Source organism: Streptomyces sp. NPDC034670 (genome assembly GCF_055574875.1).
The window spans coordinates 181,214-236,650 of sequence record NZ_JBVITR010000004.1 but is presented as its reverse complement, the minus strand read 5'-3'; the positions used below and the strand labels follow the sequence as shown (position 1 = coordinate 236,650).

54 protein-coding genes and 2 pseudogenes (1 of these 56 running past the window's edge) are annotated in these 55,437 nt (G+C 73.6%); 38 read left to right on the top strand and 18 right to left on the bottom strand.

All coding sequences use genetic code 11. The features are described 5' to 3' along the window. Together ACZ56B_RS04920 and ACZ56B_RS04915 are read left to right on the top strand one after the other, a co-directional pair. Positions 1–323, top strand: partial view of a thymidine kinase gene (locus tag ACZ56B_RS04920; RefSeq protein ID WP_468786316.1) — the 3' portion only. The gene continues 328 nt to the left of window position 1, outside the view; only the last 323 of its 651 coding nucleotides appear in the window; the start codon falls outside the window, past its left edge; its stop codon occupies positions 321–323. 369 nt (positions 324–692) lie between these two features. Next, a pseudogene (locus ACZ56B_RS04915) lies at positions 693–1,565 on the top strand (endonuclease/exonuclease/phosphatase family protein); the annotation flags it as partial. A gap of 115 nt (positions 1,566–1,680) precedes the next feature. Here ACZ56B_RS04915 and ACZ56B_RS04910 read toward each other — a convergent pair. From ACZ56B_RS04910 to ACZ56B_RS04895, 4 genes are all read right to left on the bottom strand, one after another. Then, positions 1,681–2,013, bottom strand: coding sequence for a putative quinol monooxygenase (locus ACZ56B_RS04910; protein WP_468786314.1), 333 nt, complete (start codon positions 2,011–2,013; stop codon positions 1,681–1,683). A gap of 91 nt (positions 2,014–2,104) precedes the next feature. After that, complete coding sequence (locus ACZ56B_RS04905; protein ID WP_468786312.1) at positions 2,105–3,013, bottom strand: hypothetical protein; 909 nt, start codon at positions 3,011–3,013, stop codon at positions 2,105–2,107. Between the two features lie 332 nt (positions 3,014–3,345). Continuing rightward, entirely contained in the window at positions 3,346–4,221 is an 876-nt protein-coding gene (locus ACZ56B_RS04900) for a PhzF family phenazine biosynthesis protein (protein ID WP_468786310.1), read from the bottom strand. Between the two features lie 206 nt (positions 4,222–4,427). After that, positions 4,428–5,225 (bottom strand): VOC family protein, encoded by a 798-nt coding sequence (locus tag ACZ56B_RS04895; RefSeq protein ID WP_468786308.1) that lies wholly within the window; start codon positions 5,223–5,225, stop codon positions 4,428–4,430. Between the two features lie 329 nt (positions 5,226–5,554). On the opposite strand from ACZ56B_RS04895, the gene ACZ56B_RS04890 reads away from it, so the two are divergent. Further along, positions 5,555–6,406: a sulfurtransferase gene (locus ACZ56B_RS04890; RefSeq protein ID WP_468786306.1), complete on the top strand. Its 852-nt coding sequence runs from the start codon at positions 5,555–5,557 to the stop codon at positions 6,404–6,406. A gap of 118 nt (positions 6,407–6,524) precedes the next feature. Here ACZ56B_RS04890 and sepH read toward each other — a convergent pair whose 3' ends face one another. Beyond that, on the bottom strand, positions 6,525–7,574 hold the full coding sequence (sepH, locus tag ACZ56B_RS04885; RefSeq protein ID WP_468786304.1) for a septation protein SepH: 1,050 nt from the start codon (positions 7,572–7,574) through the stop codon (positions 6,525–6,527). Positions 7,575–8,043: 469 nt separating this feature from the next. Here sepH and ACZ56B_RS04880 point away from each other — a divergent pair, with 469 nt between their 5' ends. After that, positions 8,044–8,850 carry a hypothetical protein gene (locus ACZ56B_RS04880; protein WP_468786302.1) on the top strand — a complete coding sequence of 269 codons (807 nt, stop codon included), beginning with the start codon at positions 8,044–8,046 and terminating at the stop codon, positions 8,848–8,850. On the opposite strand, the gene ACZ56B_RS04875 is transcribed toward ACZ56B_RS04880, so the two are convergent. Further along, positions 8,774–10,093 carry a D-arabinono-1,4-lactone oxidase gene (locus tag ACZ56B_RS04875; RefSeq protein WP_468786300.1) on the bottom strand — a complete coding sequence of 440 codons (1,320 nt, stop codon included), beginning with the start codon at positions 10,091–10,093 and terminating at the stop codon, positions 8,774–8,776. The two genes, ACZ56B_RS04880 and ACZ56B_RS04875, sit on opposite strands and share 77 nt — an antisense overlap. After that, positions 10,053–11,288 (bottom strand): MFS transporter, encoded by a 1,236-nt coding sequence (locus ACZ56B_RS04870; RefSeq protein ID WP_468786298.1) that lies wholly within the window; start codon positions 11,286–11,288, stop codon positions 10,053–10,055. The genes ACZ56B_RS04875 and ACZ56B_RS04870 overlap by 41 nt, the downstream gene beginning before the upstream one ends. Positions 11,289–11,435: 147 nt before the next feature. On the opposite strand from ACZ56B_RS04870, the gene ACZ56B_RS04865 reads away from it, so the two are divergent. Then, the gene (locus tag ACZ56B_RS04865; protein WP_468786296.1) at positions 11,436–12,563 is read left to right on the top strand and encodes a ferrochelatase; all 1,128 of its coding nucleotides are present in this window, start codon (positions 11,436–11,438) and stop codon (positions 12,561–12,563) included. Positions 12,564–12,571: 8 nt separating this feature from the next. Further along, positions 12,572–13,387 carry an inositol monophosphatase family protein gene (locus tag ACZ56B_RS04860; protein ID WP_468786294.1) on the top strand — a complete coding sequence of 272 codons (816 nt, stop codon included), beginning with the start codon at positions 12,572–12,574 and terminating at the stop codon, positions 13,385–13,387. Between the two features lie 91 nt (positions 13,388–13,478). Here ACZ56B_RS04860 and ACZ56B_RS04855 read toward each other — a convergent pair whose 3' ends face one another. After that, complete coding sequence (locus tag ACZ56B_RS04855; protein ID WP_468786292.1) at positions 13,479–13,652, bottom strand: hypothetical protein; 174 nt, start codon at positions 13,650–13,652, stop codon at positions 13,479–13,481. 448 nt (positions 13,653–14,100) lie between these two features. Here ACZ56B_RS04855 and ACZ56B_RS04850 point away from each other — a divergent pair, with 448 nt between their 5' ends. From ACZ56B_RS04850 to ACZ56B_RS04835, 4 genes are all read left to right on the top strand, one after another. Next, on the top strand, positions 14,101–14,754 hold the full coding sequence (locus ACZ56B_RS04850) for a response regulator transcription factor (RefSeq protein ID WP_010353034.1): 654 nt from the start codon (positions 14,101–14,103) through the stop codon (positions 14,752–14,754). A 6-nt stretch (positions 14,755–14,760) separates the two neighbouring features. After that, on the top strand, positions 14,761–16,008 hold the full coding sequence (locus ACZ56B_RS04845; RefSeq protein WP_468786290.1) for a sensor histidine kinase: 1,248 nt from the start codon (positions 14,761–14,763) through the stop codon (positions 16,006–16,008). A gap of 393 nt (positions 16,009–16,401) precedes the next feature. Then, positions 16,402–16,698, top strand: coding sequence for a DUF4193 domain-containing protein (locus tag ACZ56B_RS04840; RefSeq protein WP_003993510.1), 297 nt, complete (start codon positions 16,402–16,404; stop codon positions 16,696–16,698). A gap of 13 nt (positions 16,699–16,711) precedes the next feature. Then, positions 16,712–17,695, top strand: coding sequence for a hypothetical protein (locus ACZ56B_RS04835; protein ID WP_468786288.1), 984 nt, complete (start codon positions 16,712–16,714; stop codon positions 17,693–17,695). Between the two features lie 66 nt (positions 17,696–17,761). On the opposite strand, the gene ACZ56B_RS04830 is transcribed toward ACZ56B_RS04835, so the two are convergent. After that, positions 17,762–18,223: a DUF3093 domain-containing protein gene (locus ACZ56B_RS04830; RefSeq protein WP_468786286.1), complete on the bottom strand. Its 462-nt coding sequence runs from the start codon at positions 18,221–18,223 to the stop codon at positions 17,762–17,764. Between the two features lie 155 nt (positions 18,224–18,378). Here ACZ56B_RS04830 and ACZ56B_RS04825 point away from each other — a divergent pair, with 155 nt between their 5' ends. The 8 genes from ACZ56B_RS04825 to ACZ56B_RS04790 all read left to right on the top strand — a co-directional run bounded on the left by ACZ56B_RS04825 (position 18,379) and on the right by ACZ56B_RS04790 (position 25,903). Then, a complete protein-coding gene (locus ACZ56B_RS04825; RefSeq protein ID WP_468786284.1) occupies positions 18,379–18,963 on the top strand; it encodes a PaaI family thioesterase in 585 nt (194 codons plus the stop codon). After that, positions 18,960–19,520 (top strand): dUTP diphosphatase, encoded by a 561-nt coding sequence (gene dut, locus ACZ56B_RS04820; protein ID WP_468786282.1) that lies wholly within the window; start codon positions 18,960–18,962, stop codon positions 19,518–19,520. The genes ACZ56B_RS04825 and dut overlap by 4 nt, the downstream gene beginning before the upstream one ends. 1 nt (position 19,521) lies before the next feature. Beyond that, complete coding sequence (locus ACZ56B_RS04815; protein WP_468786280.1) at positions 19,522–20,274, top strand: DUF3710 domain-containing protein; 753 nt, start codon at positions 19,522–19,524, stop codon at positions 20,272–20,274. Between the two features lie 213 nt (positions 20,275–20,487). Further along, positions 20,488–21,192: an ABC transporter ATP-binding protein gene (locus tag ACZ56B_RS04810; protein ID WP_468786278.1), complete on the top strand. Its 705-nt coding sequence runs from the start codon at positions 20,488–20,490 to the stop codon at positions 21,190–21,192. Positions 21,193–21,382: 190 nt separating this feature from the next. After that, positions 21,383–23,926, top strand: coding sequence for a sensor histidine kinase (locus tag ACZ56B_RS04805; RefSeq protein ID WP_468786276.1), 2,544 nt, complete (start codon positions 21,383–21,385; stop codon positions 23,924–23,926). Then, positions 23,923–24,603, top strand: coding sequence for a response regulator (locus ACZ56B_RS04800; RefSeq protein ID WP_468786274.1), 681 nt, complete (start codon positions 23,923–23,925; stop codon positions 24,601–24,603). Before ACZ56B_RS04805 ends, ACZ56B_RS04800 begins: the two co-directional genes overlap by 4 nt. A gap of 127 nt (positions 24,604–24,730) precedes the next feature. After that, a complete protein-coding gene (locus tag ACZ56B_RS04795) occupies positions 24,731–25,129 on the top strand; it encodes an OB-fold nucleic acid binding domain-containing protein (RefSeq protein WP_468786272.1) in 399 nt (132 codons plus the stop codon). Positions 25,130–25,132: 3 nt separating this feature from the next. After that, on the top strand, positions 25,133–25,903 hold the full coding sequence (locus ACZ56B_RS04790; RefSeq protein ID WP_468786270.1) for a DUF3159 domain-containing protein: 771 nt from the start codon (positions 25,133–25,135) through the stop codon (positions 25,901–25,903). Positions 25,904–25,994: 91 nt separating this feature from the next. Here the strand turns inward: ACZ56B_RS04790 and ACZ56B_RS04785 are convergent, their stop codons facing one another. Further along, the gene (locus ACZ56B_RS04785) at positions 25,995–26,672 is read right to left on the bottom strand and encodes a potassium channel family protein (RefSeq protein WP_468786268.1); all 678 of its coding nucleotides are present in this window, start codon (positions 26,670–26,672) and stop codon (positions 25,995–25,997) included. Then, positions 26,672–27,343: a potassium channel family protein gene (locus tag ACZ56B_RS04780; protein ID WP_468786266.1), complete on the bottom strand. Its 672-nt coding sequence runs from the start codon at positions 27,341–27,343 to the stop codon at positions 26,672–26,674. Before ACZ56B_RS04780 ends, ACZ56B_RS04785 begins: the two co-directional genes overlap by 1 nt. 721 nt (positions 27,344–28,064) lie before the next feature. Here ACZ56B_RS04780 and ACZ56B_RS04775 point away from each other — a divergent pair. Both ACZ56B_RS04775 and ACZ56B_RS04770 read left to right on the top strand, forming a co-directional pair. After that, positions 28,065–30,110, top strand: coding sequence for an APC family permease (locus tag ACZ56B_RS04775; protein ID WP_468786264.1), 2,046 nt, complete (start codon positions 28,065–28,067; stop codon positions 30,108–30,110). A gap of 69 nt (positions 30,111–30,179) precedes the next feature. After that, positions 30,180–31,508 (top strand): class I SAM-dependent RNA methyltransferase, encoded by a 1,329-nt coding sequence (locus ACZ56B_RS04770; RefSeq protein WP_468786262.1) that lies wholly within the window; start codon positions 30,180–30,182, stop codon positions 31,506–31,508. Positions 31,509–32,042: 534 nt separating this feature from the next. Here ACZ56B_RS04770 and aztA read toward each other — a convergent pair. Next, the gene (aztA, locus tag ACZ56B_RS04765) at positions 32,043–32,786 is read right to left on the bottom strand and encodes a zinc ABC transporter ATP-binding protein AztA (RefSeq protein WP_468786260.1); all 744 of its coding nucleotides are present in this window, start codon (positions 32,784–32,786) and stop codon (positions 32,043–32,045) included. Positions 32,787–32,801: 15 nt separating this feature from the next. Here aztA and aztB point away from each other — a divergent pair, with 15 nt between their 5' ends. From aztB to aztD, 4 genes are all read left to right on the top strand, one after another. Further along, positions 32,802–33,662 (top strand): zinc ABC transporter permease AztB, encoded by an 861-nt coding sequence (gene aztB / locus ACZ56B_RS04760; RefSeq protein WP_468786258.1) that lies wholly within the window; start codon positions 32,802–32,804, stop codon positions 33,660–33,662. Between the two features lie 21 nt (positions 33,663–33,683). Next, positions 33,684–34,919: a PQQ-binding-like beta-propeller repeat protein gene (locus ACZ56B_RS04755; protein ID WP_468786256.1), complete on the top strand. Its 1,236-nt coding sequence runs from the start codon at positions 33,684–33,686 to the stop codon at positions 34,917–34,919. Further along, entirely contained in the window at positions 34,916–35,893 is a 978-nt protein-coding gene (gene aztC / locus ACZ56B_RS04750; protein WP_468786254.1) for a zinc ABC transporter substrate-binding protein AztC, read from the top strand. The genes ACZ56B_RS04755 and aztC overlap by 4 nt, the downstream gene beginning before the upstream one ends. A gap of 89 nt (positions 35,894–35,982) precedes the next feature. Further along, on the top strand, positions 35,983–37,185 hold the full coding sequence (gene aztD / locus ACZ56B_RS04745) for a zinc metallochaperone AztD (protein WP_468786252.1): 1,203 nt from the start codon (positions 35,983–35,985) through the stop codon (positions 37,183–37,185). A 199-nt stretch (positions 37,186–37,384) separates the two neighbouring features. On the opposite strand, the gene ACZ56B_RS04740 is transcribed toward aztD, so the two are convergent. Further along, positions 37,385–38,584: a YncE family protein gene (locus ACZ56B_RS04740; RefSeq protein ID WP_468786249.1), complete on the bottom strand. Its 1,200-nt coding sequence runs from the start codon at positions 38,582–38,584 to the stop codon at positions 37,385–37,387. A gap of 84 nt (positions 38,585–38,668) precedes the next feature. On the opposite strand from ACZ56B_RS04740, the gene ACZ56B_RS04735 reads away from it, so the two are divergent. The 12 genes from ACZ56B_RS04735 (at position 38,669) to ACZ56B_RS04680 (ending at position 51,962) form a co-directional block, all read left to right on the top strand. Then, positions 38,669–39,646: an ABC transporter substrate-binding protein gene (locus tag ACZ56B_RS04735; RefSeq protein WP_468786247.1), complete on the top strand. Its 978-nt coding sequence runs from the start codon at positions 38,669–38,671 to the stop codon at positions 39,644–39,646. A 92-nt stretch (positions 39,647–39,738) separates the two neighbouring features. Next, positions 39,739–40,884: a FecCD family ABC transporter permease gene (locus ACZ56B_RS04730; RefSeq protein WP_468786245.1), complete on the top strand. Its 1,146-nt coding sequence runs from the start codon at positions 39,739–39,741 to the stop codon at positions 40,882–40,884. After that, positions 40,881–41,888 carry a FecCD family ABC transporter permease gene (locus tag ACZ56B_RS04725; RefSeq protein WP_468786243.1) on the top strand — a complete coding sequence of 336 codons (1,008 nt, stop codon included), beginning with the start codon at positions 40,881–40,883 and terminating at the stop codon, positions 41,886–41,888. Before ACZ56B_RS04730 ends, ACZ56B_RS04725 begins: the two co-directional genes overlap by 4 nt. A 20-nt stretch (positions 41,889–41,908) precedes the next feature. Further along, positions 41,909–42,730 (top strand): ABC transporter ATP-binding protein, encoded by an 822-nt coding sequence (locus ACZ56B_RS04720; RefSeq protein WP_468786241.1) that lies wholly within the window; start codon positions 41,909–41,911, stop codon positions 42,728–42,730. A gap of 56 nt (positions 42,731–42,786) precedes the next feature. Then, positions 42,787–42,900 carry a streptamidine family RiPP gene (gene amiA, locus ACZ56B_RS04715; RefSeq protein ID WP_244209015.1) on the top strand — a complete coding sequence of 38 codons (114 nt, stop codon included), beginning with the start codon at positions 42,787–42,789 and terminating at the stop codon, positions 42,898–42,900. Between the two features lie 92 nt (positions 42,901–42,992). Further along, a complete protein-coding gene (locus tag ACZ56B_RS04710) occupies positions 42,993–43,847 on the top strand; it encodes a hypothetical protein (protein WP_468786238.1) in 855 nt (284 codons plus the stop codon). Next, positions 43,844–45,325 (top strand): CocE/NonD family hydrolase, encoded by a 1,482-nt coding sequence (locus tag ACZ56B_RS04705; protein ID WP_468786236.1) that lies wholly within the window; start codon positions 43,844–43,846, stop codon positions 45,323–45,325. The genes ACZ56B_RS04710 and ACZ56B_RS04705 overlap by 4 nt, the downstream gene beginning before the upstream one ends. After that, positions 45,322–46,701 (top strand): YcaO-like family protein, encoded by a 1,380-nt coding sequence (locus ACZ56B_RS04700; RefSeq protein ID WP_468786234.1) that lies wholly within the window; start codon positions 45,322–45,324, stop codon positions 46,699–46,701. Before ACZ56B_RS04705 ends, ACZ56B_RS04700 begins: the two co-directional genes overlap by 4 nt. A gap of 8 nt (positions 46,702–46,709) precedes the next feature. Next, a complete protein-coding gene (locus ACZ56B_RS04695) occupies positions 46,710–47,843 on the top strand; it encodes a nitroreductase family protein (RefSeq protein ID WP_468786232.1) in 1,134 nt (377 codons plus the stop codon). Then, positions 47,840–49,579, top strand: a complete 1,740-nt coding sequence (locus ACZ56B_RS04690; RefSeq protein ID WP_468786230.1) for an ABC transporter ATP-binding protein/permease — start codon at positions 47,840–47,842, stop codon at positions 49,577–49,579. Before ACZ56B_RS04695 ends, ACZ56B_RS04690 begins: the two co-directional genes overlap by 4 nt. Further along, positions 49,576–51,369: an ABC transporter ATP-binding protein gene (locus tag ACZ56B_RS04685; protein ID WP_468786228.1), complete on the top strand. Its 1,794-nt coding sequence runs from the start codon at positions 49,576–49,578 to the stop codon at positions 51,367–51,369. Before ACZ56B_RS04690 ends, ACZ56B_RS04685 begins: the two co-directional genes overlap by 4 nt. A 101-nt stretch (positions 51,370–51,470) precedes the next feature. Beyond that, the gene (locus ACZ56B_RS04680; protein WP_468786226.1) at positions 51,471–51,962 is read left to right on the top strand and encodes an NUDIX hydrolase; all 492 of its coding nucleotides are present in this window, start codon (positions 51,471–51,473) and stop codon (positions 51,960–51,962) included. A 42-nt stretch (positions 51,963–52,004) separates the two neighbouring features. Here the strand turns inward: ACZ56B_RS04680 and ACZ56B_RS04675 are convergent. The 5 genes and pseudogenes from ACZ56B_RS04675 to rpmG form a co-directional block, all read right to left on the bottom strand. Beyond that, a pseudogene (locus ACZ56B_RS04675) lies at positions 52,005–52,780 on the bottom strand (IS5 family transposase); the annotation flags it as partial. 54 nt (positions 52,781–52,834) lie between these two features. After that, positions 52,835–53,071 (bottom strand): 30S ribosomal protein S18, encoded by a 237-nt coding sequence (gene rpsR / locus ACZ56B_RS04670; protein WP_468786224.1) that lies wholly within the window; start codon positions 53,069–53,071, stop codon positions 52,835–52,837. 36 nt (positions 53,072–53,107) lie between these two features. Beyond that, a complete protein-coding gene (locus ACZ56B_RS04665; RefSeq protein WP_468786222.1) occupies positions 53,108–54,262 on the bottom strand; it encodes a CobW family GTP-binding protein in 1,155 nt (384 codons plus the stop codon). Next, positions 54,262–54,516: a type B 50S ribosomal protein L31 gene (locus ACZ56B_RS04660; RefSeq protein ID WP_106411211.1), complete on the bottom strand. Its 255-nt coding sequence runs from the start codon at positions 54,514–54,516 to the stop codon at positions 54,262–54,264. The genes ACZ56B_RS04665 and ACZ56B_RS04660 overlap by 1 nt, the downstream gene beginning before the upstream one ends. Positions 54,517–54,560: 44 nt before the next feature. Continuing rightward, entirely contained in the window at positions 54,561–54,725 is a 165-nt protein-coding gene (gene rpmG / locus ACZ56B_RS04655) for a 50S ribosomal protein L33 (protein WP_468786219.1), read from the bottom strand. A 70-nt stretch (positions 54,726–54,795) separates the two neighbouring features. On the opposite strand from rpmG, the gene rpmB reads away from it, so the two are divergent. Both rpmB and rpsN read left to right on the top strand, forming a co-directional pair. Next, a complete protein-coding gene (gene rpmB, locus ACZ56B_RS04650) occupies positions 54,796–55,032 on the top strand; it encodes a 50S ribosomal protein L28 (protein ID WP_468786217.1) in 237 nt (78 codons plus the stop codon). Then, positions 55,032–55,337 carry a 30S ribosomal protein S14 gene (rpsN, locus tag ACZ56B_RS04645; RefSeq protein ID WP_468786215.1) on the top strand — a complete coding sequence of 102 codons (306 nt, stop codon included), beginning with the start codon at positions 55,032–55,034 and terminating at the stop codon, positions 55,335–55,337. Before rpmB ends, rpsN begins: the two co-directional genes overlap by 1 nt. Positions 55,338–55,437 lie beyond the last annotated feature (100 nt).

The following is a 55,437-nucleotide window of genomic DNA, read 5'->3' as shown; positions in this document are numbered from 1 at the left end:
TCTTCGCCTTCGGCATCACCACCGACTTCCGCACCAGGCTCTTCCCCGGCTCGCAGCGGCTGATCGAGCTGGCCGACCGGATCGAGACCCTCCAGGTGGAGGCCCTGTGCTGGTGCGGCGCCCGGGCGACGCACAACGCCCGCACGGTGGGCGGGGAGATGGTGGTCGAGGGCGCCCAGGTGGTCGTGGGCGACGTCGACCGCCCGGCGGGGGAGGTCGGTTACGAGGTCCTGTGCCGCCGCCACCACCTCCGCCGGATGACCAGGGCCTCGGCCCGTGCGGGCGCGCTGTCCCCCGACGTCCTTCCGGTGACGTCGGTCTGACGCGCCGATGCGCCGACGCGTCGACGTATCGACGTAACGACGGCACCGAGGCGCGGAACGCCCCCCGCCGCGCGGAACACCTCCGCGGAAGGCCCCGCACGGCACCCCCGCGCGGGTGTCCCGCGGCCTCCCCGTCCGCGGGACCACGCGCGTGCGCGCCGCCCGCCACCGCGGCCGACCCGCGCGGAACACGAATGAACGGGCCGTCACCCGAGCAGAATGCAGGGGCGCGCCGGTGCCGGGGCGGCGGCGGGCCGGCTCCGGTCCGTGACGTTTCCGTGGAAAAGGGACATTGACACATGTCCTGACGATGTGTCAGGTCCTCCGCGCCGCTGTCGCCGTCTCGTTTCCACCCGACCCGGAGAAGGCATGAGACCCGGTTCCCGACGTCCCGCCCGAGGCCGCCGCGCCGCCGCCCCGCTCGTCGCCGCCGTGCTCGCCACGGCGGCACCGGCGGCGGCCGCGGAGGGAGGCTCACCCGGGGAACGGACCCCGGCGGTGCCGCTGCGGGTGGCGACCTACAACATCCACGCCGGGGCCGGCGCGGACCAGGTCTTCGACCTCGACCGCACCGCGGAGGCCGTGCGCGCCCTGCGGGCCGACGTGATCGGCCTCCAGGAGGTCGACGTGCACTGGGGCGCCCGCAGCGACTTCGTCGACGAGGCCCGCGCCCTCGCCGCGGAGCTCGGCATGCGCGTGTTCTTCGCACCGATCTACGATCTGGACCCGGTCGCCCCGGGCGGGGAACGCCGCCGGTTCGGCGTCGCCGTGCTGAGCCGCCACCCGGTGCTCGAGGCGGAGAACCACGAGATCACCCGGCTCTCCACCCAGACCCCCGATCCGGTGCCGGCCCCGGCGCCCGGCTTCGCCGAGGTGACGGTCGAGGTGAAGGGCGTGCGCGTGCACGTCTACTCCACGCACCTGGACCACCGGGCCGACCCGTCCGTCCGCGCGGCCCAGGTGGCGGACATGCTCGCCGTGCTGGCCGCCGACCGCGGGCCGAAGGTCCTGGTCGGCGACTTCAACGCCGAGCCCGCGGCCCCGGAGCTGGCGCCGCTGTGGCGGCGTCTGCGGGACGCCGCCCCCGGTGGCGGGGGGACGTACCCGGCGGCCGACCCGGTCAAGCGCATCGACCTGGTCACCGTCTCGCCCGGCATCACCGTGGTCGGCGCCGGGGCGGTGGCGACGCGGGCGTCGGACCACCGCCCCGTGGTCGCGGACCTGAGAGTGCGCCGGGGGGGGGGGGGGGGGGGGGGGGGGGGGGGCGGTGGGGGGGGGGGGGGCACCCCGCCCCCAAAACACCCCCCCCCCCCCCCCCCCCCCCCCCCCCCCCCCGCGCCCTTTCGCGGAGGGCGTGTCACTCCTGCCCGGAGACGCTCATCTCGCCCAGCAGCGACCAGTCGTCCTGCGGGACCGTCGCGTTCACGATCCGGGGCGTCTCGGCCAGGTGGGGCGGCAGGGTCCGCTGCGCGGTCCTGAAGTGCTCGGACTGCACGTGGGCCGCCCCCGCCTCGTCGTCCCGGAAGGCCTCGACCAGGACGTACTCCGTCGGGTCGTCGACACTGCGCGACCAGTCGAACCACAGGCACCCCGGCTCCTCGCGGGTGGCCGCGGTGAAGTCGGCGGCGATCTCCGGCCACCGGTCGGCGTACTCGGGGCGGATGCGGAACTTGGCGGTGATGAAGATCATCGGTCTCCTCGGTCGGTCCTTCGTGTGCCGTCGCAGGCCGCCGCGGTCCTCGGCCGGCCGACGACGGAACGTCCAGGATTTCACGGCGTCATCACTCGACGCCGCTGGGCGTCGGCTGCGGCGTCCGGCCGGCCAGGACCTCCTCGAGCCGCTGGGTGCCCTGTTCCACGGCGGCCCGGGTGGTGTCGTGGTCGGCGCCGTCGAGCCCGCCGTTGGTGACCGTGATCGCGTCCGTGCCGATCCGGACCGCGGCGACGTCCAGGGTGAGCGTCACGGGGTCGCCGCCACTGGTGCCCTCCACCGTCACGGTCAGTCCCTGCCGGTCGTCGCCCTCCTCGGGCAGCGACGCCTCGATGACCTGGACGGTGCGCTCGCCGCCGTCGCCGCCGGTGAGGGTGAACTGGTCGCAGGTGTCGGGCAGCGACTTCAGCCACGTCATCGAGTCGTCGAGGTCGCTCTCCTGATAGGCGGCGACCTGGTAGAGCAGCCGGGAGTCGTCCTGCTGGAAGCCGGTGAGCGCCGACGCCCCGGACGGGCGGCCCAGCAGCGTCTCGTCGTAGAGCGAGTCGGCGAGGCGCTGGCAGGCGTCGGCGTCGCTCCTGCCGTCGAGGAACTCCGCCACGTCCACCTGTCCGACGAGCAGGGAGTCCCGCCAGGACTGCGGGTCCTGCACCTGGGACCAGTCGTCCTCGATGTCCGCCTCGGTGATCAGCGCGTTCCGCGCGCCGTCCTCGGTGAGGTCGGAGGTGGGGGAGGACGTGGGAGAGGGGGACGGTGACTGCGTGGTCTGCGCGGCGAGGGGCCGCTCGGCGACGGTGGCGCCGGTGTCCGACCCGGCCGCCGAGCCGTCGTCCCCGCCGGAGCAGGCCGCCGTGAGGAGCAGCGTCCCGGTGGCCAGTGCGGCGGCCACCACACGGGCCGGCCGGGCGGCCGGGCGCGGCGCGCGCGCACGGGCCGTGGTCGCGCGGGACGGGCGGGCGTTCGGGCGAGAGGTGGTCACGAGGGCCTCCTGAGAACGGGACGATCGCCCGGCGCCTGGTGTGCCCCGGGCGGCCCCCCTTGCCCCTCCACCGCACCACCGGCCCGCCCACGCGACCAGCACAGCGGGGTCATCCGGGTGAACGCCGGGCCGCCGCCCGGTGCCGCCGGCCCGGCCGCCCACGGCCTCGCGCGCCCGGCACCGGCGGGACCCGCCGGTGCCGGACCCGGTCGGTCGGCCCTTCGACGGCGCCGGCCAGGAGTCCGTGCCCGCCTGAGCCGCCGGGGACCGGCCGCCCTCCCGGCCGGTGATCACCGGCACTCCGAAACCGTCCGCGGCGCGCCGCCGGCGCTTCAGCCGATACGCGCTCCCGCGCCGCCGACCCGGACGCGCGGGTCGCCCGCGCGCAGCGTCACCGTGAGCTCGCCGGGGCGGCCCAGGTCCTCGCCCTGGTACAGGGTGAGGACGGCCTCCTCGGGGACCAGGCCGAGCGCACGGGCGTACGCGCCGAACGCGGCGGCCGCGGCACCGGTCGCCGGGTCCTCGACCACGCCGCCGACGGGGAACGGGTCGCGGACGTGGAAGACGGTGGCCGATTCCCGCCACACCAACTGGACCGTGGTCAGGTCCAGGCGGTGCATCAGGGCCTCGAGGCGCGGGAAGTCGTACGCGAGGTCCGCGAGGCGGGCGCGCGTCGCCGCCGCGAGGACGAGGTGGCGGGCGCCGGCGAACGCGATGCGGGGCGAGAAGGCCGGATCGAGGTCGGCGGCCGGCCAGCCGAGCGCGGCGAGCGCCTCCGCGAGGTCGGCGTCGGCGATGCCCTCGACGTACGGCTCGACGCTGGTGAGCGTGGCCCTGAACGTCCCGCCCTCCTCGGTCACTTCCACCGGCACGGTGCCGGCCCGCGTCGCGAACACCAGCTCCCCGGGGCCGATCCGCTCGGCGAGCGCGACGGCGGTCGCGACGGTGGCGTGCCCGCAGAACGGCACCTCGGCCCTGGGGCTGAAGTAACGGATGCCGTACGCCCGCCCCTCCGGGCCGCCGAGGCCCTCCGGGGGCGCGGTCAGGAACGCGGACTCCGAGTACCCGAGCCCGGCGGCGACGGCCAGCATGCCGCCCTCGTCCAGGCCGGCGGCGTCCAGGACGACACCGGCGGGGTTCCCGCCGTCGGGGGTGCTGGAGAAGGCGGTGTAGCGCAGCACCTCGGGCCGCGGCGCGTTCGTCGTCATGCCCGCGGCAACACCGGGCGGCCCCACCGCTATTCCGCTCCCGCACCGCCGTCGCCACGCTCCCGGGGACCGCCCCGGCCCCGCCGCGCCCGTGCGCTCCGCCGTGCCCGCCACCGCCTCCGCCGTGCGCCCGCGAGGGTGGCCGGCGGTGTGGACGGAGGAACTCCCGGCCGGGAGGCCCGCGCCCCATCGTCTGCGCGAGGGCGTCACCGCGGGCGCTGGATCAGCGCGAACCGCGCCCCCTGCGGGTCCGCCACCGCGGCGGTGCGGCCGCGGCCGGAGTCGCGGGCCGGTGCGAGGACCTGGCCGCCCAGGTGCAGGACGTGGTCCACCGCGTCGTCGGCGTCGGCCACGGTGAAGTACGTCGTCCAGTGCGGTCCCCGGTCCCGCAGCACGGCGCCGCCCACCCCGCGGACGCCGGCCACGGGGCGGCCGTCCAGGTGCAGGGTGACGTAGTCGAGGTCCGCGGAGACCACCGGCTCCTCGTCGTAGCCGAACACCGCCTCGTAGAACTTGGCGACGGTCGCCGACTCGAAGGTCGTCAGCTCGTTCCAGGCGGGGGCGCCGGGGACGTCGGCGGCCGGGGTGCCGAGGTGCCCGGCGGCCTGCCAGATGCCGAAGACGGCGCCGCAGGGGTCGGAGCAGATCGCCAGCCGTCCGGCGTCGGAGACGTCCAGCGGACCCACCCCGACCGTGCCGCCGCGGGACCGCACCGCCTCGGCCGTCGCGTCCGCGTCGGCCGAGGCGAAGTAGGGCGTCCACGCGACCGGCAGCAGGCGGTCCGGTGGCAGCAGGCCGATGCCGGCCACCTCGCGCCCGTCGAGCACGGCGCGCACGGAGGGGCCGGGTTGCCGGGGGCCGGGCCGGAACTCCCAGCCGAACAGGGCTCCGTAGAACTCCTCGGTCGCGTCCAGCGAGCGCGTCATCAGGCTCACCCGGCAGGGTGTGCCGGGCGCGTGCGGCGTTCCGCCGTTCGGGCGGGCGGCCCCCCGTGGGTCGGTCATCGTCACTCTCTCCCCGGCCGCCCTCGCGGTGGCCGTGCTCTTCTCGCCCCCGGCGGGGGCCGTGCCGCGTCCGCTCCGCGGACCGCTCCCGCGCCGTTTCGGGCACCGGCCGCGGTCCGTGCTCCCGCCGCACGCGCCCGTGTGGCGGTGCCCGTTCCCGGAGGATGCCTGACGCGCGGTGCTTCGTCCTCCTCGGCACGCTGGCCGACGGGGGTCGATCGGTTGTACAGCGCGTGCCCGATCCCGTACGCCTCGTGATCGGAGCTGCTCGGCCGAGCAGAGTAGCCGCACCCGGGCGACTCGGCCACCCCGTGCGCGAGGATGGGACCATGAACGCCACCATCTCCGCGTCCGAACTCGCGCGGGAACTGACGACCGGAAACCCTCCCGTCCTGCTCGACGTCCGCTGGCAGCTCGGCACGGCCGGGGTGGCCGGCGGGCCGCCGTTCGACGGACGGGCCGCGTACCGGGCGGGACATCTTCCCGGTGCCGTCTTCGTGGACCTGGACAGGGAGTTGGCGTCCGCGCCGGGCGCGCGGGGCCGCCATCCGCTGCCCGACCTCGCGGAGTTCGGCGCCGCGATGCGACGGGCGGGCGTGTCGTCGGGCACCCCGGTGGTCGTGTACGACGGGGGCCCGGGCTGGGGAGCCGCCCGCGCGTGGTGGCTGCTGCGGTGGACGGGTCACCCGGACGTGCGGGTCCTCGACGGCGGATTGCCGTCCTGGCAGGGCCCGCTGGAGACGACGGAACCGGCGCCGGCCGAGGGCGACTTCACCCCCGTGCCGTCGGCGGCCGGGCTGCTCGACGCCGACGGCGCGGCGGCGCTGGCGCGCTCCGGGGTGCTGCTGGACGCCCGGGCGGGGGAGCGGTACCGCGGCGAGGTGGAGCCGATCGACCGGGTCGGCGGGCACATCCCCGGCGCGGTCTCGGCGCCCACCACGGAGAACACCGGCCCGGACGGCCGCTTCCTGCCCGCCGCGGAACTGCGCGCGCGCTTCGAGGGGTTGGGCGTGTCCGAAGGCGTGCCGGTCGGTGTCTACTGCGGCTCCGGGGTCTCCGCGGCCCACGAGGTGCTGGCGCTGGCGATCGCGGGCGTTCCGGCGGCGCTGTACGTCGGTTCCTGGTCGGAGTGGTCCTCGGACCCGGAGCGGCCGGTCGCGGTGGGGCCGGACCCGCAGTAGCCGGCCGGGGCGGCACCCCGCGGACGACGGGAACACCGGGGGCGCTCGGTGCGCGGTGAGCGCCCCGGAGTCCGCCGTCGGCGCCCGCCGCCCGGGCGGCGGCAGCGCGCGGACCGGGCTACTCCTGTTTCTTGCGCCGCGTCCCGAACACGATCTCGTCCCAGCTCGGCACCGCCGCCCGGCGGCCCGGCCGGACGCCGTCCGCCTCGGCCTGGCGGTCGGTGGCGCCGATGAGGCGGTCCCGGTGGCTGCCGACCGAACGGGGCATGAGCACGTCCGCGTAGGCCGAGCCGGCCGAGGCCGCGGGAGCCGGCGGCTCCTCCGCCTCGGGCTCGGAGCCCGGCTCCTCGGAGTCGGGCTCCGGAACCCGCTCGGGGACGACCAGGTCGCCCCGGAAGCTGGGCACCGCCTCCAGCAGGCTGGTCAGCGAGTCCCGTTCCCCCGAGGCCGCGACCGCGGTGGACTCCTCGGCGGGCTCGGACGCCTGCGCGGGCAGGCCGGGCCGCTCGCGGTCGCCGGAACGGTCCAGCGGGCGGTCGCGGGGCAGCCGGGCGATGCGCGGGACGAACGGGAAGCTGGGCTCGGGCGCGGCGAGGTCGTCGGACTCGCCGATCAGCGAGCGCGCCTCGTCGTCGACGGCCTGGACGAGCCGCCGGGGCGGGTCGTACGTCCAGCTCGCCGAGTGCGGTTCACCCGCCACCCGGTAGACGAGCAGTACTTCCCAGGTGCCGTCGTCGCGGCGCCAGGAGTCCCACTGGACGGTGTCCTTCTCCGCGCCGCGCAGCAGCAGCCGCTCCTGGACGGCTTCGCCGAGCGGGGGGCCGGAGTTCTCACCGGGGCGGCGGACCGGGGTCTTGCGGGCGCGTTCGGCCATGAAGGCGCGCTCGGCGAGGACGGGGCCCTCGAAGCGGCGCACGCGGTCCACGGGGATGCCGGCCATCTGCGCGACCTCCTCCGCGGTCGCGCCGGCTCTTATGCGCGCTTGGATGTCGCGGGGGCGGAGGTGGCTCTCCACCTCGATCTCGATCTGGCCGAGGCGGGGACGGTCGCCGCGTACGGCGGCGCGGAGCCGTTCGTCGATCGGAAGCGTGTACTCCGTGCTGTCCGCAGCCTTCAGCACCAGCCGTGTGCCGTCATTCGAGACGGCCACGACACGCAGTTCGGGCATGGGGACCTCCCGGGTGGTGCCTGCCGACGTCACGTGCGTCGCTGCTTCCGCTAGTCGAGTGTGGCCTGCCCGGGTGCAGCCTGCCACAACCTTGCCGAGTTGCCCGGCGTGTCGGGCGCGGGCCCTGGATCGCCGTTATGGCACGGTTACCTGTTCGCAACGCTGAGTGACCAATCGCATCACCCTGTGCAACTCGCCCCCTCCCGGCGGTCCTCGGGGACCCGGGCACCCTGACGGGAGACCGGACCCAGGGCTCGTCACAGTACTCCATTCGGACCACGTGCGTGGATGGGCGCGCCGACCGACTTCTGGCAAGGGGTCGGACTTGGCCGTCGTTGCCCAACTGTCCGGATCCCGAACGTGGGAAATTTCACGCAACCGCCAGAAACGGAACTTACGATTTCGTTCGTGCGTCCCTTTCTCGTACGGTTGATCGCTCACGTCCGGGAAAGGTGAACAAGGTCCAGGAATGCGCGGAAGGTCGGAAGTCTCGGGGGAGCCGAGCGCCCCGGAGGAGGGGAAACGGCGGCGGATCGAGCTGAGCGTGCCGCAGGTCGCGGGCAGTGCCGCGGCCACGGTGCTGGGCGCCCAACTCGCCTCGTCCTTCGGCGTCTACGGGACGATCCTGGGCGCCGGCGTCGTCAGTGTCGTCGCCACCTGCGGCGGAACGCTCTTCCAGCACTTCTTCACCCGCACCGGTGAACAGGTGCGGGGAGCCACCGCGAGGACCGGTGCGAGGACCGGGCGGTCCGCCGGGCGGACGCCCCCCGCGCCCGGGGAGTTCGGCGAGGGCACGGTGTACCGGGCGAAGCGCCGGGCGGGGGCCGGGCGCTGGAAACGGCCGGTGGCCGCGGCGTTCCTCGTCTTCGCGGTCGCGATGGCCGGGATCACCGCCTTCGAGCTCGCCTCCGGGCGCAGCCTCAGCGGTGAGCGGGGCACCACGGTCGGCGACGCGTTCACCGGGTCCTCCGGTTCCACCGGGCAGGACTCCGGCCCCTCCGACGGGGAGTCCGGGACGCCCGGCCCCGCCGAGGATCCCGGCCCGGGCGAACCGGTGCCCGTCCCGACCGGCACCCCCGGCGTCCCCGGTGGGGGCGGCCCCACCGACGGCGCCTCCCCCGGGGAGACGCCCGGCCCGGCGCCGGAGGCCACCGGAACCGGGGCCCCCGGCGTCACGAGCCCGGACCCCGGCACGTCCGCTACGCCCCCAGCACCCTCCGCAGATGGTCGTTCCGAAACCGGCGTTCCGGGTCAAGACGGTCCCGCAGTGCCGTGAACTCGGCGAAGCGCGGATACACCCGGGAGAGGTACCCGGCGTCCCGCGTGTGGATCTTCCCCCAATGGGGGCGTCCCTCGTGCGCGGTGAAGATGCGTTCGGCCGCGGTGAAGTACCCCCGGTAGGGGGCGCCCCGGAACACGTGGACGGCGATGTACGCGCTGTCGCGCCCGGAGGCCGTGGACAGGGGGATGTCGTCGGCCGGGGCGGTGCGCACCTCGACGGGGAAGCTGACCCGCAGGGGAGAGCGGTCGACCATCGCCTTCAGCTCGCGCAGCGTCTCCACCAGGGCCTCGCGCGGGACGGCGTACTCCATCTCCACGAAGCGCACCCGGCGCGGGGACGTGAACACCTTGTAGGGGATGTCGGTGTAGGTCCGCGCGGACAGCGCCCGGCTGGAGACCCGCGCGAGGGCCGGAACGGCCGCGGGCACGGCGCGGCCGGCCCAGTTGACCACCTGGAAGACGCCGTTGGAGAGGAACTCGTCCTCGAACCATCCCCTGAGCCGCGGCACCGGGCGTTCGGGTCCCGCGCTGCGGTTGTTGCGCTTGGTGTTGGTGTTGCCGGTGTGGGGGAACCAGTAGAACTCGAAGTGTTCGTTCTCGGCGTGCAGTTGGTCGAACTCGGCGCAGACCCGGTCGAAGGGCATCGGCTCCTCACGGGCGTGGAGCAGGAAGACCGGCTCCACCGCGAAGGTGACCGCGGTGACGACGCCGAGGGCGCCGAGGCCGATGCGGGCGGCGGCGAAGACCTCCGGGTTCTCCTCCGCGGAGCAGGTGAGCACCGAACCGTCGGCGGTGACCAGCTCCAGGCCCCGGATCTGGGCGGCGAGGGAGGCGGAGTCGCGGCCGGTGCCGTGGGTGCCGGTGCTGGTGGCCCCGGAGACCGTCTGCTCCATGATGTCGCCCATGTTGGTCAGCGACAGGCCCTCGCGCGCGAGGGCCACGTTGAGCCTCCTGAGCGGAGTGCCGGCCTCCACCGTGACGGTGCCGGCCGCGCGGTCGATGTCGCGTATGCCGGTCAGCAGGTCGGGGCGGATCAGCACGCCGTCGGTGGCGGCTATGGAGGTGAAGGAGTGCCCGGTGCCCACCGGCTTCACCGGCAGGCCGTCCTCGGCGGCCCGGCGCACGGCGGCGGCCAGTTCGTCGGCCGAGGCGGGCGTGACCTCCCGCACGGGACGGACGCGGACATTGCCTCCCCAGTTACGCCACGTGCCGTTCCTCGCGCTCGCTGTGCTGCCCAACGGAGCCTCCCCGACCCGGCGCCGGCCGCTCGAGCCGGCGGTACCCGAGGAAACCGACCGCGACCGCGACGGCCCCGGACACCGCCGGGACCCCGTACCCCGCCCGCGCCCCGGCCGCGTCGATCACCCAGCCGGCCACGGAGGAACCGAGCGCGACACCGACGGCGAGCCCGGTGCTCACCCAGGTCATGCCCTCGGTGAGCTGTGCGCGTGGTACGTGCTCTTCGATGAGGGACATCGTCGTGATCATCGTGGGAGCGATGGACAGACCCGCAACGAACAGCGCCACGGCCAGAAACGGCAGGTTCCCGACCAGTAGGAGGGGGATCATACTCACGGCCATCGCGCACACGCCCAGCAACCACCGGCGCTCCGCCGCCCCCGTGAAGCGCAGCAGCCCGAACACGGCGCCCGCCGTGCAGGAGCCCAGCGCGTACACGGAGAGCACCACACTGGCCGCGGCCTTGTGCCCCTGCTCCTCCGCGAAGGCCACGGTGACCACGTCGACGGCCCCGAAGATCGCCCCCGTCGCCGCGAACGTCACGACCAGGACCCGCAGGCCGGCGGAGCGCAGCGCGGTGCCGCCGCCGCGCTCGCGCGGATGGGGCTCGGGCTCGGTGGCGCGCTGCGCGGTCAGCCAGAAGACGCCGACCGCGAGGAAGCACGCCGCGAGCAGCGGACCGGCCTGGGGGAACCAGGCCGTGGACAGCCCGATGGAGATGATCGGCCCGAAGATGAAGCAGATCTCGTCCACCACGGACTCGAAGGAGTACGCGGTGTGCAGGCGCGGGGTGCCCCGGTACAGGGCAGCCCAACGGGCCCGGACCATCGCGCCGACGCTCGGTGTGCAGCCGACGCCGGCGCAGCAGGCGAACAGGATCCAGTCCGGCCCGTCGTAGTGCGCGGCCAGCAGCAGTCCCGCCGCGGCGGTGAGCGAGATCAGCGTCGCCGGGCGCAGCACCCGCCGCTGCCCGTACCGGTCCACCAGGCGGGAGACCTGCGGGCCGGCCACGGCGGCGGCCAGCGCGATGGTGGCCGCCAGGGCGCCGGCCAGGCCGTAGCGCCCCGTGAGCTGGGAGATCATGGTCACCACGCCGATGCCCATCATGGACAGCGGCATCCGGCCGAGGAACCCCGCGGCGGAGAAGGCCTTGCTCCCGGGAGCGGCGAACAGGGCGCGGTAAGGGGTGGGCACGGGGTCTCCGGAGGTTCAGTAAGGCGTGACCACAGCCGGTACAGCTTACTGGTGAGGTCACCCTAACGCACCCGGAAAAACCGCGTCACAGCCGGGTGGCACCCCCGCCGTGCCCCGGTCGTCGGCGCCGGGTGGCAGGATCGAGGCATGTCTGACCTGCTCGATGCCACCCCCTATGACGCCCTGCTCCTGCTCTCCTTCGGCGGCCCGGAGGGCCCGGACGACGTGGTCCCGTTCCTGGAGAACGTCACGCGCGGACGCGGCATCCCCAAGGAACGCCTGAAGGAAGTCGGGCAGCACTACTTCATGTTCGGCGGGGTCAGCCCCATCAACGACCAGAACCGCGCCCTGCTGGACGCGCTGCGCAAGGACTTCGCCGACCACGGCCTGGACCTGCCGGTCTACTGGGGCAACCGCAACTGGGCCCCCTACCTCACCGACACCCTGCGCGAGATGGTGCGGGACGGCCGCCGCCGCGTCCTCGTCCTGGCCACCAGCGCCTACGCCTCGTACTCCGGCTGCCGCCAGTACCGCGAGAACCTCGCCGACGCGCTTGCGACCCTGGAGGCGGAGGGCCTGGAGCTGCCGAAGGTCGACAAGCTCCGGCACTACTTCAACCACCCCGGTTTCCTGGAGCCCATGATCGACGGGGTGATCCGGTCGCTCGACGACCTCCCCGAGGACGTCCGGGACGGGGCGCACATCGCCTTCTGCACCCACTCGATCCCCACCGCCGACGCCGACACCTCCGGTCCGGTCGAGGGGCACGGCGACGGCGGCGCGTACGTCCGGCAGCACCTGGACGCGGCCCGGCTGATCGCCGACGCCGTCCGGGAGCGCACCGGTGTGGACCGCCCCTGGCAGCTCGTCTACCAGTCCCGCTCCGGCGCCCCGCACATCCCCTGGCTGGAGCCCGACATCTGCGACCACCTCGAGGAGCGGCACGCGGCCGGGGTCCCGGCCGTGGTGATGGCCCCCATCGGCTTCGTCTCCGACCACATGGAGGTCATCTACGACCTCGACACCGAGGCCAGGGCCAAGGCGGAGGAACTGGGCCTGCCGGTGCGCCGCTCGGCGACCGTCGGCGACGACCCGCGGTTCGCCGCCGCGATCCGCGACCTGGTCCTGGAGCGCGCCGCCACCGAGCGGGGGCAGGACGTCACGCCGTGCGCCCTGGGCGCCCTCGGCGCGAGCCACGACCTCTGCCCGGTCGGCTGCTGCCCGGCCCGCACCCCGCGCCCCGCCGCCGCGGGCGCCGACAGCCCCTACGCGTGAGGAGTCCCGTGACCGACCCCCTGCACGCGGAACTGCTCCGGCTCGCCCGTGAGGCGGCCCGGCGCGCGGGCGAGCTGCTGCGGGACGGCCGGCCGGCCGACCTGGCGGTCGCCGCCACCAAGTCCAGCCCGATCGACGTGGTCACCGAGATGGACCTCGCGGCCGAGAAGCTGATCACCACGCTGATCGCCGAGCGCCGCCCGCAGGACGGCTTCCTCGGCGAGGAGGGAGCCGCCACCGAGGGCACCAGCGGCATCCGCTGGGTGATCGACCCGCTCGACGGCACGGTCAACTACCTGTACGGCCTGCCCACCTGGGCCGTCTCCATCGCCGCCGAGCAGGACGGCGAGACGGTGGTCGGGGCCGTCGCGGCCCCGATGCGGGGCGAGGCCTACCACGCGGTGCGCGGCGGCGGCGCCTGGGCCACGGGCGCCTGGGACGGCGAGCGCCGGCTCGCCTGCCGGCCCGCACCGCCCCTGGACCAGGCGCTGGTCTCGACCGGCTTCAACTACGTCACCGAGGTCCGCGCCCACCAGGCCGACGTCGCGCGGCGGTTGATCCCCCTGGTGAGGGACATCCGGCGCGGCGGCTCGGCCGCGGTGGACCTGTGCGACGTGGCCGCGGGCCGCCTCGACGGCTACTACGAGCGCGGACTGCACCCCTGGGACCTCGCCGCCGGCGACCTGATCGCCCGCGAGGCGGGCGCCCTGACCGGTGGACGCCCCTCGGAGCGCCCGTCACGGGAGCTCGCGGTCGCGGCCGCCCCGGGCGTCTTCGAGCCCCTCCAGCGGCTCCTGGAGGACTTCGGGGCCTGGCACGACTGAGACCCCGGCCGGGGCCCGCCGGCCCCGGAGACGGACGTGGGAGAGCGGGCCCCGGCGCCGGAACCGCCGGGGCCCGCTTCCCACGGGCTGGTCAGACGCCGGACGCGCCGACCTCCACGCCGTGTTCGGCGGCGAGGCGGCGCAGGTCGTCGAGCTCGCCCTGCTCCACCTCGACGAGGAAGTCGTCGCCCTCGTCACGAGCCCGCGACAGGTCGGACTCGGTCGTCTTTATGCGCTGCAGAAGTCCTGCGGTGAATGCGTCCATGCTGCGCCCCCTCGTCCTGGGTCGGTGGGTCGGTGGCACGGGGGTGTGCCGTTCGGAAGGGATGATCACGTCTGAAGCGGAGGCCCGGCCCCGTACGGCCGGAGGCGACGGTGCCGCACACCCGCACCCGCCCTGCGGAAGCGGTCCGACGCGTACCGCATGGTGGTGCGGTACATGCAGAGCGTGATCCTGGGATGTAAGACCCGTCCTCCCCAAGCTGCCTTCCGCGGAAACCTCACCGCGCGAGAAAATCTCGTCTTCGCGTCCCGTTCCCCCGGATGTTCCCCGGCGCGGACCCGCCGGCCACCGGGCCCCCGCCGGTCCTCCATTCGCCTTACCTCCGACTTACGGACGAAAAAGGCAGGATGGAGGTCAACACACCCATCAGCACCCCTGCCCGCGCGCGCCCTCCGGCGCGGCCCGGCAGACATGAGGAAGGACAAGCGACGTGCGCGTACTCGTCGTCGAGGACGAGCAGCTGCTCGCCGATGCGGTGGCCACCGGACTGCGCCGGGAGGCCATGGCCGTCGACGTCGTGTACGACGGTGCGGCCGCCCTGGAGCGCATCGGCGTCAACGACTACGACGTGGTCGTCCTCGACCGCGACCTCCCGCTCGTGCACGGCGACGACGTCTGCCGCAAGATCGTCGAACTCGGCATGCCCACCCGCGTGCTGATGCTCACGGCGTCCGGTGACGTCAGCGACCGTGTCGAGGGCCTGGAGATCGGCGCCGACGACTACCTGCCCAAGCCCTTCGCGTTCAGCGAGCTCATCGCGCGCGTGCGTGCCCTCGGGCGGCGCACGAGCGTGCCGCTGCCGCCCGTGCTGGAGCGCGCCGGGATCAAGCTCGACCCCAACCGCCGCGAGGTCTTCCGCGACGGCAGGGAGGTCCAGCTCGCCCCCAAGGAGTTCGCCGTCCTGGAGGTGCTCATGCGCAGCGAGGGCGCGGTCGTCTCCGCGGAGCAGCTGCTGGAGAAGGCCTGGGACGAGAACACCGACCCGTTCACCAACGTGGTGCGGGTGACCGTGATGACCCTGCGCCGCAAGCTGGGCGAGCCGCCGGTCATCGTGACCGTCCCCGGCTCCGGTTACCGGATCTGAGGAACGATGGCCGCCACCCCCGCACCCCCCGCCGCACCCCCCAAGCCCACCTGGGACCCGAGGAAGCCGGAGCCGCCCTTCCCGTGGCTGCGCCCCACCATCCGGATACGCCTCACGCTGCTGTACGGCGGCATGTTCCTGATCGCCGGGATCCTGCTGCTGTCGATCATCTACCTGCTCGCCGCCCAGGCCCTGCGCACCGGCAGCCAACCGCTGTACAAGATCGTCGACTTCACCGAACTCAGGGTCACCAGCAGTGACTGCCCGGTGGTGGACAACGGCAACCTGTCGCTGTCCGAGTTCAACGCCGCGATCAGCGACTGCATCGACCGCCAGCGCCAGGCCGCCCTGGACAACCTGCTCAGCCGCTCGCTGCTGGCGCTGCTCGGCCTCGCCGTCATCGCCTTCGCCTTCGGCTACGCCATGGCGGGCCGCGTGCTGTCGCCGCTGGGACGGATCACCCGCACCGCCCGCGCGGTGGCGGGCTCGGACCTGTCCCGCCGGATCGAGCTGGACGGCCCGGACGACGAGCTGAAGGAGCTGGCCGACACCTTCGACGACATGCTGGAGCGCCTCGAGCGGGCGTTCACCGCCCAGCAGCGCTTCGTCGGCAACGCCTCGCACGAGCTGCGCACCCCGCTGGCGATCAACCGCACGCTCCTGGAGGTGCACCTGTCCGACCCGGACGCGCCGGTGGAGCTCCAGCAGCTCGGCAAGACCCTGCTGGCCACCAACGAGCGCAGCGAACAGCTCGTCGAGGGCCTGCTGCTGCTCGCCCGCAGCGACAACCAGATCGTCGAGCGCAAGGCCGTGGACCTCGCCGAGGTGGCCTCCCAGGCCGTCGACCAGGTGCACGCCGAGGCGGAGGCCAAGGGCGTGGAGATCCGCACCGTCGGCGAGCCCGCGGTGGTCCAGGGCAACGGCGTGCTGCTGGAGCGGGTCGCCCTGAACCTGGTGCAGAACGCCGTGCGCTACAACGTGCCCGAGGGCGGCTGGGTCGAGGTCACCACCCGGGTGCGGCACGGCCAGGCGGTCCTGGAGGTGTCCAACACGGGTCCGGTCGTGCCGGCGTACGAGATCGACAACCTCTTCGAGCCGTTCCGGCGGCTGCGCACCGAGCGCACGGGCAGCGACAAGGGCGTGGGACTCGGACTGTCCATCGTCCGGTCGGTGGCCCGGGCGCACGGCGGGCACATCTCGGCCCGGCCGCGCGAGGGGGGCGGGCTCGAGATGCGGTTCACCCTGCCTCTCTGAGATCATGCCCCCGACACACGGGGATGTTCGCTTTGCGCGGAATTCTCTGAACGCCTCCCGGGTGTCCCCGTGTGTGATCGATCACAGGGGCGATTTTCCGGCCGTCCACTCTCCGTGATCACATGCTCGGTCGAAAGGTCGGGAAGATCCCGGTTTTCAGGTGCTCTGATCACGGGAAGTACAGGGTGAGGCGCCTTTGAAGTGCGGCATTCGGACCGTGTACGGTCCCCTTCGCCATCCAAGCCGATCGCTCGTGAGGAGTCCGGTTGGGTGTCGATTGAGTAACAGACCTTGATGTGAGGCAAAATCTCCGCCTCGGGTCGGGCACAAGTCCGGCCTCTCACGCGTTACGTGCGCTGGAGACACCGCAGACACCCAGAGGGGGAGAGCGACATGGCAACCGATTACGACACTCCACGCAAGACCGACGACGACGTCGACTCGGACAGCCTCGAAGAACTGAAGGCCCGCCGGAACGACAAGTCGGCCTCCGCCGTGGACGTCGACGAGTTCGAGGCCGCGGAGGGCCTCGAACTGCCCGGGGCGGACCTCTCGAACGAGGAACTGGCCGTCCGGGTACTGCCCAAGCAGCAGGACGAGTTCACTTGCATGAGCTGCTTCCTGGTGCACCACCGCAGTCAGCTGGCCCGCGAGAAGAACGGCCAGCCGATCTGCCGCGACTGCGACTGAGGCGGGGTCGGCCGTGACTGGCTCGACCCCTCCCCGGAAGCGCCGCTTCCTCGCGAGGGGAGCGGACAAAGGGCCGCAGGACGGCCCGCAGCACGACGCGCGTGACGACGAGCGGGGCTCAACCGGTACCGGGGCGGCCTCGCTCGCATCGACAGCCGGCCGGGGTGACCTCCCGGTCTCCGCGGAGGTCACCACCCCCGCGGCCCGTCGACGGGCCGCGGCGTTCCGCAGGAGGGCCGGGGAAGGAGCCCGCAGGGGCCGTGTCCGCGCCCGTGCGGGGCTGGCGTACCTGGCGGACCGGATCATCGCCCTCGCCCCGCGGGTGCCCGTGCGCGACCTGCAGACGCTGCGCGCCCAGTTCCCCGGGCTCGGTCCGGAGGAACTCGCCGACCGGCTCGTGGCGGGGGCCGCGAAGGCCACGGCGACCGTCGGGGCCGGAGTCGGCGCGGCGGCGATGCTTCCCGTGCCGCCCGCGATGCCCACGGAGCTGGCCGCCGAGATCACCGGCGTCGCGGCGATCGAACTCAAGCTGATCGCCGAACTCCACGAGGTCTACGGCGTGCGGCCGGCCGGCGGTCTCGCCCAGCGCAGCACCGTGTACCTGAACTCCTGGTCCCAGGAGCGCGGGATCGAGGCGACCAAGCCCTCGACCGTGAACGCGGCGCTGAACAGCCGCATGAAGCGCGAACTGCGCCAGCGGATCATGAAGCGCACGGTCCGCAACCTGCCGAACCTGATGCCGTTCCTGGTGGGAGCCGCCGTCGGCGCGGCCATGAACCGCCGGGACACCAGGAGGCTCGCCGAGCGCATCCGGACGGACCTGCGCAGGAGCCAGGTGCCCTGGGAGGCGCTGCCCGCGCTCCCCGCACTGGAGCGGCCCGCGGACGCCCTGGAGATGCCCCGCCTTCCCGAGGACGCCCTCAAGGAACTCGGCGGCCGCGCGGACCGCACCGGGGAGACGGGAACGGGGAAGGACGACGGGCGCGGGACGCCGTGAAGCGACTCCCGGGTGAGGCCTCGCCCGCGTGTTCCCCGCCGCGCCCCGGGCGTCCCCCCGGCGCGGCTACGCGGCGGCCTTCGCCGCCCGCAGGGCCTCGGCCAGCCGCTCCGGCTCGCGGGTCGACAGGAAGACGTAGGGGGTCGGGTCCTGCGGGTCCGTGATCTCCACGCGCAGCGCCCCGGGGATGTAGGCGCGCAGCAGCATGAAGGAGCGCGGGTCGGCCTTGTGGGTGCGCCAGGCGCGGGCCTCCTCGGCGTCCAGCACCTCCGCCTCGCCCAGCGCCGTCACCGGGATCCTCGCCTCGCCCGCGATCAGGCTGCCGCCCACGACCCGGATGCGCGCCGAGCCGTAGGAGCTGGCCGCGACCGCCGCGACGGCGGTGCCGCCGGCCAGGCCGCCGAGCATCGGCAGGGTGCCGAGCGGCAGCAGGATCAGGGCCATCGAGACCCCCACCAGGAAGGAGATCAGCCACCAGGAGCGGGGGGCGGTCAGGCGTTCTTCGTACGGGGCGGCGGAGAGCTGCATGGATCCAAGCTTGGCACGCTGCCGGGGCGGGACCGCCGTCAGGGCGGCCTGCGAAGTGCCGCCGGGCGGGGCGGGGGACGGACGGCGGGGACGGTCGGCGGGAAGCGCTGTCCGGCAGGGCGGGGGCGGGTGACGGGCGGGTAAGGTCTGCGGCTGTGAGTGGTACTTCCGCAGCCCTTCAGCCCCCGGCCGACGCCGCGAAACCGGCGCGCCATCCGGACGCCCCCGCACCCGGTGAACTCCTCGGTGCCCACTACGGCCAGTGCTTCGGCTGTGGCGACGAGCAGGCCCACGGGCTGCACCTCCAGACGCGGGCCGGCGAAGGGGTGTCGATCACCGCCGAGTTCACCGTGCAGGCCGCCCACCAGGGCGCCCCGGGCCTCGCGCACGGAGGTGTGCTCGCCACCGCCCTGGACGAGGCGCTCGGCTCGCTGAACTGGCTGCTGCGCGTCATCGCGGTGACCGGCAGGCTGGAGACCGACTTCGTCCGCCCCGTGCCGGTCGGCACCACGCTGCACCTGGAGGCGGAGGTCACGGCGGTGGCCGGACGGAAGATCTACAGCAGCGCCACCGGGCGCATCGGCGGCCCGGACGGGCCCGTCGCGGTCCGCGCCGACGCGCTGTTCGTCGAGGTCAAGGTCGACCACTTCGTCGACCACGGTCGCGAGGAGGAGATCCGGGCCGCGATGAGCGACCCGGACCAGGTCCGGCGGGTCCGCGCCTTCGAGGTGAACCCGTGAGCGAGCCCCGCCGCGACGGGCTCGAGGTGCTGATCCGGCGTGTCGATCCGGAGGTACCGCTTCCGGCGTATGAGCACCCGGGTGACGCGGGAGCCGACCTGCGGACCACCGAGGCGTGCGAGCTGGCCCCCGGCGAGCGGGCCGTACTGCCCACCGGGGTGTCTGTGGCCCTGCCCGAGGGGTACGCGGCCTTCGTGCACCCGCGATCCGGTCTCGCCGCCCGTTGCGGCGTCGCCCTGGTGAATGCCCCGGGGACGGTCGATGCCGGGTACCGTGGGGAGATCAAGGTGATCGTGGTGAATCTCGACCCGCGCGAGACCGTGCGGTTCGAGCGCTTCGACCGGATTGCCCAACTGGTCGTCCAGCAGGTCGAGAGGGTCCGCTTCGTGCCGGTGGCGGAGCTTCCCGGCTCGGCGCGGGCCGAAGGGGGCTTCGGGTCCACCGGCGGGCATGCCTCGGTGGAGGGCGAGGGAGGCACGAGCGGTCAGGCCGCCCTGGGCGGCACAGCGGGTGGGAATCGATACGCTTCGGTCGTATCCGACCGGGAAGGACAGTGACGTGTTCGGACGTCGCAAGAAGAAGGATGCCGCCGAGGGTGCGGCCGGCGAGGCCGAGCAGGTCGTCGACGGTGTCGACACGGAGGCGGACGGTGCGGCCGAGCGGCCGAGGCTCGAGCCGGCCCCGAGGCCCGACGGGCCCTGGGACAGGTCCGAGGTCCGTGAACCCGGCGAGGGCAGGGTCGACCTGGGCGGCCTGTTCGTGCCCGGCGTCGACGGCATGGAGCTGCGGGTCGAGGTCGCGGGCGACGCGATCGTCGCGGCCACCGTCGTGCTGCGCGACAGCGCCATCCAGCTGCAGGCCTTCGCCGCCCCCAAGCGCGAGGGCATCTGGGGCGAGGTGCGCGAGGAGATCGCGGCCGGCATCACCCAGCAGGGTGGCATCATCGACGAGGTCGAGGGTCCGCTGGGCTGGGAGCTGCGGGCCCAGGTGCCGGTGCAGCTGCCGGACGGGACCGGCGGTTACCAGGTCGTGCGGTTCGTCGGTGTGGACGGCCCCCGCTGGTTCCTGCGCGGGGTGATCTCGGGCCAGGGCGCGGTGCAGCCGCAGGCCGCCGGGCTGCTGGAGCAGATCTTCCGGGACACGGTGGTGGTGCGCGGCGACGGCCCGATGGCACCGCGCGACCCGATCGTCCTGAAGCTGCCGGACGACGCCCAGATGGTCCCGGAGAACGTCCAGCAGGAGGAGAGCTCCCGCTTCGCGGGCGGCATGGGCCAGTTGCAGCGCGGGCCGGAGATCACCGAGGTCCGCTGACCCGAGTGCTTCCGACCGGGGCCGTACCCGCCGGGTGCGGCCCTTCGCCGTGCGCGGCCCCTCGACGGCCCCGGGGCCCGTGCCCGGGCGCCCGGCGCCCCACCCGGCCCGGCACCCGGAGGGCCCCGCCACGGGAACGATCCGGCCCGGCCGTTGATCGACCGGGCACCCGGCGGCGATACTGGCGCCCGGTCCACGGGGGAGGTCGTCCGGATGAGCCAGGTGAGCACCGAGACCATGGTGCGCGTGACGGACGTGCACAAGACGTACGGCACCGGAGCCGCCGCGGTCCACGCGCTGCGCGGCGTCTCCTTCGACGTCCCGCGCGGTGAGCTGGTCGCCCTCAAGGGGCGCTCGGGTTCCGGCAAGACCACCCTCCTGAACATCGTCGGGGGCCTGGACGCGCCCGACCGGGGACGGGTCGAGATCGACGGCCTCGACCTCGCCGGCCTCGACGAGAACGGGCTGCTCGCCCTGCGCCGGGACCGGATCGGCTTCGTCTTCCAGTCCTTCGGCCTCATCCCGATCCTCACCGCCGCCGAGAACGTCGGCGTCCCGCTGCGGCTGCGCCGGGCCGACCCGCGCGAGCGCGAGGAGCGGGTCGGCCTGCTGCTGTCCCTGGTGGGCCTCGCCGGCCACGCGGCACAGCGGCCCGGTGAGCTGTCCGGCGGCCAGCAGCAGCGGGTCGCCATCGCCCGCGCCCTCGCCAACGACCCCGCCCTCCTCGTCGCCGACGAGCCGACCGGCCAGCTGGACGCGGAGACCGGGCGCGCCGTGATGGAGCTGCTGCGTGCGGTCGTCCACAGCCAGCGGGTCACCGCGCTCGTCGCCACGCACGACGCGACCCTGCTCGGCCTCGCCGACCGCGTCCTGGAACTGAGCGACGGCGAGATCGTCGAGCACCGGGGCGGGCACTGAGGCGAACGCCGGCCGGGACACCGAGGACCGGCCTCCCCGCGCCCGCGCGCCGGGGCCGCAGGCGCGTCGAGGGCGGTGCGCCCCGGGCCACGGTCCGCGCCCCCGGACCCCGGTCTGCGCCCCCGGGCCGCGGTCGCCGGCCGTAGGGTCGACTGCGCCCAGCCAGGTTCGACCGGAAGACAATGAGGCCATGGGACGCGGCAAGCTTCGGATCCACCTCGGTGCGGCACCGGGCGTCGGCAAGACGTACGCGATGCTGTCCGAGGCGCACCGGCGCATGGAGCGCGGCACCGACTGCGTGGTGGCCTTCGCCGAGCACCACGGCCGGCCGCGCACCGAGGCGCTGCTGCACGGCCTGGAGCGGATCCCGCCCCGGGGACTGGAACACCGCGGGGACGTCCTCCCCGAGATGGACCTCGACGCCGTCCTCGCCCGCCGCCCCCAGGTGGCCCTCGTCGACGAACTCGCCCACACCAACGTCCCCGGGTCCCGCAACGCCAAGCGCTGGCAGGACGTGGAGGAACTGCTGGCGGCCGGGATCGACGTGCTGTCGACGGTCAACATCCAGCACCTCGAGTCGCTGGGCGACGTGGTGGAGTCGATCACGGGCATGCGGGAGCGGGAGACCGTCCCGGACGAGGTGGTGCGGCGGGCGGACCAGATCGAGCTGGTCGACATGGCGCCCGAGGCGCTGCGGCGCCGCATGGCGCACGGCAACATCTACCAGCCGGACAAGGTCGACGCGGCCCTGTCGAACTACTTCCGCCCCGGCAACCTCACCGCGCTGAGGGAACTGGCGCTGCTGTGGGTGGCCGACCGGGTCGACGCCCACCTCCAGCGCTACCGCAGGGAGCACGAGGTCTCCGCGATCTGGGGCTCGCGGGAGCGGATCGTCGTCGGCCTGACCGGCGGGCCCGAGGGCCGGACCCTGATCCGGCGGGCCGCGCGGCTGGCGGAGAAGGGGGCCGGCGGCGAGGTCCTCGCCGTCTACGTGGCCCGCGGCGGCGGACTCGCCGCCGCCTCGCCGAAGGAACTCGTCGAGCAACGCGTCCTGGTGGAGGACCTGGGCGGCACCTTCCACCACGTCGTCGGCGACGACGTCCCGGCCGCCCTGCTCGCCTTCGCCCGCGGGGCGAACGCCACGCAGATCGTGCTCGGCTCCTCGCGCCGCAAGACGTGGCAGTACGTCTTCGGCCCCGGCGTCGGCGCCACCGTCGCACGGGACTCCGGGCCGGACCTGGACGTGCACATCGTCACCCACGAGGAGATCGCCAAGGGGCGCGGGCTGCCGGTGGCCCGGGGCGCCCGGCTCGGGCGGTCGCGCACGGTGGCGGGCTGGGCGGTCGGCGTGGCCGGCCCGGTGCTGCTGGCCGTGCTGCTCAGCGCCGTCGACCCGGGGTTCGCCAACGACATGCTGCTGTTCCTGGCGCTGACCGTGGCGGCGGCCCTGCTCGGCGGACTGTGGCCGGCCCTGGGCTCGGCGGTGGCGGGCTCCCTGCTGCTCAACTACTTCTACACCCCGCCCCTGCGCGCCTGGACCGTCTCCAACCCCAAGAACCTCGTCGCCCTCGTGGTCTTCGTCGCCGTCGGCGTGGCGGTGGCCTCCGTCGTCGACCTCGCCGCCCGCCGCACCCACCAGGCGGCCCGGCTGCGCGCCGAGTCGGAGATCCTGTCCTACCTCGCCGGGAACGTGCTGCGCGGCGAGACCGGCCTGGAGGACCTGCTGGAACGGGTGCGCGAGACCTTCGGCATGGAGTCGGCGGCCCTGCTGGAACGCGCCGACGACGTCGAACCGTGGACCTGCGCCGGACGCGCGGGCCGGGGGCGGCCGGTCGAGCGGCCCGAGGACGCGGACGTGGACGTGCCGGTCGGCGACCACACGGCGCTCGCGCTGACCGGCCGGGTGCTGCCCGCCGAGGACCGCCGGGTGCTCGCCGCCTTCGCCGCGCAGGCCGCGGTCGTGCTGGACCACCGCCGGCTGCGGGAGGAGGCCGACCGGGCCCGCGCCCTCGCCGAGGGCAACCGTATCCGCACCGCGCTGCTGGCCGCCGTCAGCCACGATCTGCGCACCCCGCTGGCCGGGATCAAGGCGGCGGTCTCCTCCCTGCGCTCCGAGGACGTCGACTGGTCGCCGGAGGACACCGCCGAACTGCTCGCGAGCATCGAGGAGGGCGCCGACCGGCTGGACCACCTGGTGGGCAACCTGCTCGACATGTCCCGGCTGCAGACCGGCACGGTCACCCCGCTGATCCGCGAGATCGACGTGGACGAGGTGGTGCCGATGGCGCTCGGCGGGGTGCCCGAGGGCAGCGTCGCCCTGGACGTCCCCGAGACCCTGCCCATGGTCGCCGCGGACCCCGGGCTGCTGGAGCGGGCGATGGCCAACGTGGTCGAGAACGCCGTCAAGTACAGCCCGCCCGGCGTCCCCGTGCTGGTCGCCGCCAGCGCCCACGCCGACCGGGTCGAGGTGCGGGTGGTCGACCGCGGTCCCGGAGTCCCCGACGAGGCGAAGGGCCGCATCTTCGAACCCTTCCAGCGGCACGGCGACGCCCCGCGCGGCGCCGGGGTCGGCCTCGGGCTGGCCGTCGCGCGGGGCTTCACCGAGGCCATGGGCGGCACCCTCGACGCCGAGGACACCCCCGGCGGAGGCCTCACCATGACGCTCACCCTCCGCGCGGCGGCGGAGCGGCCGGAGTCCGTCCCCGCCGCAGAACCGGAAAGGCAGCTCTCATGACCCGTGTGCTGGTGGTCGACGACGAACCGGCGCTCGTGCGCGCCCTCGTGATCAACCTCAAGGCACGCTCCTACGAAGTCGACGCGGCCCACGACGGGGCCGGCGCCCTGGAGCTGGCCGCCGCCCGCCACCCCGACGTGGTCGTCCTCGACCTGGGCCTGCCCGACATGGACGGCGTCGAGGTGATCAGGGGGCTGCGCGGCTGGTCCCGGGTCCCGATCCTGGTGCTGTCCGCGCGGCACGCCTCCGCGGAGAAGGTCCAGGCGCTGGACGCGGGGGCCGACGACTACGTCACCAAGCCCTTCGGCATGGACGAGCTGCTGGCCCGGCTGCGGGCCGCCGTGCGCCGCGCCGAGCCCGTCGGCGACGAGGGCGACGCGGTGGTGGAGACCGGCACGTTCACCGTCGACCTGGCCGCGAAGAGGGTCAGCCGCGACGGCAAGGACGTACGGCTGACCCCCACCGAGTGGCACCTGCTGGAGGTGCTGGTGCGGGCCGGCGGCCGCCTGGTGGCGCAGAAGCAGCTGCTGCGGGAGGTGTGGGGGCCGTCGTACGGGACGGAGACGAACTACCTGCGCGTGTACATGGCGCAGCTGCGCCGGAAGCTGGAGGCCGATCCGTCCCGTCCGAAGCACTTCATCACCGAGCCGGGCAGGGGCTACCGCTTCGAGAAGTGAGGGAAGCGGGGGAAGCGAGCACCGGGACGGCGCCGGCGCACGGGGCGGGGGAGGCCGGGCGCCGGCCCGTCCGGACCGGGGGAGCGGCGGGTACGGAAGCGTCAGGTCACCCCGGTACGCTTCACGTATGAGTGCTGTTCCTCGTTCCGAGAAACCGGCGGGCCGGTTCCGGCGCATGCTCGACCGGCTCTCCTCGTCGCAGGAGGACTTGGAGTCCGAGGAGCTGCGCGAGGACACCGAGAGCGTCGGCTGCACGCGGATCGGCGACTGCCAGGACCGTCAGATCGTGACGGTTGCTGGTACCTTGCGCACGGTCACGCTGCGGCCGCGCGCGGGAGTCCCGGCCCTGGAGGCCGAGCTGTTCGACGGCTCCGCCGCACTGGACGTGGTGTGGCTCGGCAGGCGCTCCATCGTGGGAATAGAACCGGGGCGCAAGCTGATCGCATCGGGCCGGATCTCGATGAGCCGGGGCCGCCGGGTGCTGTTCAACCCGAAATACGAACTGAGACCCCTCGGACGGGAGTAGCCGGTGACGTCACTCGACAAGCCGACAACCGAAGACGCACCCGCGGACGACGCCCGGGCGGTGACCGAGGCCGCGCTGTTCGAGGCGTTCGGCGGAGTGCGGGGCATGGTCGAGACGGTACTGCCCGGCCTCCTCTTCGTCAGCATCTACACGGTCAACAAGGACCTGAACATGTCGGCGCTCGCGGCGCTCGCCGTGTCGCTGGTGCTGGTCGTGGTCCGGCTGGCGCGGAAGGACACCGTCAAGCACGCCTTCAGCGGGGTCTTCGGCGTCGGCTTCGGTGTGCTCTTCGCGAAGATGACCGGCGAGGCCAGGGACTTCTACCTGCCGGGCATGCTCTACACCCTGGGCCTGGCCCTGGCGTACATCGTCACCGCGATGGCCGGTGTCCCGCTGATCGGTCTGATGCTGGGCCCCGTCTTCCGGGAGAACCTCTCCTGGCGCACCCGCAACCCCGGCCGGAAGAAGGCCTACACCAAGGCCAGCTGGGCCTGGGGGCTGATCCTGCTCGGCAAGAGCGCGATCCTCTTCCCGCTGTACTGGTGGGCGGACACCACCCAGCTGGGCTGGGTGCTGGTCGCGCTGAAGATCCCGCCGTTCCTGCTCGCCGTGTACCTGACGTGGGTGTTCCTGGCGAAGGCGCCCCCGCCGATCGACGTGTTCGCGGAGATGGAGGCGCGGGAGCGCGAGGAGGAGGAGAAGGAGCGCGGGGCCGCGTCCGCACAGGAGGGCGACGGGACGGCGCCGGCCGGACGGCACCGCCGGCGGGCGTGACCCCGGCGGGCCCACCCGCTTCGGTCCGTACGCGCGCGAGGGCGCCCGGAGATCACCGGATCTCCGGGCGCCCTCGCGTCGTCGGCGGCGCTCAGCGCGCCGTCCCGTCCCGGCGCACCGAGAGCAGGTCCTCCAGCTGCCCCTCGCGGGCCTGGGCGGCCACGAAGAGCAGCTCGTCACCCGCCTCCAGGGAGTCCTCCACGGTCGGGGCCAGCACGCGCGTGCCGCGGATGATGGTGACCAGCGAGGTGTCCTGCGGCCACTGGACGTCACCGACCCGGGTGCCGGCCAGCGCCGACTCCTCGGGCAGGGTCAGCTCGACGAGGTTGGCGTCGCCGTGGCTGAAGCGCAGCAGCCGCACCAGGTCGCCGACGCTGACCGCCTCCTCCACCAGCGCCGACATCAGGCGCGGGGTGGAGACGGCGACGTCCACCCCCCAGGCCTCGTTGAACAGCCACTCGTTCTTCGGGTTGTTCACCCGGGCGACGACCCGCGGGACCCCGTACTCGGTCTTGGCGAGCAGCGAGACGACGAGGTTGACCTTGTCGTCGCCGGTCGCCGCGATGACGACGTTGCAGCGCTGGAGCGCCGCCTCGTCCAGGGACGTGATCTCGCAGGCGTCGGCGAGCAGCCACTCGGCCTGGGGGACGCGCTCGACCGAGATGGCGGTCGGCGCCTTGTCGATGAGCAGGATCTCGTGGCCGTTCTCCAGCAGTTCGCCCGCGATCGAGCGGCCGACCGCTCCGGCTCCGGCAATGGCGACCCTCATCAGTGACCGCCCTCCTCTTCGGGGCCCCTGGCGAACGCCGCCTCGACCCGGTCGATCTCGTCGGTGCGCATCATCACGTGCACCAGGTCGCCGTCCTGCAGCACCGTCTGCGAACTGGGCAGGATCGCCTCGCCGAGCCGGGTCAGGAACGCGACCCGGACGCCGGTCTCCTCCTGCAGCCTGCTGATCCTGTGCCCCACCCAGGCCGGGGAGGTGTGCACCTCGGCGAGCTGCACCCCGCCGGTGGGATCGCGCCACAGCGGCTCGGCGCCCGAGGGGAGCAGCCGGCGCAGCATCTGGTCGGCCGTCCACCGGACCGTCGCCACGGTGGGGATGCCGAGGCGCTGGTAGACCTCGGCGCGGCGGGGGTCGTAGATGCGGGCGGCGACGTGCTCGATGCCGAACATCTCCCGGGCCACCCGCGCGGCGATGATGTTGGAGTTGTCGCCGCTGGAGACGGCGGCGAAGGCGCCCGCCTCCTCGATGCCCGCCTCGCGCAGGGTGTCCTGGTCGAAACCGACCCCGGTGACCCGGCGCCCGCCGAACGAGGAGCCCAGCCGGCGGAAGGCGGTGGGGTCCCGGTCGATCACGGCGATCGTGTGCCCCTGCTCCTCCAGGGTCTGGGCCAGGGCGGACCCCACCCTTCCGCAGCCCATGATGACGATATGCATCGCGTCACACCGCGCTTCCTGCAGGACCGTCGGCCTTCATGACTCTCGTGCTCATGTCTCTCTCTCGGCTCGCCGGGCAACACGTCGCGGCCTGAGTGCGGGCCGCCGGGCAACATCATGCCGGGGGAACGCGGTTTCGATGCCCTCCGGGGCCGGACCGCCGCCCCCGCCTGCCCGGATCCAACGTATCCGCCCCGCACGGACGCCCGGCGCCCGGACGGACGGGCGGAACGGGGAGCGGGGAGCGGGGAGGACGCGAGAAGGCGGGACGCGGGAGGAAGGAGGGGGTGAGGGGCGAGAGGGAGCGAGGGGGAGCGCCGCGGGGCGTGCGGTCAGCGGCGCGTGATGCTCCGCACGCTCGCCCGTGCGAGGAATCCGAGACCGGCGAGGGCGGCCACGGCGCCGATGAGTTCTGCGGTCGTGTGCATGGAACCTCCACGGAGCGGCGACGGACGGGGAAGCGGCCGAAGGGGCGGCCGGGCGACGGACCGGGAGCGGCCGTCACGGACCGGGCCGGGTCGTACAAGGGCTCAGTCGTACAAGGGCTCAGTCATATAGGCATGGAAGTGCCTCGACCTGCCGAATCCGCGAGCCGGTCACCCGGTGATTTCACCCGGAGAGCAGAGGCCGCGCGGGCGGAAGGCGGGGCGCCCCGGCCGCGCGGGGCCGGGAGCGGGGGAGAGTGGGCGGCCCTCCGGGCGAAGGCCTACGATCCTCTGTTGTGTCCAAACTGACCGACGTGCCCAAACGGATCCTGATCGGGCGCGCACTGCGCAGCGACCGGCTGGGGGAGACACTCCTGCCGAAGCGCGTCGCACTCCCCGTCTTCGCCTCCGACCCGCTCTCCTCCGTGGCGTACGCGCCCGGCGAGGTCCTGCTGATCCTGTCCATCGCGGGTCTGTCGGCGTACCACTTCAGCCCCTGGATCGCCGTCGCGATCGTCGTGCTGATGTTCACCGTGGTCGCCTCCTACCGGCAGAACGTCCGCGAGTACCCCAGCGGCGGCGGCGACTACGAGGTGGCCACCACCAACCTCGGCCCCAGGGCCGGTCTGACCGTCGCGAGCGCCCTGCTCGTCGACTACGTCCTGACGGTCGCCGTGTCGATCTCCGCCGGCATCGAGAACCTGGGCTCGGCGATCCCGTTCGTCGTCGAGCACAAGGTGGCCTGCGCGGTCGGCGTGATCGTGCTGCTGACGCTGATGAACCTGCGCGGAGTCAGGGAGTCGGGCACGCTCTTCGCGATCCCGACGTACGTCTTCGTCACGGGCGTCTTCCTCATGATCGCGTGGGGGGCGTTCCGCGCGGTGGTGCTCGGTGACGAGATGCGGGCGCCGACCGCGGACTTCGAGATCAAGCCGGAACACCCCGGCCTGGCGGGCTTCGCCCTGGTCTTCCTCCTGCTGCGGGCCTTCGCCTCCGGCTGCGCCGCGCTCACCGGCGTCGAGGCGATCTCCAACGGCGTCCCCGCCTTCCGCAAGCCCAAGTCGAAGAACGCGGCGACCACGCTCGCGCTGATGGGTCTGCTCGCCGTCACCATGTTCTGCGGCATCATCGCGCTGGCGTCGGCCACCCACGTCCGCATGGCCGAGAACCCGGCCACGGACCTGGTCCACGACGGTGTCCCGCTCGGGCCGGACTACGTGCAGGACCCGGTGATCTCGCAGGTCGCCGAGGCCGTCTTCGGCCACGGCAGCATCCTGTTCATGATCCTCGCCGCCGCCACCGCGCTGGTGCTGTTCCTCGCCGCGAACACCGCCTACAACGGCTTCCCGCTGCTCGGCTCGATCCTCGCCCAGGACCGCTACCTCCCCCGCCAGCTGCACACCCGCGGCGACCGCCTCGCCTTCTCCAACGGCATCGTGCTGCTCGCGAGCGCCGCGGGACTGCTGGTGTGGGCCTACGGCGCCGACTCCACGCGACTGATCCAGCTCTACATCGTCGGCGTGTTCATGTCCTTCACGCTCAGCCAGACCGGCATGGTCCGGCACTGGAACCGCCTGCTGGCCACCGAGCGGGAGCAGGCCAGGCGGCGCCACATGGTCCGCTCGCGGGCCATCAACGCCTTCGGCGCCTTCTTCACCGGCCTGGTGCTGGTCGTCGTGCTCGTCACCAAGTTCAGCCACGGCGCCTGGGTCGCACTGCTCGGCATGTGCGTCTTCTACGCGATGATGACGGCGATCCGCAGGCACTACGACCGCGTCGCCGAGGAGATCGCGGCCCCGGAGGTCCCGGGCGACGACATGGTGCGGCCCTCCCGGGTCCACTCGGTCGTCCTGGTCTCCAAGATCCACCGTCCCACGCTGCGGGCGCTCGCCTACGCCAAGCTGATGCGCTCGGACACCCTCGAGGCGCTCAGCGTCAACGTGGACCCGGCGGACACCAGGGAGCTGCAGGCCGAGTGGGAGCGGCGCGGCATCGACGTCCCCCTGAAGGTGCTCGACTCCCCGTACCGGGAGGTCACCCGGCCGGTCATCGAGTACGTGAAGAGCCTGCGCAGGGAGTCGCCGCGCGACGTCGTCTCCGTCGTCATCCCCGAGTACGTGGTCGGCCGCTGGTACGAGCAGCTGCTGCACAACCAGAGCGCGCTGCGGCTCAAGGGCCGGCTGCTGTTCACGCCGGGGGTGATGGTGACCTCGGTGCCGTACCAGCTGCGGTCCTCCGAGGTGGCCAGGCGGCGGGTCCGCAGGCGGCAGGAGTGGGCCGCGCCCGGCTCGGTGCGGCGCGGTCCGGCCCAGCGGGCGAAGGACACCCCCCCGCACCCGTAGACTGGTGGGCTGTTGTCGCGGGCCCACGGGCCCGTCCACCCGCTCTCGATGTTGTGGAGTCACCCCGCCATGCAGGCAGAACCGAGGAAATCACTGGTGGGGGAGGAGTACGAGGTCGAGGTCGGCCCCGTCGCCCACGGCGGCCACTGCATCGCCCGCACCTCCGCCGGACAGGTCCTCTTCGTCCGGCACGCCCTGCCCGGCGAACGGGTCGTCGCACGCGTGACGGAGGGCGAGGAGGGGGCCCGCTTCCTGCGCGCGGACGCGGTGGAGGTGCTGGACGCCTCCAAGGACCGCATCGACCCGCCCTGCCCCTTCGCCGGCCCCGGCCGCTGCGGCGGCTGCGACTGGCAGCACGCCAAGCCGGGGGCGCAGCGGCGCCTGAAGGGCGAGGTCGTCGCCGAGCAGCTGCGGCGCCTGGCCGGGCTCACGCCCGAGGAGGTCGGCTGGGACGGCACGGTGGTGCCCGCCGAGGGCGACAAGGTCCCCGCGGGCCAGGTCCCGGCGTGGCGCACGCGCGTGCAGTACGCGGTGACCGCCGACGGCCGCGCGGGACTGCGCCGGCACCGCTCGCACGAGGTCGAGCCGATCGACCACTGCTTGATCGCCGCCGAGGGCGTCAGCGAGCTCGGCATCGAGAAGCGGGACTGGACGGGCATGGACTCCGTCGAGGCGATCGCGGCGACGGGCTCCCAGGACCGCCAGGTCGTCCTGACCCCCAAGCCGGGCGCCCGCCTCCCCCTGGTCGAACTCGACCGCCCGGTCTCGGTCCTGCGCGTCGACGAGCGCTCCGGCCAGGTCCACCGCGTCCACGGCCGCCCCTTCGTCCGCGAACGCGCGGACGGCCGCACCCACCGCGTGGGCAACGGCGGCTTCTGGCAGGTCCACTCGAAGGCCGCCGACACCCTGGTCACCGCGGTGATGCAGGGCCTGCTGCCCCGCAGGGGCGACATGGCCCTCGACCTGTACTGCGGCGCCGGCCTGTTCGCGGGCGCCCTGGCCGACCGGGTCGGCGAGACGGGCGCGGTCCTCGGCATCGAGTCCGGCAAGCGGGCCGTGGAGGACGCCCGGCACAACCTCGCGGACTTCCCCCGGGTCCGCATCGAGCAGGGCAAGGTCGAGTCGGTCCTGCCCCGCACCGGCATCACGGAGGTCGACCTCGTCGTCCTGGACCCGCCGCGCGCGGGGGCCGGCCGGAAGACGGTGGAGCACCTGTCGTCCCTGGGCGCCCGTCGCATCGCCTACGTGGCCTGCGACCCGGCCGCCCTGGCCCGCGACCTGGCGTACTTCCGGGACGGGGGGTACCGGGTGCGGACGCTGCGGGTGTTCGACCTGTTCCCGATGACGCACCACGTGGAGTGCGTGGCCATTCTTGAGCCCGCGGAAAAAGGCCTCTGACCTGCTATTTTTCTGCTTTCCTGGGTCCGGGCGGATCACCCCGGCATGATTCCGTGGGCGGAAGGTGTCAGCTGGGGTCCGCCCACGTGGACGTGCTTGAACCGCGGTTTCGGGGGCCGCCGCCACTGTCGTGGCGGCGTGACGAAGCGGAACGCAGGTTCCTGACGCTCGGAGGACGCTCCCTTCGGAGGGCCATCGGCTGATGCGGAGCGCTTCTGCTCCTCGTCCTGGCGGTACCTGTGGGCTCCGGGCGGGCGCGCCCGCCCGGGGCTCGGTACCACCAAATCCTTCATCCTCCACTACGACGAGGGCATCCGCGGCCCCGCAACATCGACGGCCTGGAGAAGTCCGCCACCTACCCGCGCGAACGCAAGGGACGAGCCACCGGGCGCCACGGTCTGCCCGGCAGACGTGAACGCCGACCGGGCAGGTGGTCGCACGGGACCGGGTCTGCTGTGCCAGTGGAACACCTGGGCTTCACGCGCCGGTCGGCCATGACGGCATGGGCCTTCGCGGCTGCGTGTGCCGTGCTCCTCAGAGCGCTCGCCAGAGCTGTGTCAGCGCCGACGTGGTGAGGACCTGGTCCGGATGCCCCTGTCCGGCGAGGCGGCCGTCCCGGAGCAGGAGGCATGCGTCCGCCGTGCGTGCGACTCCCAGGTCGTGCGTGGCCTGGACGACCGTCACGCCGTCGGCGGCGAGTGCCGTCAGCAGGGTCCCGATCCGCTCCCTCGCCTCCGGATCCAGCCCTGTGGTCGGCTCGTCGAGGAGCAGAAGGTCCGACTTCTGTGCCAGTCCTTGTGCGATGAGCGCGCGTTGGCGCTGCCCGCCCGACAGCTCGCCCAGCTGACGTGAGGCGAGCTCCCGGATCTCGAGCCGGTCGAGCGCCGCGTTCACGGTCGCGCGGTCCTGGCGGGTCAGCCGGCGCCACGGGCCGCGGTCGCCCCAGCGTCCCATCTCCACGGTCTGCCGGACGGTGAGCGGCAGGGTGTCGCCGACGGCTCCGCGTTGCGGCACGAACGCGGGTGGCCGATCTCCGGTGCGGTGGAGGTCGCCGGATGTCGGCTTGATCACCCCGGCGAGCACGCCGAGCAGGGTCGACTTGCCGCTGCCGTTCGGTCCCACGAGCACCGTTGAGGCCGACTTCGGTATGCGCGCGCTGATTTCACGAAGCACCGGGCGGCCTGGGTAGCCGGCGCACAATCCGGAGAAGTGAAGGTGAGCAGTCCGATCCGGGGGCGAGGTGAGTGAGGACTGCGGTTTTTTGAACATGATTTTCATTGTAGTGTCCTCGGCATGGAATGGCTGACGGCCCCCTTCGAGGTGACCTTCGTGCAACGCGCCCTGTGGGGCGGGATACTCGTGTCCGCGATCTGCGCGCTGGCGGGCACCTGGGTGGTGCTGAGGGGAATGGCCTTCCTCGGTGACGCCATGTCCCACGGGTTGCTGCCGGGGGTCGCGCTGGCCGCGCTCCTCGGCGGAAACCTGATGGTGGGGGCCGTGGCCAGCGCCGCCGTCATGACGGCCGGCGTCACCGTGCTGGGCCGTACGCCGAGGCTGTCTCAGGACACCGGCATCGGGCTGCTGTTCGTGGGCATGCTCTCGCTCGGCGTGATCATCGTCTCGCGCTCGCAGTCCTTCGCGGTCGACCTGACCGGCTTTCTCTTCGGTGACGTCCTCGCCGTCCGGCAGCAGGACCTCCTCGTGCTCGCAGCGGCGTTGCTCGCGGCGCTGGCGGTGTCGGTCCTCGGCCACCGCGCCTTCCTGGCGCTGGCGTTCGACGAGCGCAAGGCCCACACCCTGGGACTGCGGCCGCGCCTGGCCCATGCGGTGCTGCTCGGCCTGCTCGGTCTGGCGATCGTGGCCTCGTTCCACATCGTGGGAACGCTGCTCGTCCTCGGACTGCTCATCGCACCGCCGGCGGCCGCTCTGCCCTGGGCCCGCAGCGTGCGTGGGGTCATGGCGTTTGCCACCCTGCTCGGCACCCTGGCCACGTCGGGCGGGCTGCTTCTGTCCTGGCACCTGAGCACCGCCGCCGGCGCGACCGTCGCGGCCCTCGCGGTGAGCCTGTTCTTCCTCTCGCACGTGCTGTCCGGGCTGCGGAACCGCCGTGCGCGCCACGCCCCCGCCCCGGTCCCTGTACTCGAAGTCAACTGAAAGAAGCCTGAGGCGATCGTCATGACCGTCCGCAGAAACGTCACTCCGTGGGCTTCGGCCGCACTTGTGCTCACCGCGCTGCTCGCCACAAGCTGCGCGGGAGACAAGGACAACGACTCCAGCCCCGCAGCGAGCTCCCCCTCCGCCACTCCGCACGGGTACGTCGAGGGAGCACAGGAGGCCGCCGAGCAGCGGTCCCGGCTCCTCCTGAACGACCCCGACAGCGGAAACAGCAGGATCCTCGACCTCATCACCGGCAAGGTGCACAAGACCGCTCAGGTGAAAGGCGCCGTCCGGCTGGGCACGGACGGCAGGTTCGGCTACCTCCACGCCTCCGGCGGCACCCATGTGCTCGACAGCGGCGCCTGGATGGTGGACCACGGGGACCACGTCCACTACTACAGCGCGGCGATACGGGACGTCGGTGAGCTTCCTGTGGACAGCCGGGCGCAGGTGCGCAGCGACGTCGTCGTGACCGCGGTGACCGACGGGGGCGGGCGCACCGTCCTCTACGACCGGAGCAAGCTGGAGAAGGGCAGGATCGAGTCCTCCCGGACGCTGCCGGGCACCTACACCGGCGCCGTCGTGCCGTACGAGGAGCACCTGCTCGCTTTCGCGGACGAGGGCGGCACGACCAGGCTCGTCGTCCTCGACCGTGAGGGTGAGCGCGTCGCCTTCCCGGACGTGGAGTGCGAGGAGCCGCGAGGAGACGCCGTCACCCGGCGCGGGGTGATCCTGGGCTGCGCCGGCGGCGCCCTGCTCGTCCGGGCCCAGGGCGGTGCCTTCACCGCCGAGAAGATCCCGTACGGAAAGGACGTTCCGGCGAAGGAGCGGGCCACCGCTTTCCGGCATCGACCCGGCAGCGACACCCTCACCGCCCCGGCCGGAGACGACGCCGTATGGGTCCTCGACGTAGCGGAGCGGACCTGGACCCGTGTGGAGACCGGGCCGGTCCTCGCGGCCAACACAGCCGGAGAGGGCTCTCCGTTGCTCGTCCTGGAGACCGACGGCTCACTGCACGGCTATGACATCGCCACCGGAAAGCGGACCGCGCGGACCAAGCCGCTGCTGACGGGAGGAAAACGGGCCGGCACCGACGGCAGCGTCCCCGTCATCGAGGTCGACCGCAGCCGCGCCTACGTCAACGACCCGGAGGGCAGGAAGGTGTTCGAGATCGACTACAACGACGACCTGCGCATCGCGCGCTCCTTCGACCTGGACGTCAAGCCGGTCCTCATGGCGGAGACCGGACGATGAGCCGGACCAGGGCGAAGCAGCGCGCGAGGGTGGGCATCGCACGCCTGCGCAGTCTGATCGTGGGCCTGCTCGCCCTCGTGACAGCCGCCATCGCCACCGCCTGCACCACCGACGACGATCAGCCCGACATCGTCGTCACCACCAACATCCTCGGCGACGTCACCCGGGAGATCGTCGGTGACGAGGCCGACGTCACCGTCCTGATGAAGCCCGACGCCGACCCGCACTCCTTCGGTCTGTCGGCGGTGCAGGCCGCCGAGCTGGAACAGGCCGACCTGGTCGTCTACAACGGCCTGGGCCTGGAGGAGAACGTCCTGCGGCACGTGGACGCCGCCCGCGAGTCCGGGGTCGCGGCCTTCGCGGCCGGCGAGGCGGCCGACCCGCTCGCCTTCCACACCGCCGACGACGGCGGTCCCGAGGGCGAGGAAGAGCGGTCCGATCCGCACTTCTGGACCGACCCCGACCGGGTGCGCAAGGTCACCGGCCTGATAGCCGATCAGGTCATCAAGCACGTCGACGGAGTGGACGCCGGCACGATACGCGCCAACGCTGACCGCTACGCCGAGGAACTCACGGACCTCACCGCCTGGATGGAGACGTCCTTCGACCGCATTCCAGAGGGCACGCGGGCCTTGGTCACCAACCACCACGTGTTCGGTTACCTCGCCGACCGCTTCGGCTTCCGGGTGATCGGCGCGGTCATCCCCAGCGGCACCACGCTGGCCTCACCCAGTTCCTCGGACCTGCGCTCCCTCACCGAGGCGATGGAGAGGGCGGGCGTACGCACCGTCTTCGCCGACTCCTCCCAGCCCAAACGGCTCGCCGAGGTACTGCGTACGGAGATGGGCGGCCAGGTCCGGGTCGTCGAACTCTACTCGGAGTCGCTGACCGCCGAGGGCGAGGGCGCCGACACCTACCTGCGGATGATGCGCGCCAACACCACCGCCCTGGTCGACGGCCTGACCGGCGCCTGACCCGCAGCGTCCCCCCTGCCCGCCGGCAGACGGGCCGACACCGTCACACCACACCGCCGCCACCGGGCGGCGCGGAAAGGAACACACAGATGAACGAGTCGATACGCGCCAGAGCCCTCATGGGCACGGCACTTGCCCTGGCGGCCTCCACGGTTCTGACCGCCTGCGGAGGGGGCGACCCCTCCTCCGCCGACGCCAGGGCCGACGGCACCGCGCGCGCCACACCCGCAGCGACGGTCAGGAACCCGCTGGTCGCCACCTTCGACGGCGGCCTGTACATCCTCGACGGGGAGAGCCTGAAGCTCGCCGAGACCATCGCCCTGCCCGGCTTCAACCGGGTCAACCCCGCGGGCGACGAGGACCACGTCGTCGTCTCCACCGACAGCGGCTTCCGCGTCCTGGACGCCACCGGCCGGACCCTCACCGGCATCGAGTACAAGGGCGCCAAGCCCGGCCACGTCGTCCGTCACGCGGGCAGGACCGTGCTCTTCACCGACGGCACCGGAGAGGTCAACGTCTTCGACCCCGCCGACCTGAGCAGTGGCAAGAAACCGGAAGGACGCACCTACACCTCCGCCGAGCCGCACCACGGTGTCGCCATCGAACTGGCCGACGGCGAACTCCTGAGCACCCTGGGCACCGAGGAGAAGCGCACGGGCGTGCTGGTGCTGGACAAGGACAACAAGGAGATCGCGCGCAACGAGAACTGCCCCGGCGTCCACGGCGAGGCGGCCGCCAAGAACGAAGCCGTCGCCGTCGGCTGCGAGGACGGCATCCTGATCTACAAGGACGGCGAGTTCACCAAGATCGACGCCCCCGACGACTACGGCCGCATCGGCAACCAGGCCGGCAGCGACACCTCACCGGTCCTCCTGGGCGACTACAAGACCGACCCCGAGGCCGAGCTGGAGCGGCCCACCCGCGTATCCCTCATCGACACCGAGAAGAAGAAGCTGCGCCTGGTGGACCTGGGGGCCAGCTACTCCTTCCGCTCACTGGCCCGCGGCCCGCACGGCGAGGCCCTGGTCCTCGGCACCGACGGGGCCGTCCACGTCATCGACCCGAACACCGGCAAGGTCGAGAAGAAGATCCCCGCCGTGGGCGAATGGCAGGAACCGCTGGACTGGCAGCAGGCCCGGCCCACCCTGTTCGTCCGCGGACACGTCGCGTACGTCTCCGAGCCCGGAAAGAAGGCGCTGCACGCCATCGACGTGGAGACGGGGAAGAAGATCGCCTCCGTCACCCTGCCGAAGAGCACCAACGAACTGTCGGGCGTCGTCGCCGGGCACTGACTCCGCACCGTGCCCTCGCCACACCGGCCTCGATGCTGCGGTGGCGAGGGCACACCGCTGTCCCGCCGCGGGACCGGATCCGGTCCTCGACCACGACCGGGGAAGCGGCGTACGGACGCACGTGTGGCGGGGTACCGGGTACCGCTCGTGTGGGCGGCGGTGGTCGGGGCGCCGGGAACGCGTCGGCCCACACGGCCCGTCACCGGCCCACGGGATCACCGTCGGCACCGTCGTTCCGGACGCGCAGTGTCAGGTGGCCGCCGTGATGCAGCGGTGTGCTCAGCTGCGGGCGGGCCGCCTCGTGGCCGGTCTCCGCGTCGACGATGTGCACCTCGCCGTGGCCGCCCCGGGTGACGGCGATCCAGTCGGAGCCGGGTGAGGCGGCCACCGCTCGGCGTTGGACGCCCTCCCAGGGGGTGCCGCCGCGACGTGGCGCACCGTCCATACCGGGCAGGGGGAAGCGGCGGGCGGCGCCGTCGGCGCCGAGCAGGATCAGCTCGTCGCCGTCGGGATGGATACGGGAGAAGGCGGTGTGGCGCCGGGCGAGGGCCAGCCGGAAGACGAGCCCGGGACCGAGTTCCGTGAGCAGCGTGCGGCCGGTTCCCAGCTCGTGGCGCCATGCCTGGTTGCTCCACTCCGGCCAGCGCAGCGGGTCCGGGTCGCCGCCGCGCAGCGTGGTCCACAGGGCTTGCCGCCGGGTGTCGAACCGGAGGTACCAGCCCCGCGCGGGTGATCCCCACGGAACGACCGCCTCGGCGGTGAGCGCGTCGCCCGTCCTGCGGGCCCGGTGCACTCCCTCGCCCGTGGCCGCGAACACGTGCCCCGAGCCGGGCACGTACGCGTCCCCGTGCCCGTCGTCCGGCAACGGCAGGACGGCGTGGGGGGCGACCCGGGGGCAGCCCGGCGGCGCCGCGAGGAGGTCCGCGAACCGGTGGACGGCCAGCGCGCCGGGTTCCCGGTGCCGCAGTACGACGAGCGGGTCGCCCCCGCCCAGCACCGTCACGCCCGGTTCGCCGGCACGGGTGCGCACGCGCGCGGCCTCTCCGGTGGCCAGGTCGATGACCGTGAGCAGGTCCGACCACGGTTCGCCGTTCCTGCCGAGGCCGGTGGTGACGGCCACCAGGCGGCCGGACGGGTCGCAGGCGAGGTGCTCGGCCGGCACGGCGACCGGGACCGCGCGTTCCACGAGTTCGCCGCCGAAGGGGTCGAGCACCAGGAGTTCGCCCCGACGGTCGTCGACGCAGGCCACCCGCCCTTCCGGCAGCGCCAGGAAACCGGCGTGCTCCGAGAGGTGACGGCCGGTGAGACGTCCCGCGACGGCGCCGTCCGGCACGGTCAACAGGTGTACGGCTCCGGCCACATGGTCGGAGACGAGCAGGACGGGTGTGGCAGCAGGCATGAGTCCTCCAGGAACCGGTCTGGTGAAAACGATTATCATGTATCTTCAGTGCGTTCCCGGTACCTAAAAAAAGCGAGGGCATCGATGCTGCGCTCACCGTCGAGATTCGTTCGCACTTGGCTCACCGCAGCGGCGGTCGGCTCCGTCCTGGTCGGCTGCGGCTCGCCCGCCGAAGAACCGGCGAGCGACAAGGCCAAGCCTGGGGCGAAGACGGAGGTGACCGTCGAACCCATCAAGGCGTCGACGAAGTTGACCGACACCAACGGCGTCGAGATCTCCTTGAAGAAGGAGCCCGAGCGGATCGTCTGCCTGTTCGCTCTGTGCGACGACATCCTGACCGAACTGGGCATCGTTCCGACGGCCACCAACAGCGCGGTGCTCGCCCACCCCGACTTCCTGGGGGAGGAGAAGGCCAAGGAGGTGGACATCATCCCCGGCGGCTTCATCGCCCCGGAGGTGGAGGCGATCCTCTCCCACAAGCCCGATCTCGTGATCGGCCTCGGGGACACCCACGGCAAGCTCGCCCCGGCGCTCGAGGGAGCGACCACGTTCTGGGCCATGCAACCCGAGACGTGGCAGGACAGCGTGGGCTACCTGCGCGACACCGCCGCGCTCACCGGCCGCACCGCCCAGGGGGAGAAGGCGGAGAGGGCCTTCCGGGCGAAGCTCGCCGAGGCCGAGAAGGCGCCGAGCGACAAGACCGCGCTCATCATCTACGGCAGTGACGAGAACTTCGGCGTCGCGACGCCCGAAGGTGACGTGGCCGCCAGCCTGTTCCCCAGAATCGCCGACTACCCGTGGAAGTCCCGCGGTGTGGAGGGCAGTTACAGTCTCGAAGAGATCCTCGCCAAGGACGTCGACGTGCTGTTCGTCGAGACGCTGAGCTTCGGCGACGCGGAGGGCGAACTGTCCGAGAAGCTCGCCGGGAACCCGCTCTGGGGCAAGATCCCGGCAGTGAGGAACGGTGACGTCCACGAGGTGGACTCAGAGGTGTGGGCCAAGGGGCGCGGCACCCGTTCACTGGGCATCGTGCTCGACGAGGCCACGGCCGCGCTGCGGTGAGGACGTCCCTTCCACTGCCCGCCGCAGCCGATCGCGCCGCGGCGGGCGGAGAGCGGCCGTCGCGCGGTGCGCGGAGGTGGCAACCGCTTCTGGTGGCCGTATCGCTGGCCGTCTCCTCGGTCTGCGCGCTCAGCCTCGGCACCCCCCACGTCCCCCCGCACCGGCTGGTCGCCGCTGTGCTGGAGGGGGACACCACCCTCGCCGGGATCGTCGTGAGTGAACTCCGCGTGCCCCGGCTGCTGCTGGCGTTGGTCGCCGGAGCCTGTCTGGGGGCGGCCGGACTGGTGCTCCAGGAGGCGCTGCGCAATCCGCTGGCGGTGCCGGAGATGCTGGGTGTGTCGTCCGGGGCCGCGCTGGGGGTGGCCGCGCCGCTGGTGCTGGCCTTCTCGCTGCCTGCCGCTGTCCAGCCTCTGCTGGCCATCGGCGGGGCCGCCCTCGGCGGCGGGCTCACGTTGCTTGTCGCCGGGATCGGCCGCAGTCCGTCCGCCGTGCTGCTGACCGGCGCGGCGGTGGCGGCCGCGTTGCAGGCCGCGCTGCTCGTGCTGATGGTCATGGCCGACCAGCTTGACCTCCAGCTGATCTACCGCTACCTGCTCGGTTCCCTCTCCGCCCGGACCTGGGACGAGGTGACGGGCCTGTGGCCGTGGCTGCTCGTCGCGGTGCCCGCCCTCGTGCTGTGCGCGCCGGTGCTGTCCGTGCTGCGGCTGGGCGACGAGGACGCCCAGGCGCTCGGTGTGCGGGCTCAGCGCGCCCGGCTGGCCGCGCTGGCCATCGCCGTGGTGCTGATCGCCCCGGTGACGGCCGTGTGCGGGCCCGTCGCCTGGGTGGGGTTCCTCGCCCCACACCTGAGCCGCTGGTTCGATCCCGCGGCGGGAGCGGTGCGCTGGCTCCCCTGGTCCGCGGCCTGGGGCGCGGTCGTCGTGGCGGTCGCCGATGTCCCGGCCAGGCTGGCGCTGGCGCCCGTGGAGACGCCCGCCGGCGCGTGGACGGCCCTGCTGGGGGTGCCGGCCGGCGTCGCGCTGATGCGGTCGAGTGGCCGCCGCCGGACGGCCCGGCACGGACCGGCCGTTTCGGCCGGGATGCGCGAGCGACTGTCCGGGCTGCGGAAGACGGCTTCGGGTGTGGCGGACGAAGCACCTCCCGCAGGGGCATCGCATCACGCCCACCGGGACGAACCCGGGCCCGGCGGTCCGGCCTCACCGCCTCTCGGGGCGACCGGAACGGAGGACGTACGGTGACCCGGCGTTTCACGGCCCTCACGGCCCTGGCCGTCGTGTGCGCCGCGGTGGAGGTGGTGGCCGGGCGCGGCATGTCCCCGGGGGAGGTCTGGGACGTCCTCCATGGTGGCGGTGACGCGACGGAGCGCCACATCGTGTTCCAACTGCGTCTGCCGAGGCTGCTGGTCGCCCTCGGCGCGGGCGCCTGCCTGGCCGTGGCGGGGCTGGTCCTGCAGTCCGCCCTGCGCAATCCCCTGGCCGGGCCGGAGGTGACGGGCGTGACCCCGGGGGCGGTCCTCGGCGCCGTCACCGCGACCGCCCTGGGGCTCGCCGGGTGGGACTCGCCCCTGGCCGTGGTCCTCGCCGCGTGCGCGGGCGGGTGCGCCGGAGCGGCGCTGCTGTGGCTGCTCGCCGGCCGCGGGCGCGGTGATCCCGCGCGGACCGCCGTGCACGGGGTGCTGGTGTCGGCGGTGCTCGGCGGGCTCACCGCCATGGTGCTGTTGGTGAAGCCCGGCGAACTCGGCAGCGTGGTGCAGTGGCTGGTGGGCACCACGGAGGGCCGGGTGTGGGAGCACTGGCACCTGCTGTGGCCGTGGGCGCTCGTCTGGGGGGTTGCTGCCTGGCTGCTGGCGGGGCCGCTGACCCTGTTGCGCTGCGGGGACGACATCGCCCTCGCCGCCGGTCTCTCCGCCCGCCGGGCCCGGACCCTGGCCCTGCTGTGCGCGGTGGCCCTGACCGCCGGCGCCGTGGCTGCCGTCGGCGCGCTGGGTTTCATCGGGTTGCTCGTCCCGCATCTGGCCGTGGCCGTCTTCGGTGCGGACCTGCGCCGGAGCCTTCCCGGCGCCGCCCTGACGGGCGCGGTTGTGGTGTGCGGGGCAGACGCGGCGGCGCAGTTGTCCTCGCGTCCGCTGGCGGCGGCGCTGGACTCCGGACGGTTCACGCTGCCGGTCGGGGCGCTCACCGCCTGCCTCGGTGCCGCGCTGCTGCTGCTCGTCGTGCGCCGCGCGCCGAGCCGTACGTTCTGATGTCGAATCGAGGACAGAGCATGATCGAGTCCGTGGGGATCCACGTCGAGGGGGTCCACTTCGGCTACCCCGGACGGCCCGTGCTGCGGGGCGTCGACCTGACCGTCCGTCCGGGCGAACTGACCGCCCTGATCGGCCTGAACGGCTGCGGCAAGTCGACCCTGCTGCGGCTGGCCGCCGGGCTGCTGCACCCCGATGAAGGGCGCGTGCTGCTCGGCGAGGACGACGTCGCGCGGCTTTCAAGACGCGCCACGGCCCGGAGGGTGGCCCTGCTGCACCAGTCGGCTCCGGCCGTGCCGGGCATGACGGTGCGTCACCTCGTCCGTCAGGGGCGGTATGCGGCACGTGGCCCGCTGGGCATGCTGCGCGAGGGCGACGACCCCGTCGTGCGTCGGGCACTGCGTGACGTCGGGGTGGAGGGCTGGGCCGACCGTGACGTCGACGCGCTGTCCGGCGGCGAGCGGCAACGCGTCCGGCTGGCGATGGCACTCGCTCAGGACACCCGGGTCCTGCTGCTCGACGAGCCGACCACGTACCTGGATCTGCACCACCAGCTCGACGTACTGCAGACCGTGGTGCGTCTGCGCGAGGAGCGCGGGCTCACCGTGGTGATGGTGCTGCACGACCTGGCCCACGCAGCCCGTTTCGCCGAGCGGATCGTCGCCCTGCGGGAGGGCCGTGTGGTGGCCGACGGAGCGCCGAAGCAGGTCGTCACGCCGGGGTTGCTGGCGGAGGTGCTGCAGGTGGCAGGCCGGGTCGGTGAGGATCCGGAAGGGGGGTGGCCCGTGTGTTACCCAGATCACCCCATCGCAGCACTAGAATATGAAAATCAGATTCATTAGATTGGGTCGCGGCGCTCATCCGAACGCCGTATCTCCCTGCTGATGAAGGAGAGTTCATGGACAACGAGCAGGTCTTCGCGCCGATCACCGACCCGGGTCAGCTGGCTCACGACTCGGCCTCTCACTCCAACGCGCTCGTCGAGAACCCCTTCGAGGACACCGAGGAGTAAGCGAGGGCCTAGCCACCCTCGACCGTGGGCCCGCCCGATGCCTTCCGGGCGGGCCCACGCCCGTCCCAGGTCCCGTCGACAGGAGGAACGCCGTGTCCCGTAGCCGACTCGTCCCCGGTGCCGAGGTCGTCACCGTGCCCGGGCGAGGGCTTGCCGTCCGTACCCCCGAGGGGGAGTTCTTCAGCGTCAGGGCAGGAGGCGTCGACGAGGGCGCCTTGCTCTCCCTGCTTGCCGGGGAGACCACGGCCACGGTGGATGAAAGGCTGCATCGTGTGGTGCGGGCGTTCGAAGAAGCCGGTTATCTGGCGGAAGGGCCGTCGGCCCCGGAGTGGCCCGCCGCTCGCCGGGACGTCAGGATCTTCGGCGACCCGGTACTGACCGAACCGCTCGCCGTGCAACTGTCCGCCCTGGGCGCGCGGCCCCGTACGACTCCGGCCGTGACCGCCTCCGGCAGCTCGCCGGTGGGTATGGAGGACCTGCTCGACGGAAACCCCTCCGCGGTCGTGTGGTGCCTGGACGGACCCGCGCCGGACGGCTTGTGGGACGCCGCCGACCGGCTGCCGGAGCACGGTGTCGCGTGGCTGCGCTGCCACCGCGAGGGCTGGCAGGCGTACGTCGAGCCGGTGGCCGCCACTCCCGGGGACGTCACGTCGGCGCACGTCCGGTCCCGCAGGCTCGCCGCCACACCCGCCCACCGGGAACTGGCCGCGTACTGGAGTGGCCCCCGTACCTCGGGCCCGCCCGTCCGGCTCCCCGTGCCCGCCGCCACGCTGCTCGCGGCGCTGCTCGCAGACGATCTCAACCGGTGGGCCACCGGCGCCCCCGACACGGCCGGCCTCCCGGCACGGCGCCGGCTCCGACGCGTGGACCTGCGCGCGCTGACCGTCACCGAGCACGCCGTCCTCCCGGTGCCCGACGTCGCACCGACGCCGAGGAAGGGCGTATGACGGCGTTCGGGACGGCCGTGGGAGAACTCGCCACCGACGTCTGCCTCCCGGCCGGGGACGGCCCCTTCCCGACCGTCCTGATCCGCACCCCCTACGACCGGACACGCCACCGGACCGAGGCGCGTGGCTGGGCCCGCCGCGGGTTCGTCGCCGTCGTCCAGGACGTACGGGGCCGGTTCGCGTCGCCAGGGGAGTGGCACCCGTACGCGAACGAGACCGCCGACGGGACAGCAGCCGTCCGCTGGATCCGGCGGCAGCCGTGGAGCGACGGGCGGCTGGTGGCCGCCGGCGCCTCCTACGCCGCCCACTGCGCCCTCGTCCTCGCCCTCGACGCCCCCGGGGATGCCCGGCCGGATGCCGTCATCGCGGCCGTGCCCGCCCTCGGCCCGGCGGAGACAGCCCGCGAGGCGTCCGGCGTGGAGCGGCTGCTCTCCCGCGCCGGATGGTGGGCCGCCCACGGCGACCGGCGCGACTCCGACGAAAGTGCGTTGAACAAGGCCCTCGCCGAGGACCCCGGCCTGCTCGCCCGCCTGCCGTTGACCGCCCTGCCCGAGCGGCTGGGACGCGCCCTGCCCTCGTGGGCGGGGCTGTGGCGCCACCACGACCGCGGACGCCTCGTGGCGCGGGCGGCGCACGCCGGGCCGCCCCTGCTCGCGGTGGGCGGCCACCACGACCACTTCACCGAGGAGACCGTCGCCCTGTGGCGCGCCTGGGGCGGATCCCCGGCGCGCCTGCTGCTCGGCCCTTGGGGGCACTCTCTGACCGCTGCTCCGGGGCCGGACGCGGGACCCGCCCACCGGCTGAACCTCGGTGAGCTGTACGTGCGCTGGGCCCGCCGCGCCCTGACCGGCGACCTCGCCCCCGGCCACCACGGCACACTGGCGCTCGGCGGCGCCGGCCTGTGGCTGCCCGCCGACGCCGAGGGAGAACCGCGCGCCCATCGCACGCGCCTGCTGCACGGCTCCGTCTTCACCGCCGACCCCGCCCGGCCCGTTCACTCCGACGACCTGACCGTCCCCGCGGACGGCCCGCCCGACCGCTGCCTGCTGGTCACACCGCCGTCGCCGCGTCCGCTCGACCTCGTCGGACCCTCCAGTGTGCGGCTGCGGGCCACCGCCCACACACCGTCCGCCGACTGGGCCGCCCGGCTCGTCGCACTCTCGCCGGACGGGACCGCCGAGCGGCTCGCCGTCGGCATCGTGCGGCGTGCCGAACCAGCAGGCCGGGAGGCCGCGTTCACCATCGGGCTCGACCGACTCGCACGCCGGCTCCGGGCCGGCACCCGGCTGCGCCTGGAGATCGCCGGACACCACTTCCCGGCCCACGCCCGCAACCCCCACACCGGGGACGACCCGATGACGGCCGAACATCTGCTCGCCTCCCGGCGGCAGGTCGACCCGGACAGCGTGGTGCTGAACCTGCCCGTGCTCCCGTCCCGTCCCGCCCCCACCGACCCTGCCGAGGAGATCCTGCGATGACGGCCCTGCCGCTGGAAGCGCTCGTCGACCCCGTCTGCGGCATCGTCCGCAAGGTCAAGCCCGTCGAGCACCCCGCGGGCGCCCCGCCCCGCTACACCGCGCTCACGGCCGAGATATCCGACGCCCGCAGACTCGGGCTGTGGCCCGCCGACCGGGTCTCCCTCGGCACCACCTTCGGAGACCCGGAGCAGGCCCGCGTCGCCGCGATAGCCGAGGGGATAGAGCGCTACTGCGGCAACCGCGTCCCGCCCCCCGGCCACCCGGACGCACCCCTGCGCGCCACCGCCGCCGAGCTGGCGGACAAGGGCCTGCGCCTGTACGGCCCGGCCGATCTGCCCGCCTACGCACCCTGGCAGTACGCCCGCGTGGAGTTCCCCTACCGCCCGCTCACCGCCGACACCCCCGCGCTGTGGACACGGGGAACCGAGCGACTGTCCGACGGGACCGCCACCGAGGTCTGGGCACCCGTCTCGCTCACCCACCTCAACTGGCGCCAGGGCGGCCTGCGCGAGCTGCCCCGCACCCACCACCTCAACTACGCCGGCATCGCCACCGGACAGGGCCTCGACGACGCGATCGAGCGCGGCCTGCTGGAAATCGTCGAACGCGACGCCCTGGAACTGTGGTGGCACCTGGACGGCCCGGCCCGGGGCATCGACCCGGCGAGCGTGCCCGGCCTCGCCGACGACCTCGCCGGTTCCGCGCTCGAGGTCCACATCGTCGAGATGCACTCGGAGTTCGCCCCCTGCATGGCCGCGCTCGTCCACGACCCGCGCCTCGGCCTGTACGCCGCCGGGTTCGCCTGCAAGTACGACCCGGCCGAAGCCGCCCGCAAGGCTGTCCTCGAAGCCGTCCACACCTGGGTCTTCACCCAGGGGCTGACCGGCCCCGACGGCTGGGTGTTCCAGGCCGTCGAGGCCGGGTTGCTCGCCCGCGGGCTCTACCTGGACCACCGGGCCGACGGCCGCTACCTCGACGTGTGCGGCGAGCAGTTCGAGCACGTGCGGGACCTGGGAGCACACGTGCAGGTGTGGCTGGACGAACGGATGGCGGCCGAGGCCCGGAGGTTCACCGAGCCTGCGCTCGGGACGGTATCCGTCGCAGAGGTCGAGCCAGGCAGCCGGGAGCGGCTGAGGAGCACGCTGCGCGGCGGCGGCCACCGCGTCATGACCTTCGACCTCACCACCGAGGACGTGGCGGAGACCGCGTTGCGCGTCGCGCGGGTCCTCGTCTCCGGACTGCTGCCCAACGCGCCCGCCGCCTTCGGGTACTTCGGCTGCCCGCGCCTCGCCGAGGCCGCCGTCGCGCGCGGATGGCGCACCACCGCGCCGAGCGCGCCGCGGGACTTCACGCTGGCACCTCCGCCGCACATGTGAGGGCCGCTGTGGAAGACCACTGCGAGGACCCGCCGACGGGCCTGGTCACCGCCCTCGCCCGGGCCCGCTCCCCGGAGCGCCCCGGCCCCGACACGCCCGCCGGGACAGCCGTCCGCCCCTGGCCGGGGCCGCCGCGCCCGATCCCGGAGGCCGGCCCCGCGGACCTCGACCTGCGGACCCTGCTGCGTCTGTCCCTGGCGGCCTCGGACCCCTCCGGACGCCTCAGGCCCACGCCCTCCGCCGGTGCGCTGCACCCGGTGGACACCGAACTGGTCGTGGGCGCCGGCTGCTCCCTGCCGCCCGGCCGCTACGGCTACGACCCGCTGCGCCACCGCGTCCACCACGTCGGCCCGCCCGTCGACGGCACGCCGCCGGGCGTGACCGCCGCACTCTCCGTCACCGCACAGCGCACGGTGTCCCACTACGGCCACCGGGCCTGGCCCCTCCTGTTGCTGGACGCCGGGCACGCCGCCGCGGCGCTGTTCCTGGCGGCCCGCGTCCTCGGCACGGGCGAATCCGACGTACGGATGGACGGACGCACCGAGAATCCTCTGGCCGTCGTACGCATCCCACCGCCCGACGGGCGGAGCCCGGGGCGCCCTGCGGGGACCGAGGACCCGCCCACCCCGGCCGACCTGCTGGCGCGCCGCAGTACCCCACCACCGTTGCCGGGTCCTCCACCCCGCGATGCACTGCGTGCAGTCCTGGCCACCGCCGAACGAGCCGGGGGCGGTGGCCTGGTGCGCTGGTGCGCCGCGGTCGGCCCGCCTCGGCCCGGCCTCATGGAACTGGCTCCCGAGGGCACGGCCCTGCGGCGCTACGCGTCCGGCGAGGCCCGCCCGACGCTCGCGGCCTGGGCGGCGGGCCAGACGTGGCTCGCGGACGCCGGCGCCGTACTGATCGCCCACGGCTGCCCCACGGACGCCGACACCGCGCACATCCGCCGCGCCCACCTGAGAGCCGGCTTCGCCGTCCACCTGGCCCATGTCACAGCCCTGCGCCACGGGCTGGCGGCCCGGCCCGTCGGCTCCTGGCAGCAGGCGGACCTCGGCGCCGCCCTCGGCGCCGCGCCGGGCCGTGACTGGGTCGTGCACGCCCTGGCCCTCGGCACCCACCACGCCGACGAGGAGAACTCCGCATGATCGTCCACCCAGAGCTGCGCCGCGCCGCAATGCGCGCACGGCGCCCCCTGCTCGCGGCCACCCTCTTGCAAGGAGCCGTCGCCCTCACGCACCTGGCCCAGGCCGTGCTGCTGGCCCTCGCGCTCGCCGGCCTGGCCCACGGTGACACCGGCCAACTCCCGTGGTTGCTGGCCGCGGTGCTCGCCGTCGTCGCCGCCCGCGCCGGACTCGCCCTGTGGCAGCGGCGCACCGCCACCCGCGCCGGGGCCCGGGTCAGGGTGGCACTGCGCGACGAACTCCTCGCTCACCTGGGCCGGCTGGGGCCCGCGTACCTGACCACAGCGCGGGTGGGAGCCGTCCGCACCACCCTGGTCGAGGGGGTGGAGGGCGTCGACGCCTACGTCTCCCGCTACCTGCCCCAGCTCCTGGTCACCCTCGCGGTACCCCCCCTGGTCCTCGCCGTCCTCGCCGTGGTCGAACCCCGGGCCCTCCTCGGGCTCGTCCCCGCCCTGCTCCTGGCCCTGCTGGGGCCGCGCGTCTGGGACCGGCTCCTCGCCGCCCGCGGAAAGGAGCACTGGGACACCTACGAAGGGCTGGGCGCCGACTACCTGGAGGCGCTCCAGGGCATGCCCGCCCTGCGCGCCGCGGGCGCGGTCGGCCGCACCCGGGCGCGCCTGGAGGAGCGGTCCGCGGCCCTGCACCGAGCGACCGTCGCCAAGTTGCGGGTGTCCCTGGTCGACACCGGCATCACCGACCTCGCCGTCCAGGGCGGCACCGCCGCCGCTGCGCTCCTGGCGTGCTGGTCGGCCGTCACCGGATCCACCACTGCGGCCGGCACCTATCTGGTGCTGCTGCTGGCCTCCGAGTGCTTCCGCCCGGTTCGCGACCTCGCCCGGGAATGGCACGCCGGCTACCTGGGGGTGTCGGCCGCCGACGGGCTGGCGGCCTTGCGCACGGCCGCACCGGCGGTCCCCGAGACCGCAACGGTGCCCGCGCACTGGCACACTCCGCCGGAACTCCGTTTCCACGATGTCCGGTTCACCTACGACGGGGCTCCCGCACCCGCCCTGGACGGTGTCTCCTTCACCGCGCGGGCGGGACGGACCACCGCGATCGTCGGGCCGTCCGGCGCGGGCAAGTCGACCCTGCTGGCCCTGCTCCTGCGCCACCACGACCCGCAGGAAGGGCGGATCACCCTCGACGGGCGCCCCACGACCGAGTGCGCGCTCGACTCGCTGCGGCAGGGCATCGCCGTGGTCTCGCAGGAGACGTACCTGTTCCACGCCACCATCGCCGACAACCTGCGCCTGGCCCGGCCCGGCGCCACGGACGGCGAGCTCACCCGGGCGGCGCGCGCCGCCGGAGTCCACGACGAGATCGCCGCCCTGCCGGACGGCTACGCCACGGTGCTCGGCGAACGGGGCGCCACGCTCTCCGGCGGGCAGCGACAGCGGCTCGCCCTCGCGCGGGCCCTGCTGTCGGACGCCCCGGTCCTCGTTCTCGACGAGGCCACCAGCTCGGTCGACGAACGACGCGAGGCGGACATCGTCCGGGAGCTGCTGAAGGCGGCCGGCGGGCGGACCGTCCTGGTGGTCGCCCACCGGCTCGCCGCCGTCCGGCACGCCGACCACATCGTCGTCCTCGACGCGGGACAGGTCGACGCCGTCGGCGACCACACCGGCCTGGTCGAGGCCGGCGGCGTCTACACCCGGCTCGTCGAGGCCGGCCGCGTCCACCGGGGGGAACTCGCCGCATGAGCACCGTCACCGGCCCCGCCGCCACCTGCGCGGACGTCCCCGCGCGGGGCGCGCTGCGCGCCCTGCTGCCCGCCCTCGCGGCACACCGTGCCATGACGGCCCGCACCTGTGCCGCCGCGCTCCTCGAACAGGGCTCCCTCGTCGCGCTGGTGACCCTGGCCGCGCATACCGTGGGCACCGCCGTCATCGAAGGGCGCGCCCCCACGGCCGGCACCGTCACCGGGCTCGTCACCCTCGTTCTCGTACGCGCCCTGATGACCTGGCGGGAGATGGACCTCTCCCACGACCTCGCCTACCGGGTGCTGGCCGCACTGCGGGTCAGCGTTTTCGACGGACTGGCCCGCAGCGCGCCCGCCCGGGTCGCGGGCCGCCGCAGCGGCGACCTCGCCGCCACCGCCATGGCCGACGTGGAGGCGCTGGAGTTCTTCTACGCCCACACCACCGCCCAGCTGCTCGCGGCGGGAACGGTCTTCACCGGCGGCTCGGTACTTCTGGCCCTGGTGGAGCCGTGGCTGCTGGTGGCCGTGCTGCCGGTCGCTGCCCTGCTTGCCGCGGCGCCCTTCGCCGACGCAGGCGCGCGCACGGTACACGGCGGCCGCACCCGCACAGCCGTGGCCGCGCTGTCGGCCGACACGGTGGAGACCGTCGACGGGCTGCGCGAACTGCTTGCCTTCGGCGCTCTGGCCGAACGCCGCCGCAAGCTGGCGGAGCGGGGGCGGCAGGTGGGCGACGCCCAGCGCGCCGAAGCCACCCGGGAGGCCGTCGCCGCCGCCGTCCGCGACCTCCTCATCGTGGTCGCGGTCCTCGGCGTGGTCGCCGCGGCGGCACAGTCCGTGACCTCCGGACGGCTGCACGGTGCTTGGGCGCCGGCCGCGATGGCGCTGGCCCTGTCCGTCCTCGGCCCGGTCGCGGAGTCGGCCCGCGCCCTGAGCCAGGCCGTGGCCCTGCGCGCCGCCGCCGCCCGCGTCGACGCGGCCGTCAAGGCCCCCGCCCTCGCACCGCCGCCCGCCGCACCACGCCCCCTGCCTCCCGGACCACTGGGCGTCCGGCTGCACCGAGTGAGGTTCGACTACGGCGGCGGGCCCGTGCTGGACGGCGTCGACCTCACCGTCCGTCCCGGCCGGACGCTCGCCCTCGTCGGCGCCTCCGGCGCCGGCAAGTCCACCTGCGCCCACCTGCTGGCCCGCTTCTGGGACCCGTCTGCCGGTGAGGTCCAGTTGCTGCCCGCCGACGGCGATCCCGTGGACGTGAGGGAGGTGGACGACGCGGAACTGCGGCGGGCGGTGGTCCTGGTGGGCCAGGACACCCCCCTCTTCCACGGCACCCTCGCCGAGAACCTGCGGCTCGCCGCGCCCGAGGCCGACGACCGGGCGCTGGCCGAAGCGGCACGGCTGTGCGGCGTCGACCGGATCGCCCCCCTGGACACCCTCGTCGGCGAGCGGGGCGCCACGCTGTCCGGCGGTCAGCGGGCCCGCATCGCCCTGGCCCGCGCGCTGCTGGCCGGACCGCGCGTCCTCGTGCTCGACGAGTCCACCGCCCACCTGGACAACACCGGCGACGCCGAACTCGCCACCGCGCTGCGGCAGGAGAGCCGCACGACGATCTTCATCGCCCACCGCCCGGCCACCATCCGCCGCGCCGACCGCATCGCGGTCCTGGAGGACGGCCTCGTCGCGGAAGAGGGAACCTGGGAGGACCTCACAAGCAGCCCCGGCAGCGCGCTCAACCGCATCCTCGGCAACACCACCCTGCCTGCGCACGGCAGTTCGCCCCGGGAACCGGACCGGTGACGCTTGGAGGTCGTTTCGGATGGTGTGTAGGAATTGCCGCTGCTACCGCGTTCCTGCCTGTCTACGGCGTTGGGTGTGCTGGAGTTGGGGAAGGCTTCCGCATGCTCGATCCCTCACCCAAGCCCCTCGCTGTCGATCAACGCGGCAACCGGCTGGTTTCCTTCACGCTCGGCGCCGAGGACGTCCTGCCCGGTGGGGCTCCCATGCCCATGGCTCTGACTGCCTTGTGGCACCGCGACGAGGTCGTCATGGTCTACGACCGGTTCCGGGGGCAATGGGAACTACCTGGCGGCCTGCTCGAGCCCGGGGAGAGCCCTCGCCAGGCGGCCGTTCGTGAACTTGCCGAGGAGAGCGGTCAGGTGGCCGGTACTCCTTTGCAGTTCGTCGGCTATGCCGGATTCCTGTTGGGTTCCGCGCAGCGCGCCGAATACGGTGCCCTGTTCACCGGCCGCACCCTACGGCGCCGCGATTTCGAGGCCGATCGCGAGATCGAGGCGATGCGCTGGTGGGATCTGAGCGCACCCCTGCCTGGTCGTGTATCCGGCATCGACGTCCACCTCGCCCGGCTCACTCTGCCCACCGGTTCGCACTGAGCCTGCCGTGCTGCCCGGCGAGCCGGCGGTAGCTGATGTGGGGGCTGCGGCGATGCCGACGAAGGCCAGGAAGTGCTCGGCCTCGCGCTCGTAACGGTGGTGCAGCCTTCGGCATCCGGCCGGCCAGGAGACCGTTCTCTCGACGACCCAGCGGTGTCGGCCGAGCCGCGTGGACGACTCGATGCCCGTGCGGGCGATGCGGTGGCGGACACGACGCTCGCGAAGCCGTTTCCGCGGGTGGTCGTAGTCGTAGCCCCTGTCGGCATGGAGCTTGGCCGGGCGCCGGCGGGGACCCCGGCGGGAGTGGATGGGCGGAATCCCGCGCACCAGCGGCTCCGGGCCGAGGCCGTCGTGCAGGTTGGCGCCGGAGACGCCCAGCGACAGCGGCAGACCGTTCCGGTCGGTGATCAGGTGGATTTTCGATCCCGGCTTGCCGCGGTCGGTCGGATTCGGTCCGGTCAGTAGCCCCCTTTTGCCGCCCGGACGCTGACGGAGTCGATCGCGCACCGCGACCGGTCCAGCTCGCCCCGGGCGCCGGGTTCGCCGAGGACGACGCGGTGCAGCCGGGTCCGGACCCGGTCCCGGCTCCACCGGGCGAAACGCCGGTGGACGGTGGGCCAGGCCGGCCCGAACACCGGTGGCAGCTGCCGCCAGGTGCAGCCCGAGGTGGCCACGAAGACGATCGCCGCCAGGCGCGCGCGGTCACCGGCCCTCCGTTTGCCGCCGCCCTGCGGGCGTATGACCTCTGCCGGCGGGACCACCCGCCGGCACAGCGTCCACAACTCGTCCGGTACCCACCGCTCCACCAGATCCGTCATGCACGGCTCAACGAGCGATCACACCATCAGAAACGGCGTCCAAGGGGTCGCTTCTCACCGAGTCGAGTAGGGCAGGAGCGCCATCTCCCGGGCGTTCTTGATCGCGGCGGCGATCTGCCGCTGCTGCTGAGCCGTGACGCGGGTGACGCGGCGGCTGCGGATCTTGCCGCGGTCGGAGATGAACTTCCGCAGCAGATCGGTGTCCTTGTAGTCGATGTAGGTGATCCCGGCCGCGTCCAGCGGGTTGGGACGGGACCTGACCGGCTTGCGGGGGCCTTGGCGGGGGCTCATGGTGCTCCTTCTGCGATGGGGGTGGATGGGGCGGTGTCACGCGACGGGGTCGAGCAGGGAGTCGAAGGCGGCCGGCAGTCGTTTCCATGCTTCGGGGCCTGCCGTGTACTCGGCGTCGGTGAGCAGGCAGGACTCCAGCACCCGCGCGAGCCCGTCGCGGTCCAGGCCGGGTGAGGTGAAGACGAGGTGCTGGCGGCGGTCGCCGTGCTCAGGGTGCCAGTCCAGTGCGGCGGCCGCTCGGCGTACGGGCGGGACCATCTCCCAGGCGGCGTCCGGCAGGGAGGCGAGCCACGGGCCGGCGCTCTCCACGCACAGGGCTCCGCCTGCGGCGTCCCATGCGAGCAGGGTGTCGGGGCGGTCGGCGAGCCAGAACCGTCCGCGGCTGCGGGCCGCGGCGCAGCAGAGGTCCTCCAGCGCCTGGTAGAGGCGTTCGGGATGGAACGGACGGTGCCGGCGCCAGACGAAGGTGGTGACGCCTGCCTCGTCGGCTTCCTGGGGGAGCAGGGCGCAGGCCGGGTGCTGGGCCGCGGCGGCGGCTTCGGCGTCGAAGCCGGCGAAGGCGAGTCGGGCGAGTTCCGGGGAATCGGCGCTCACCTGACGGGCGGTGGGGTGGAGTTGGGTGAGGAGCGCCCGGTCCTCGTCGTCGGCGTCCTCGCTCTCCACGACGGCGAGGACGGGGGCGTACTCCAGTTGCCGGGCCCAGGTGCCGCCGACCGTGCGCTGGTCGCCGGCCGCGGCCGCGAGGCCCGCCTCGGCCAGGTCGTCGCCGTTGCCGAGGCAGGGGAGGGCGAGAGCCGGATCGACCGCCGTGATCACGCCGGTGAGCCGGACCGCGTCGGCACCGTGCTGGACGACGACCTCGGCCATCCCTTCGGGTTCGACGGAGTCCCACAGCTCGACGACGGCGAGCCGGGTGAGGCCGGCGTCGGCGAGCCGTTCCAGCTCGGGGACCAGGTCCTCGCGCAGCGCGCAGCACGCGCAGTCGTCGACCAGGGGGGCCTCTTCTCGGGACAGCTCACCCGAAGCGTCGCGCACCTGACGCAGAACGGTGCCGTCGGCCGCTGTGGACAGGTCGTGATGGAGGGCGACGCTGTCGGGTACCAGGCGCAAGAGGTGCTCCACGACCTTGCGGCGTGCCTCGGAGTGCAGCCCGGCGACGATGACGACGGGCAGTCCGGTCTCGTCCCGCATCAGTTGGCTCCGCGTCGGCCGTACCGGCGCTCGAAGCGCTCGACTCGCCCGGCGGTGTCCAGGACCCGGGCGGTCCCCGTGTAGAAGGGGTGGCTGACGTTCGAGATCTCGACGTCGACCACCGGGTAGGTGTTGCCGTCCTCCCACTCGATCGTCTTGTCACTGGTCATGGTGGAGCGGGTGAGGAAAGCGTAGTTCGCGGCACGGTCGCGGAAGACGACGGGGCCGTAAGCGGGGTGGATTCCGGGCTTCATGGGGCGTCCTCGAGTTCGGGGGCCGGTGGCGGAGTGGCGGGAGGTCAGCGTTCCTCGCGGAAGCCGACGTGGCGCCGGGCGGTCGGGTCGTACTTGCGCAGCACCATGCGGTCGGGGTCGTTGCGGCGGTTCTTGCGGGTGACGTACGTGTGGCCGGTTCCCGCGGTGGAGCGGAGCTTGATGATCGGGCGTACCTCGTCGCGTGCCATGAGCGGTACTATATGGGAATGGTTTCCATTACCAAAAACTAGCCGCCCCCGACGAGAGGCAGGTACGACCTTGTCCGCCCACTGCCAACTGACCGGCGCCCAACCGGGCTTCGGCAACACCATCTCCCACTCGCATCGGCGCACTCCGCGCCGCTTCGACCCCAACATCCAGCGCAAGCGCTACTGGCTGCCCAGCGAGGGGCGGCATGTCCGGCTGACGCTCAGCGCGAAGGCGATCAAGACCGTCGACAGCATCGGCATCGAGGCCGCCGTGGCACGCATCCGCGCCCGAGGGGGGAAGGTCTGATGGCCAAGAAGAGCAAGATCGCGCAGAACGAGAAGCGCAAGGCTGTCGTCGAGCGGTACGCGGCCCGGCGTGCGGAGCTGAAGGAGATCATCCGCCGGCCGTCCTCCACCGACGCCGAACGCCGGGCCGCAGTGGAAGAACAGCGGCGCCAGCCCCGCAACGCGAGCGCTACCCGAGTGCGCAACCGGGACAGCGTGGACGGGCGGCCGCGCGGTCACCTCCGGAAGTTCGGCCTGTCACGCGTCCGCGTGCGTGAGCAGGCCCACGCCGGCTTCCTGCCCGGGGTCACCAAGTCCTCCTGGTAGTCGCGCCGCTCGCGCGACGGGCCCCGGGGGGGGGGGGGGGGGGGGGGGGGGGGGGGGGGGGGGAGGAGGGGGGGGGGGGAGGGGGGGGGGGGGGGGGGGG

Bases quoted from the DNA above. Each gene is read 5' to 3' on its own strand.
- ACZ56B_RS04795 (WP_468786272.1), top strand. From the start codon at position 24,731: ATGAGTGCTGTTCCTCGTTCCGAGAAACCGGCGGGCCGGTTCCGGCGC.
- ACZ56B_RS04785 (WP_468786268.1), bottom strand. From the start codon at position 26,672: ATGAGGGTCGCCATTGCCGGAGCCGGAGCGGTCGGCCGCTCGATCGCG.
- ACZ56B_RS04720 (WP_468786241.1), top strand. From the start codon at position 41,909: ATGATCGAGTCCGTGGGGATCCACGTCGAGGGGGTCCACTTCGGCTAC.
- ACZ56B_RS04900 (WP_468786310.1), bottom strand. From the start codon at position 4,221: ATGACGACGAACGCGCCGCGGCCCGAGGTGCTGCGCTACACCGCCTTC.
- ACZ56B_RS04865 (WP_468786296.1), top strand. From the start codon at position 11,436: ATGTCTGACCTGCTCGATGCCACCCCCTATGACGCCCTGCTCCTGCTC.
- ACZ56B_RS04665 (WP_468786222.1), bottom strand. From the start codon at position 54,262: ATGCGGGACGAGACCGGACTGCCCGTCGTCATCGTCGCCGGGCTGCAC.
- ACZ56B_RS04840 (WP_003993510.1), top strand. From the start codon at position 16,402: ATGGCAACCGATTACGACACTCCACGCAAGACCGACGACGACGTCGAC.
- ACZ56B_RS04770 (WP_468786262.1), top strand. From the start codon at position 30,180: ATGCAGGCAGAACCGAGGAAATCACTGGTGGGGGAGGAGTACGAGGTC.
- ACZ56B_RS04800 (WP_468786274.1), top strand. From the start codon at position 23,923: ATGACCCGTGTGCTGGTGGTCGACGACGAACCGGCGCTCGTGCGCGCC.
- ACZ56B_RS04740 (WP_468786249.1), bottom strand. From the start codon at position 38,584: ATGCCTGCTGCCACACCCGTCCTGCTCGTCTCCGACCATGTGGCCGGA.
- ACZ56B_RS04690 (WP_468786230.1), top strand. From the start codon at position 47,840: ATGATCGTCCACCCAGAGCTGCGCCGCGCCGCAATGCGCGCACGGCGC.
- ACZ56B_RS04810 (WP_468786278.1), top strand. From the start codon at position 20,488: ATGAGCCAGGTGAGCACCGAGACCATGGTGCGCGTGACGGACGTGCAC.
- aztD (WP_468786252.1), top strand. From the start codon at position 35,983: ATGAACGAGTCGATACGCGCCAGAGCCCTCATGGGCACGGCACTTGCC.
- ACZ56B_RS04845 (WP_468786290.1), top strand. From the start codon at position 14,761: ATGGCCGCCACCCCCGCACCCCCCGCCGCACCCCCCAAGCCCACCTGG.
- ACZ56B_RS04755 (WP_468786256.1), top strand. From the start codon at position 33,684: ATGACCGTCCGCAGAAACGTCACTCCGTGGGCTTCGGCCGCACTTGTG.
- aztB (WP_468786258.1), top strand. From the start codon at position 32,802: ATGGAATGGCTGACGGCCCCCTTCGAGGTGACCTTCGTGCAACGCGCC.
- ACZ56B_RS04685 (WP_468786228.1), top strand. From the start codon at position 49,576: ATGAGCACCGTCACCGGCCCCGCCGCCACCTGCGCGGACGTCCCCGCG.
- ACZ56B_RS04705 (WP_468786236.1), top strand. From the start codon at position 43,844: ATGACGGCGTTCGGGACGGCCGTGGGAGAACTCGCCACCGACGTCTGC.
- aztA (WP_468786260.1), bottom strand. From the start codon at position 32,786: ATGAAAATCATGTTCAAAAAACCGCAGTCCTCACTCACCTCGCCCCCG.
- ACZ56B_RS04780 (WP_468786266.1), bottom strand. From the start codon at position 27,343: ATGCATATCGTCATCATGGGCTGCGGAAGGGTGGGGTCCGCCCTGGCC.
- rpsR (WP_468786224.1), bottom strand. From the start codon at position 53,071: ATGAGCCCCCGCCAAGGCCCCCGCAAGCCGGTCAGGTCCCGTCCCAAC.
- aztC (WP_468786254.1), top strand. From the start codon at position 34,916: ATGAGCCGGACCAGGGCGAAGCAGCGCGCGAGGGTGGGCATCGCACGC.
- ACZ56B_RS04880 (WP_468786302.1), top strand. From the start codon at position 8,044: ATGCGCGGAAGGTCGGAAGTCTCGGGGGAGCCGAGCGCCCCGGAGGAG.
- ACZ56B_RS04855 (WP_468786292.1), bottom strand. From the start codon at position 13,652: ATGGACGCATTCACCGCAGGACTTCTGCAGCGCATAAAGACGACCGAG.
- sepH (WP_468786304.1), bottom strand. From the start codon at position 7,574: ATGCCCGAACTGCGTGTCGTGGCCGTCTCGAATGACGGCACACGGCTG.
- ACZ56B_RS04735 (WP_468786247.1), top strand. From the start codon at position 38,669: ATGCTGCGCTCACCGTCGAGATTCGTTCGCACTTGGCTCACCGCAGCG.
- rpsN (WP_468786215.1), top strand. From the start codon at position 55,032: ATGGCCAAGAAGAGCAAGATCGCGCAGAACGAGAAGCGCAAGGCTGTC.
- ACZ56B_RS04910 (WP_468786314.1), bottom strand. From the start codon at position 2,013: ATGATCTTCATCACCGCCAAGTTCCGCATCCGCCCCGAGTACGCCGAC.
- ACZ56B_RS04660 (WP_106411211.1), bottom strand. From the start codon at position 54,516: ATGAAGCCCGGAATCCACCCCGCTTACGGCCCCGTCGTCTTCCGCGAC.
- ACZ56B_RS04680 (WP_468786226.1), top strand. From the start codon at position 51,471: ATGCTCGATCCCTCACCCAAGCCCCTCGCTGTCGATCAACGCGGCAAC.
- ACZ56B_RS04830 (WP_468786286.1), bottom strand. From the start codon at position 18,223: ATGCAGCTCTCCGCCGCCCCGTACGAAGAACGCCTGACCGCCCCCCGC.
- ACZ56B_RS04895 (WP_468786308.1), bottom strand. From the start codon at position 5,225: ATGACCGACCCACGGGGGGCCGCCCGCCCGAACGGCGGAACGCCGCAC.
- ACZ56B_RS04700 (WP_468786234.1), top strand. From the start codon at position 45,322: ATGACGGCCCTGCCGCTGGAAGCGCTCGTCGACCCCGTCTGCGGCATC.
- rpmG (WP_468786219.1), bottom strand. From the start codon at position 54,725: ATGGCACGCGACGAGGTACGCCCGATCATCAAGCTCCGCTCCACCGCG.
- amiA (WP_244209015.1), top strand. From the start codon at position 42,787: ATGGACAACGAGCAGGTCTTCGCGCCGATCACCGACCCGGGTCAGCTG.
- ACZ56B_RS04805 (WP_468786276.1), top strand. From the start codon at position 21,383: ATGGGACGCGGCAAGCTTCGGATCCACCTCGGTGCGGCACCGGGCGTC.
- ACZ56B_RS04890 (WP_468786306.1), top strand. From the start codon at position 5,555: ATGAACGCCACCATCTCCGCGTCCGAACTCGCGCGGGAACTGACGACC.